This window comes from Microbacterium yannicii, from assembly GCF_024055635.1.
Lineage (GTDB): Bacteria > Actinomycetota > Actinomycetes > Actinomycetales > Microbacteriaceae > Microbacterium > Microbacterium yannicii.
The window spans coordinates 228,029-285,699 of record NZ_JAMXMB010000036.1 but is presented as its reverse complement, the minus strand read 5'-3'; the positions used below and the strand labels follow the sequence as shown (position 1 = coordinate 285,699).

At 70.0% G+C, this 57,671-nt stretch carries 43 protein-coding genes (2 of these 43 running past the window's edge); 19 read left to right on the top strand and 24 right to left on the bottom strand.

What is annotated here, in order from left to right:
• From NCG93_RS15765 to NCG93_RS15755, 3 genes are all read right to left on the bottom strand, one after another.
• A protein-coding gene (locus NCG93_RS15765) for an apiosidase-like domain-containing protein (protein ID WP_194412714.1) crosses the window boundary here: on the bottom strand, positions 1-1,283 show its 5' portion. 244 nt of this gene lie to the left of the window's left edge; 1,283 of the gene's 1,527 nt are visible here — the first part of the coding sequence; its start codon is at positions 1,281-1,283; its stop codon lies beyond the left edge, outside the window.
• A gap of 144 nt (positions 1,284-1,427) precedes the next feature.
• Positions 1,428-2,477 (bottom strand): LacI family DNA-binding transcriptional regulator, encoded by a 1,050-nt coding sequence (locus NCG93_RS15760; protein WP_194412713.1) that lies wholly within the window; start codon positions 2,475-2,477, stop codon positions 1,428-1,430.
• A 22-nt stretch (positions 2,478-2,499) separates the two neighbouring features.
• Complete coding sequence (locus NCG93_RS15755) at positions 2,500-3,330, bottom strand: NAD-dependent epimerase/dehydratase family protein (protein WP_194412712.1); 831 nt, start codon at positions 3,328-3,330, stop codon at positions 2,500-2,502.
• A 144-nt stretch (positions 3,331-3,474) separates the two neighbouring features.
• On the opposite strand from NCG93_RS15755, the gene NCG93_RS15750 reads away from it, so the two are divergent.
• Complete coding sequence (locus tag NCG93_RS15750; RefSeq protein WP_194412711.1) at positions 3,475-6,087, top strand: family 78 glycoside hydrolase catalytic domain; 2,613 nt, start codon at positions 3,475-3,477, stop codon at positions 6,085-6,087.
• Between the two features lie 244 nt (positions 6,088-6,331).
• The gene (locus NCG93_RS15745; RefSeq protein ID WP_194412710.1) at positions 6,332-7,309 is read left to right on the top strand and encodes a sugar-binding transcriptional regulator; all 978 of its coding nucleotides are present in this window, start codon (positions 6,332-6,334) and stop codon (positions 7,307-7,309) included.
• A gap of 141 nt (positions 7,310-7,450) precedes the next feature.
• On the opposite strand, the gene NCG93_RS15740 is transcribed toward NCG93_RS15745, so the two are convergent.
• The 4 genes from NCG93_RS15740 to NCG93_RS15725 form a co-directional block, all read right to left on the bottom strand.
• A complete protein-coding gene (locus NCG93_RS15740; RefSeq protein ID WP_194412709.1) occupies positions 7,451-8,113 on the bottom strand; it encodes an aspartate/glutamate racemase family protein in 663 nt (220 codons plus the stop codon).
• Positions 8,114-8,134: 21 nt separating this feature from the next.
• Positions 8,135-9,049 (bottom strand): carbohydrate ABC transporter permease, encoded by a 915-nt coding sequence (locus NCG93_RS15735; protein ID WP_194412708.1) that lies wholly within the window; start codon positions 9,047-9,049, stop codon positions 8,135-8,137.
• 2 nt (positions 9,050-9,051) lie between these two features.
• Entirely contained in the window at positions 9,052-9,933 is an 882-nt protein-coding gene (locus tag NCG93_RS15730) for a carbohydrate ABC transporter permease (RefSeq protein ID WP_194412707.1), read from the bottom strand.
• 65 nt (positions 9,934-9,998) lie between these two features.
• Positions 9,999-11,342 (bottom strand): ABC transporter substrate-binding protein, encoded by a 1,344-nt coding sequence (locus tag NCG93_RS15725; RefSeq protein ID WP_194412706.1) that lies wholly within the window; start codon positions 11,340-11,342, stop codon positions 9,999-10,001.
• A 243-nt stretch (positions 11,343-11,585) separates the two neighbouring features.
• Between NCG93_RS15725 and NCG93_RS15720 the strand changes: the two genes are divergently transcribed.
• The 5 genes from NCG93_RS15720 to NCG93_RS15700 all read left to right on the top strand — a co-directional run bounded on the left by NCG93_RS15720 (position 11,586) and on the right by NCG93_RS15700 (position 18,989).
• Positions 11,586-13,595 (top strand): glycoside hydrolase family 127 protein, encoded by a 2,010-nt coding sequence (locus NCG93_RS15720; protein WP_194412705.1) that lies wholly within the window; start codon positions 11,586-11,588, stop codon positions 13,593-13,595.
• A gap of 5 nt (positions 13,596-13,600) precedes the next feature.
• Positions 13,601-14,857, top strand: coding sequence for a RuBisCO large subunit C-terminal-like domain-containing protein (locus NCG93_RS15715; protein ID WP_194412704.1), 1,257 nt, complete (start codon positions 13,601-13,603; stop codon positions 14,855-14,857).
• Positions 14,850-16,109 carry a four-carbon acid sugar kinase family protein gene (locus NCG93_RS15710; protein WP_252787577.1) on the top strand — a complete coding sequence of 420 codons (1,260 nt, stop codon included), beginning with the start codon at positions 14,850-14,852 and terminating at the stop codon, positions 16,107-16,109. Before NCG93_RS15715 ends, NCG93_RS15710 begins: the two co-directional genes overlap by 8 nt.
• A 55-nt stretch (positions 16,110-16,164) precedes the next feature.
• A complete protein-coding gene (locus tag NCG93_RS15705) occupies positions 16,165-16,506 on the top strand; it encodes a nuclear transport factor 2 family protein (protein ID WP_194412702.1) in 342 nt (113 codons plus the stop codon).
• Positions 16,507-16,637: 131 nt separating this feature from the next.
• Positions 16,638-18,989, top strand: a complete 2,352-nt coding sequence (locus NCG93_RS15700; protein WP_194412701.1) for a transglycosylase domain-containing protein — start codon at positions 16,638-16,640, stop codon at positions 18,987-18,989.
• A gap of 39 nt (positions 18,990-19,028) precedes the next feature.
• Here NCG93_RS15700 and NCG93_RS15695 read toward each other — a convergent pair whose 3' ends face one another.
• The 4 genes from NCG93_RS15695 to NCG93_RS15680 all read right to left on the bottom strand — a co-directional run bounded on the left by NCG93_RS15695 (position 19,029) and on the right by NCG93_RS15680 (position 29,181).
• Positions 19,029-22,223 (bottom strand): glycoside hydrolase family 2 TIM barrel-domain containing protein, encoded by a 3,195-nt coding sequence (locus tag NCG93_RS15695; protein ID WP_194412700.1) that lies wholly within the window; start codon positions 22,221-22,223, stop codon positions 19,029-19,031.
• Between the two features lie 209 nt (positions 22,224-22,432).
• Positions 22,433-23,440, bottom strand: coding sequence for a LacI family DNA-binding transcriptional regulator (locus NCG93_RS15690; RefSeq protein ID WP_194412699.1), 1,008 nt, complete (start codon positions 23,438-23,440; stop codon positions 22,433-22,435).
• 129 nt (positions 23,441-23,569) lie between these two features.
• Positions 23,570-26,434 carry an alpha-L-rhamnosidase gene (locus NCG93_RS15685; protein WP_194412698.1) on the bottom strand — a complete coding sequence of 955 codons (2,865 nt, stop codon included), beginning with the start codon at positions 26,432-26,434 and terminating at the stop codon, positions 23,570-23,572.
• A gap of 59 nt (positions 26,435-26,493) precedes the next feature.
• Positions 26,494-29,181 (bottom strand): family 78 glycoside hydrolase catalytic domain, encoded by a 2,688-nt coding sequence (locus tag NCG93_RS15680; RefSeq protein ID WP_194412697.1) that lies wholly within the window; start codon positions 29,179-29,181, stop codon positions 26,494-26,496.
• Between the two features lie 278 nt (positions 29,182-29,459).
• On the opposite strand from NCG93_RS15680, the gene NCG93_RS15675 reads away from it, so the two are divergent.
• The 3 genes from NCG93_RS15675 to NCG93_RS15665 all read left to right on the top strand — a co-directional run bounded on the left by NCG93_RS15675 (position 29,460) and on the right by NCG93_RS15665 (position 32,679).
• Positions 29,460-30,767, top strand: coding sequence for an ABC transporter substrate-binding protein (locus NCG93_RS15675; protein ID WP_194412696.1), 1,308 nt, complete (start codon positions 29,460-29,462; stop codon positions 30,765-30,767).
• A gap of 83 nt (positions 30,768-30,850) precedes the next feature.
• Positions 30,851-31,768: a carbohydrate ABC transporter permease gene (locus NCG93_RS15670; protein WP_194412695.1), complete on the top strand. Its 918-nt coding sequence runs from the start codon at positions 30,851-30,853 to the stop codon at positions 31,766-31,768.
• Positions 31,765-32,679 (top strand): carbohydrate ABC transporter permease, encoded by a 915-nt coding sequence (locus NCG93_RS15665; protein ID WP_194412694.1) that lies wholly within the window; start codon positions 31,765-31,767, stop codon positions 32,677-32,679. Before NCG93_RS15670 ends, NCG93_RS15665 begins: the two co-directional genes overlap by 4 nt.
• Before the next feature lie 12 nt (positions 32,680-32,691).
• Here NCG93_RS15665 and NCG93_RS15660 read toward each other — a convergent pair whose 3' ends face one another.
• The gene (locus NCG93_RS15660; RefSeq protein ID WP_194412693.1) at positions 32,692-33,474 is read right to left on the bottom strand and encodes a nucleotidyltransferase domain-containing protein; all 783 of its coding nucleotides are present in this window, start codon (positions 33,472-33,474) and stop codon (positions 32,692-32,694) included.
• Between the two features lie 182 nt (positions 33,475-33,656).
• Here NCG93_RS15660 and NCG93_RS15655 point away from each other — a divergent pair, with 182 nt between their 5' ends.
• The 6 genes from NCG93_RS15655 to NCG93_RS15630 all read left to right on the top strand — a co-directional run bounded on the left by NCG93_RS15655 (position 33,657) and on the right by NCG93_RS15630 (position 40,786).
• On the top strand, positions 33,657-34,073 hold the full coding sequence (locus tag NCG93_RS15655; RefSeq protein ID WP_194412692.1) for an L-rhamnose mutarotase: 417 nt from the start codon (positions 33,657-33,659) through the stop codon (positions 34,071-34,073).
• On the top strand, positions 34,070-35,236 hold the full coding sequence (gene rhaI, locus NCG93_RS15650) for an L-rhamnose isomerase (RefSeq protein WP_194412691.1): 1,167 nt from the start codon (positions 34,070-34,072) through the stop codon (positions 35,234-35,236). Before NCG93_RS15655 ends, rhaI begins: the two co-directional genes overlap by 4 nt.
• 103 nt (positions 35,237-35,339) lie before the next feature.
• Positions 35,340-36,224 (top strand): alpha/beta hydrolase fold domain-containing protein, encoded by an 885-nt coding sequence (locus NCG93_RS15645; RefSeq protein WP_194412690.1) that lies wholly within the window; start codon positions 35,340-35,342, stop codon positions 36,222-36,224.
• A gap of 32 nt (positions 36,225-36,256) precedes the next feature.
• Positions 36,257-38,293, top strand: a complete 2,037-nt coding sequence (locus NCG93_RS15640) for a bifunctional aldolase/short-chain dehydrogenase (RefSeq protein WP_194412689.1) — start codon at positions 36,257-36,259, stop codon at positions 38,291-38,293.
• A gap of 91 nt (positions 38,294-38,384) precedes the next feature.
• Positions 38,385-39,800 (top strand): rhamnulokinase, encoded by a 1,416-nt coding sequence (locus tag NCG93_RS15635; protein WP_194412688.1) that lies wholly within the window; start codon positions 38,385-38,387, stop codon positions 39,798-39,800.
• Complete coding sequence (locus NCG93_RS15630) at positions 39,797-40,786, top strand: serine hydrolase domain-containing protein (RefSeq protein ID WP_194412687.1); 990 nt, start codon at positions 39,797-39,799, stop codon at positions 40,784-40,786. The genes NCG93_RS15635 and NCG93_RS15630 overlap by 4 nt, the downstream gene beginning before the upstream one ends.
• Before the next feature lie 47 nt (positions 40,787-40,833).
• Here the strand turns inward: NCG93_RS15630 and NCG93_RS15625 are convergent, their stop codons facing one another.
• Complete coding sequence (locus tag NCG93_RS15625; protein ID WP_194412686.1) at positions 40,834-41,844, bottom strand: LacI family DNA-binding transcriptional regulator; 1,011 nt, start codon at positions 41,842-41,844, stop codon at positions 40,834-40,836.
• A gap of 210 nt (positions 41,845-42,054) precedes the next feature.
• Between NCG93_RS15625 and NCG93_RS15620 the strand changes: the two genes are divergently transcribed.
• Both NCG93_RS15620 and NCG93_RS15615 read left to right on the top strand, forming a co-directional pair.
• A complete protein-coding gene (locus NCG93_RS15620; protein ID WP_194412685.1) occupies positions 42,055-42,207 on the top strand; it encodes a hypothetical protein in 153 nt (50 codons plus the stop codon).
• Positions 42,208-42,263: 56 nt separating this feature from the next.
• Positions 42,264-43,898, top strand: coding sequence for a DHA2 family efflux MFS transporter permease subunit (locus tag NCG93_RS15615; protein WP_194412684.1), 1,635 nt, complete (start codon positions 42,264-42,266; stop codon positions 43,896-43,898).
• Between the two features lie 29 nt (positions 43,899-43,927).
• Here NCG93_RS15615 and NCG93_RS15610 read toward each other — a convergent pair whose 3' ends face one another.
• The 3 genes from NCG93_RS15610 to NCG93_RS15600 form a co-directional block, all read right to left on the bottom strand.
• Positions 43,928-44,773, bottom strand: a complete 846-nt coding sequence (locus NCG93_RS15610) for a transglutaminase family protein (RefSeq protein ID WP_194412683.1) — start codon at positions 44,771-44,773, stop codon at positions 43,928-43,930.
• Positions 44,774-44,837: 64 nt separating this feature from the next.
• A complete protein-coding gene (locus NCG93_RS15605; protein WP_194412682.1) occupies positions 44,838-45,770 on the bottom strand; it encodes an alpha-E domain-containing protein in 933 nt (310 codons plus the stop codon).
• Positions 45,764-47,539: a circularly permuted type 2 ATP-grasp protein gene (locus tag NCG93_RS15600; RefSeq protein WP_241741573.1), complete on the bottom strand. Its 1,776-nt coding sequence runs from the start codon at positions 47,537-47,539 to the stop codon at positions 45,764-45,766. Before NCG93_RS15600 ends, NCG93_RS15605 begins: the two co-directional genes overlap by 7 nt.
• Before the next feature lie 209 nt (positions 47,540-47,748).
• Here NCG93_RS15600 and NCG93_RS15595 point away from each other — a divergent pair, with 209 nt between their 5' ends.
• Positions 47,749-49,392 carry a molybdopterin-dependent oxidoreductase gene (locus tag NCG93_RS15595; protein WP_194412681.1) on the top strand — a complete coding sequence of 548 codons (1,644 nt, stop codon included), beginning with the start codon at positions 47,749-47,751 and terminating at the stop codon, positions 49,390-49,392.
• Positions 49,393-49,406: 14 nt separating this feature from the next.
• On the opposite strand, the gene rocD is transcribed toward NCG93_RS15595, so the two are convergent.
• The 8 genes from rocD to NCG93_RS15555 form a co-directional block, all read right to left on the bottom strand.
• A complete protein-coding gene (rocD, locus tag NCG93_RS15590; protein WP_284444962.1) occupies positions 49,407-50,633 on the bottom strand; it encodes an ornithine--oxo-acid transaminase in 1,227 nt (408 codons plus the stop codon).
• Positions 50,634-50,653: 20 nt separating this feature from the next.
• Positions 50,654-51,454 carry a dimethylargininase gene (ddaH, locus tag NCG93_RS15585; protein WP_241741687.1) on the bottom strand — a complete coding sequence of 267 codons (801 nt, stop codon included), beginning with the start codon at positions 51,452-51,454 and terminating at the stop codon, positions 50,654-50,656.
• 279 nt (positions 51,455-51,733) lie between these two features.
• Positions 51,734-52,753 (bottom strand): NAD(P)-dependent alcohol dehydrogenase, encoded by a 1,020-nt coding sequence (locus NCG93_RS15580; protein ID WP_194412679.1) that lies wholly within the window; start codon positions 52,751-52,753, stop codon positions 51,734-51,736.
• Position 52,754: 1 nt separating this feature from the next.
• The gene (locus NCG93_RS15575) at positions 52,755-52,970 is read right to left on the bottom strand and encodes a helix-turn-helix transcriptional regulator (protein ID WP_194412678.1); all 216 of its coding nucleotides are present in this window, start codon (positions 52,968-52,970) and stop codon (positions 52,755-52,757) included.
• Complete coding sequence (locus NCG93_RS15570; protein ID WP_194412677.1) at positions 52,970-53,404, bottom strand: hypothetical protein; 435 nt, start codon at positions 53,402-53,404, stop codon at positions 52,970-52,972. The genes NCG93_RS15575 and NCG93_RS15570 overlap by 1 nt, the downstream gene beginning before the upstream one ends.
• Positions 53,405-53,577: 173 nt before the next feature.
• On the bottom strand, positions 53,578-54,180 hold the full coding sequence (locus NCG93_RS15565; RefSeq protein WP_252787576.1) for a GNAT family N-acetyltransferase: 603 nt from the start codon (positions 54,178-54,180) through the stop codon (positions 53,578-53,580).
• A gap of 223 nt (positions 54,181-54,403) precedes the next feature.
• Positions 54,404-56,545: an alpha/beta hydrolase gene (locus NCG93_RS15560; RefSeq protein ID WP_252787575.1), complete on the bottom strand. Its 2,142-nt coding sequence runs from the start codon at positions 56,543-56,545 to the stop codon at positions 54,404-54,406.
• 363 nt (positions 56,546-56,908) lie between these two features.
• On the bottom strand, positions 56,909-57,671 hold the 3' portion of the coding sequence (locus NCG93_RS15555; RefSeq protein WP_194412675.1) for a LacI family DNA-binding transcriptional regulator. It continues 245 nt past the right edge of the window; 763 of the gene's 1,008 nt are visible here — the last part of the coding sequence; the start codon falls outside the window, past its right edge; its stop codon occupies positions 56,909-56,911.

Genomic DNA, 57,671 nt, shown 5'->3' with positions numbered 1-57,671 from the left:
CCGAGGTACTGCACGTACAACTGCCGCGGGATGCCGGCGACATAGGCGGGATCGTCCCACTTGTCGATGGGATCGAGCCCCGCGCCGTCCACCTCTTCGAGGACGCGGCGGAGGAACGCCAGCCGAGCCGGCGACTCACCCCGCAGCGGGCCGCCCTCGACCATGTGGAGGCTTCCCGACTCCGTCACGAAGCTCTCGCCGTGCGAGGCGTAGCACCCGGCCACCGTCGTGACCCAGAACTGGTGCACCAGCTCCTCGGCGCTGAGGTGGCCCCACCGGTCGGGGATGTCTCCCTCGTACTTGATCTCGTCGAGGACGACCGGCTTGCCGTACACGTCGCGGTAGAGGTTGGCGCGGCCGAAGTGCGTAGTGGCCGAGCCGTTCTGAAGGGACGCATGGGTCACCCACGGCTGGTTGTTGTCGTACAGCTCGATCCAGTTGTGGATGGATCGCAGGTGGTCATACGGATCGATCGCGGCCAGCAGCGCACCGGTCCGATCCCAGCGCTCGGCGGGGCGCTCGAGCTGATCGAACTCGTTGCAGAGCGACCACCACACGTGCGGATACGCCGCCAGTCGCGCCACGAGGTAGCGGAGGTAGACCGCATCCTCCTCCTCGGTGAGCTCGTTCAGGCCGAACTGGCCGCGGTCGTAGGCGTTGTAGATCAGCACGTCGGCCTGGATGCCGCGCTCGCCGAGCAGCTCGACGGCCCGATCGAGGCGCTGGAAGAACGCGGGCACGGGCCGGGTCACGTCCCAGCGGCCGTCGGTCTTCTCGAACGGCATCAGCGTCGGGACGTGCTCGATGTATCCACCGCCCTGCGGGAAGACCATGAACCGGAACTTGTTGAAGCCGGCCTCGGCGATCGCATCCACGGTGGACGAGAAGAGCGGCTCCTCCTGGTGAAGCCAGTTGTACGCAGTCGCCCCGACCGGGCGGAACGGCGTGCCGTCGGCGTGCGCGAAGTGGAATCGGTGCGCGACGCGGACCGGCCCGTGATCGGCGCCGCGCGCCACCTCGAAGGTGCCGGATCGCCCTGCGAGCGCGGCATCCGTGCTCTCGCTCGTCCACGACCACTCCCCCTCGCGGTCGGGCGCGAACCGGACCCGGTAGGTGGTGCCGCCGTCCCAGAATCCGGGGACGACCCGTTCGGCACCCGATTCCGTCTGCCGGGCCCGCAGCGTAAGGGGTGCGCGGTCTGCGGGGATGCGATCTGCTCCCTCGAAGGTGAGCTCGATCGGCCGGTAGAGCTCGGATCGGGGAGCACGAAGCTCAGGGGACACGGGTTTCTCCTTCGATGTCGTGTCGGTCAAGGTCGTTCGCTGTCATGTGGGTCTCTCCCCCCGTCCCCCTGGATCCGTCCGTCGTATATGTAGCGGTCGCGCTTGCAACGCGCCTATACGACGGACGGACGGAAGGGGGTGGCTTCATGGGCGGCGGCGCGAGCTCTCGCGCACGATCAACTCGGGGGCGAAGACGCGCTGAGCGGTCCGTTCTGGCAGCGCTGGTGCTGGCTCTGCGAGGGCACCGGTCCCGCGTTCGATCGCCTCGAAGAGGATGTCGACGGCCGCGGCACCGATGTCGCCGTGGCGGGCACGGACGCTGGTCAGCGGGATGAGGGATGCCTCGGCGAACTCGTTGTCGTCGTAACCGACGAGGGCGACCTCGCCAGGCACCGAGACGCCGCGTGCGACGAGCGCCTGCAGCACGCCGAGAGCCAGCACGTCGTTGGCGGCGAACACGCCGTCGGGACGGTCGGTGGCGGGGCGGTCGGCCAGAGCCGCGCCCACCGCACGGCCGGCCGCGATCGACCGCTCGGCTACCTCGATCACCTCGGGGTCACCCACATCCGGATGCGCATCCGTCGCCTGCCGCACGCCGGCCAGCCGGTCGGTCACCTGCTGCACCGGCAACGGGCCGCCGACGAACGCGAGGCGGCGGCATCCGTTCTCGATGAGGTGCTCGGCTGCCTGGCGCCCGCCCGAGACGTCGTCGATCGACACCGACGGCTGACTCTCGTCGCCCGCACGGCGGCCGACGACCACCGACGGCGTGCCCCGCTCGCGCATCGCAGCCAGCCGGGTCTCGATCGGCTCGAACGACGACACCAGCAGCCCGCGCACCTGCCGCTGCTCGAACGCCTCGAGATACGCGTCCTCGCGCTCGCGGTCGCCGTGGGAGTGCGCGAAGAACACGGTCATGCCGAGTCGCTCGGCGCGGTACTCGACCTCCTGCGCGATCTCGCTGAAGTGCGGATTGCTCACATCGGGCGACAGGTAGCCGATCAGGCTGCTCACCCCGAGCCGCAGCTGTCGTCCGGCACTGCTGGGGACGAACCCCAGCTCGTCGATCGCCTCCGCGATGCGCCCCGCCCGCTCGGCGGAGACGCGATCGGGATGGTTGAGGTACGCCGAGACCGTGCCGACGGCCACACCGGCACGCGCGGCGACCTGCCGGATGCCCGGCCGCTGGCCCATCCCCATCCCCTGTCGCGACACGTCAGCGCCAGTCGTGCTCGGCGACGAAGCCGAGCCGCTCGCGGATCTTGCGCGTCGACATGAGCGACTCGAACTCGCCGAGATCATCGGCGACGGGGGTCTCCGGGAACCAGCGCGCCGCGACCTCCCGGGAAGGCTGCGTGTTGCCCGATCCGGGCGCGGCCACGTTGTAGACCTCGAAGCCCGGCTGCGCCGCCGCGAGCGCCACCGCCACCGCCAGCCCCCCGTCGCGCGCGTCGATCCAGGAGCCGACGAGGTCGCGGCGGTAGTCCGGCTCTGCCGCGCGCTCGAAAGTGGCGTACTCGTCCGCGGCCACCACATTGGTGAATCGCAAGGCGGTGATCGAGGTCTCGGGGTGCCACCGCACGAGCTGGGCGGCGATCGCCTCCTCGGCGACCTTGCCGAGCCCGTAGGTGTTGTTCGCGCTGGTGTACGCCTCGTCGACGGGGAGCGACGGCGGAGCCTCCTCGAAGGGGAAGCCCATCGCGGTGATGCTCGACGCGAGGACGATCGTGCGGATGCCTGCCCGATGCGCCGCGAACAGCGCGTTGAAAGAGACCGTAATGTTGTTGTGGAAGGTCGCGGCATCCGGCACCAACCCGTTCACGGGGATCGCCGCGAGGTGCACGAGGGCGTCGAGTCCGTCGTGGCGCGCGGTCACCGAGAGGAACGCGTCGAGCGTCTGCCCGAAGTCGGTGAGGTCGACGCGGGTGAAGCCCCGTCCGGGCGTTCCGGCGAGGTCGAACCCGATCACGTCGTGGCCGTCGGCGCGCAACCGCTCGACCGTCGCCCGCCCGAGTTTGCCTCCACTGCCGGTGACGCCGATCCGCATCTCGTACCTCTCCGTACCTGATCCATCGTTCGACTTGAAACGTTTCGAACTGAGTGACACACTCACTGTACACATCAAACCGAAACGTTTCAGTTTCTGCTCGCCGCCGAGCTTCGTCAGCGGGCGCACGGAGAGAGGCCACGGATGTCCGTCATCGTCGACGCACCCCGCATCGAACACCACCGCGAACCCCTCGGGATCGGCGAGCGGATGCCGCGGCTCTCGTGGCGCGTCGCCTCGGCGCCGTCCGGCTGGCGGCAGGCCGCGTACTCCGTCGAGCTCGATCGCGCCGGCGACGTCACGAGCTACGTGGTCGACTCCCCCGAGCAGGTGCTGGTGGACTGGCCGGCAGGACCGCTGCACTCGCGCGAGATCGTCACCGTGCGCGTCGCGGTGCGGGGTGTGGACGGCGCGTGGTCCGCGGCATCCGTCCCCACGGTCCTCGAAGCGGGGCTGCTCGAGCCCGGCGACTGGGTCGCACGGCCGATCGGAGCGACGCGCAACGAGAACCCGCACTCCGACGAGCGCCGGCCCTCGCTCGTGCGGCGCGCGTTCGACGTGCGCGACGACATCGTGCGCGCGCGCCTCTACGCGACCGCGCACGGCGTCTACGAGGCCGAGCTCAACGGCGAGCGCGTCGGCGACGACACGCTCTCGCCCGGCTGGACCGTATACGGCACGCGCTTGCGGTACTACACGTACGACGTCACCGACCTGGTGCGCCCCGGGGCCAACGCGCTCGGCGCCTGGCTCGGCGACGGCTGGTACCGGGGGCGGCTCGGCTGGCGCGGCGGCTTCCGCAACGTCTACGGGTACGACCAGTCCTTCCTCGGCCAGCTCGAGCTGACCTACGCCGACGGCAGTCGAGAGGTCGTGGCGACCGACGTGTCGTGGCGCTCGGCCCCGAGCCCCATCCTGCACAGCGGCCTCTACGACGGCGAGGACTACGACGCACGCGAGGAGCAGCCCGGCTGGTCGACGGCGGACTTCGACGACTCCGGCTGGGAGGGGGTGCAGGAGCGCCACCGCGACCCCGCCACGCTCGTCGCGCCGACGGCGGCGCCGGTGCGCGCGACCGAGGAGCTGCGGCCGATCGAGGTGCTCACCGGCCCCAGCGGCTCGCGGATCCTCGACTTCGGGCAGAACCTCGTCGGCCGCGTGCGCATTCGCGTCTCGGGGGACGCCGGCGCGACGGTGACGCTGCGCACCGCCGAGGTCATGCAGGACGGCGAGATCTACACGCGACCGCTCCGCGCCGCGCGTTCGACCGACAACTACACGCTCGCCGGTCGCGACGTCGAGGAGTGGGAGCCGCGGTTCACCTTCCACGGCTTCCGCTACGTGGAGGTGACGGGCTGGCCCGGCGACCTCGATGCCGATGCGGCCGCCGGCGCACTCGTGGCCAGGGTGTACCACACCGACCTCGAGCGCACCGGATGGTTCGAGTCGTCCGACCCCGCCCTCAACCGCCTGCACGAGAACGTCGTGTGGGGCATGCGCGGCAACTTCGTCGACATCCCCACCGACTGCCCGCAGCGCGACGAGCGCATCGGCTGGACCGGCGACATCCAGGTCTTCGGCCCGACCGCCTCGACACTCTTCGACGTGTCCGGCATGCTCTCGGGCTGGCTCCGCGACGTCGCGATCGAGCAGCTCCCCGACGGCACGGTGCCCTGGTACGTGCCGGTGATCCCGGCGGTCGACAAGTGGACCCCGATGCGCCCCGGCGCCGCATGGGGTGACGTCGCGACCCTGCTGCCGTGGACGCTGTACGAGCGCTTCGGCGACGCCGGCGTGCTGCGCGCGCAGTTCGACAGCGCGCACCGCTGGGTCGATCTGCTCGAGCGTCTCTCCGGCCCCTCTCGGCTGTGGGACACGGGCTTCCAGCTGGGCGATTGGCTCGACCCGGCCGCCCCGCCGGACGACCCGGCCGACGCGCTCACCGACCGCTACCTCGTCTCAACCGCCTACTTCGCGAAGTCGGCGCGCACCGTCGCGCGCATGGCGGAGGTGCTGGGCCTCGGCGACGAGCGGGCGCACTACGACGCGCTCGCCGACGAGGTCGTGGCGGCCTTCGAAGGCGCGTACGTGAACGACGACGGCACCATGACCAGCGACGCGCAGACCGCGTACGCCCTGGGCCTGCGGTTCGACCTCATCACCGATCCGCAGAAACGGGATGCCGCGGCCGCGCGTCTCGCCGACCTCGTGCGCGAGGCGGGCAACCGGATCGCCACCGGCTTCGTGGGGACGCCGCTGGTCTCCGACGCGCTGAGCGCCGGTGGCCACGTCTCGACCGCGTACGACCTCATCCTCGAACGCGAGTGCCCGTCGTGGCTCTATCAGGTAGAACAGGGGGCCACCACGGTGTGGGAGCGGTGGGACTCGCTGCTCCCCGACGGCACCGTCAACCCCGGGCAGATGACCTCCTTCAACCACTACGCGCTGGGTGCCGTCGCCGACTGGATGCATCGCGTCATCGCCGGTCTCGCCCCCGACGCCCCCGGCTATCGGCGCATCCGGTTCGCCCCGCGTCCCGGTGGCGGACTCACATCCGCCTCGGCCCGCCAGCTGACCGCCTACGGCGAGGCGGCGATCTCCTGGCGCATCGCGGACGGGCGGCTGCACGTCGAGGTCACCGTGCCCGTCGGCGCCGAGGCCGTCCTCGACCTCGAAGGCGCCGAGGAGGAGACGCTGAGCCCCGGAACCCACACCCGTCTCATCGAGATCCCCGTGGAGGTCAGCGCACCCGCCTGATGTGACCGGCCGGGCGACGTTCGAGCCCGACGACTCTGAAGATGACGGATGCCGCGGCCTGCGGCATCCGTCTCCACCATCGCGATGCGTGCCGCAGTCCGGCTAGCTGCCTCTCCCACCGGGCATGCCTGGACACCGGTCAGGTTTCTCCGCGCGGATTCGGGCTGGCTTCGCGGCGCGTGAGTGAATATCCTTTCGTTAGCGAATCCGAATACACGTCGGATCGTCACGATCGGAGACCGCCGTGCCCCTGACGCCCTACACCCGGCCCGCAGACGGCCAGGTGCGCCTGCTCACCAAGGTCGCGCGCATGTATCACGAGCGCGGCGTGCGCCAGGCCGACATCGCGGCCGCGCTCAATATCTCACAGGCGAAGGTCTCGCGTCTGCTCAAGCGCGCGGAATCCGTGGGCATCGTGCGGACGATCGTCACGGTCGCGCCGGGCGTCTACGCCGAGCTCGAAGAGCAGCTCGAGGAGAAGTACGGGCTCGCGGAAGCCGTCGTGGTCGATGTCGACCCGGACGCCGACGAGGGCGAGCTGCTCGCCTCGCTGGGCGCGGGAGCCGCGGCGTACCTGGAGGCGACCCTCTCGGGGAGCGACAGGATCGGCGTCTCGTCGTGGAGCCAGACGATCCTCGCGATGGTCGACCGCATGCGCCCCTTCACCGTGAGGGGAGCGACGGAGGTCGTGCAGCTGCTCGGCGGCGTCGGAGCTCCCGAGGCGCAGAGCCACTCCAACCGCATCCTCGGCGAGCTGGCTCGCACGCTCGGCGCCGAGCCGGTCTACGTGCAGGCGCCCGGCGTCGTCGGCGATCCGGCGATCCGCGACAGCCTGCTGCAGGATCCCTCGATGCAGGAGGTCGCGCGCCACTGGAACGAGCTCACCATGGCGATCATGGGCATCGGCAGCATCGAGCCGTCCGACGTTCTGGCGACCAGCGGCAACGCGTTCGCCGCCGAGGAGCGCCGCGATCTGCTCGACAAGGGCGCCGTCGGCGACATCTGCCACCGCATCTTCCGCGCCGACGGCTCGCTCGTGCGCGGCGCCGTCGACGACCGCATCATCGCCATCACGGTGGAGAACCTGCGTGGCATCCCGCGTCGCGTCGGCATCGCCGGCGGAGACCGCAAGCTCGAGGCGATCCACGGTGCCCTCGCCGGCGACTGGGTCACGACGCTGGTGACCGACCTGCGCTCGGCCGAGGCGCTGGCCGCCCGCTGACCTGCGCGGCGCCGGCAGCTCGCCAGGCCGCGCGCCGCGGCGCGGACTGTGAAACTTCCGGGCAGAATCGCATCTTCGAGCCTGCCGAGCGGCCGGAGGGCTGGATTCTGCCCGGAGTTCTCACGCCGGGGGCGCTTACTGTCAGTTCCGCGCCAGCGACTTCGCCAGGCGCTCCACGCCGAGGCGCGGGCTGGTCAGCACGGGAACACTGACCGAGACGGTCTCAGCGGCCGTCGCCATGGACGCCTGAGCGAGCACCACGACGTCCGCCTCCGTGGCGGCGCGCTCGATCGCGGCGGCGACCAGCCGGTCGTGCGTGGCGCGGTCGCCGCTCGACACCGCCGCGAAAGCCCCCTCGATGACCTCGCTCGTGAACTCCGGCTCCACACCGGCCAGCGCAGCCCGCTCCTCGAGGAGCCGCAGCGTCGGGCCGCAGGTGGTGGACAGGGTGGCCAGGACGCGCACCCGGCGTCCGGCCTGGACCGCGGCATCCGCCATCGCCTCGTCGACGCGCAGCACCGGCACCCCCGCGGCCGCAGCGGCGGGCGCGGCGAGCTCCGAGATCGACGAGCACGTGAACATGACGGCATCCGCTCCCCCGGCGGCAGCCGCGCGAACGAGGTCGTCGATGCGCGCGGGCACCGAGGCGGCGCGATCGTCGTCGCCGAGGTCGGCGACGATGCGGTCGTCGAGGTAGTTCACGATCGTCGCGTCCGGCAGGAACTCGGTCGCCAGCGCACCGAACGGGGCGATGTTGACGGCTCCGGTGTGCAGGAATGCGATGCGGGGTGCGGACGAGGTCATGCGAACAAGCCTTCCAGCTTCTCAGCCCTTGAGGGCGCCGCCGGCCATGCCGGCCATGATCTTCTTGTTGAGCGTCAGGAACAGGATGAGCAGCACCACGATGTTGATGCTCACGGCTGCGAAGAGCGGTCCGTACTGCGTCGAGCCGTACTCGTCGCTCAGGCTCAGCAGGCCGACCTGGATGGTCGCGAGGTCGGGCCGCGTCGTGAAGGTCAGCGCGATCAGCAGGTCGTTCCACACGCTGAAGAACTGCACCAGTGCGATCGTGATGATGGAGTTCTTCATCATCGGGATGCCGATCACGAAGAACGATCGGAGCGGCCCCGAGCCGTCGACGGTCGCGGCTTCGAAGATCTCACGCGGCACTGACCGGAAGTACGTGGCCATCAGGAACGTCGTCAGCGGCAGACCCATGACGGTGTACGTGATGATCAGCGGCCACAGCGTGTCGGTGATGCCGATGCGGAAGTACGTGATGAACAGCGGGACGAGGATCATCTGGCCGGGCACCATGATGCCGGCGAGGATGTAGAGGAGGACGCCGTTGCGACCCCTCCAGATCATCACCTCGAGGGCGTAACCCGCGGCCACTCCGATGAAGACGATGAGCAGCACCGACGGGATCGTCACCATCACGCTGTTCAGCCAGTTGCGCGCCACGTTGCCGTTCGTCAGCGCAGTGACGTAGTTGTCGAAGTTCCAGGTCTCGGGCAACGACAGCGCCGGGTTGGAGAGGAACTCGGACTGCGTCTTGAACGAGCCGAGCACCATCCAGACCTGCGGATACAGCACGACGACCATGAGGACCGCGACGAGGATCCACACCGGCAGGCGGCGCAGCGCCTTCACGACACCGCGCCGGGCGCGGCTGGGACGGGGCTTGCGGACCGTGGGGGTGGCCACCGTGTAGGCGGTCTCGGTCTGGGTCAGAGTCATTGTCAGACCTCCGCCTTGCGGCGCGACGATCGGAAGATCGCGAGAGTGAACACGAGGCAGAGCGCCGTGAGGATCACGGCGATGGTCGAGCCGTAGCCGTACTCGGCGTACTCGAACGCCGTGCGGTACATGTACAGCGTCATCGGCGCGGTCGAGGTGCCAGGCCCGCCGCCGTTGAGGGCGAGCAGGCTGTCGAAGACCTTGAGGGTGGCGTTGAGGCTGAAGATGATCGACGACAGCAGGATAGGCAGCGACAGCGGCACCACGATGTGGCGGACGAGTTTGAACCCGTTGGCTCCGTCGAGCCTGGCCGACTCGATGATCTCTTCGGGGATGTCGAGCAGGCCGGCGTAGAGGAGCACGGCGTAGAAGCCCATCGAACTCCACAGCGTCATGGCGATGGCCGTGGTCATCGTGCCGACGGTCGACGCCAGCACCTCGACGCTGTCGCCGCCGAAGAAGTTGATGATGTCGTTGATCGGGCCCTGGTTGTCGCCGACGGCCACGAAGCTGCGGAACAGCATGGCGACGGCAACGGTCGGCAGCACGGTCGGGAAGAAGACGAGCGTTCGCACCAGGGTCGAGCCCTTGCGGAGGACGAAGACGTAGAGGAGGGCCAGCCCGTAGCCCAGGGCGACCTGGAGGATGGTGGCCACGATCGCGAAGAAGACGCTCACCCACATCGACTGGAGAGCGGCCGGGTCGGTGAAGAAGGTCGTGAAGTTCTGAAGCCCCACCCAGTCGAAGCCGCGGAGCGAATTGCCCTCGAAGAACGAGAGGCCGAGGGACCAGCCCACCGGCACGACCTTGAGAAGGGTGTACAGCACGAGGGCCGGTGCCAGCAGGATGAAGATCGTCTTCCGATCTCCGAAGATCGAGTTCATCTGCGAACTGCTTTCTGTCGTGAGCCGGCTCCCCGAGCGTGCGCCCGGGGAGCCGGTGAAGGGTCTCAGCCGTTGGCGTCGATGCTCGCCTGCAGCTGGGCCATGTAGTCCTCGGCGGTCATCTGCCCCGTGGTGAGCAGCGTCACGTTGGTCGACGCCAGCGAGTTGCTCTTCGAGTCCATCAGAGCCTCGAACCACAGTACGGTCTCGTCGATCCCGGCGATCCGCTCCTGGATCTCGGCGGTGTTCTCCGAGATGTCGGTGACGTCGCCGTTGACCTTGAAGCCCGAGATGACGCCGGCATCCTGGAGAGCCTGCTGGCCGTAGTTCTCGGCGATGCAGCTCACCCAGTCGACGACCTTCGGGCCGAACTGCTCGGCGTTGATGATCATCGGAGCGCCCGCGTTCGCCGCGTACTGGTCGATCGAGCCCTTGCCACCCTCGACCTCGGGGAACGGCATGAAGCCGACGTTCTCGCCGCCGATCTCATTGCGCTCGGGGTCGTTGATCGCGCTCAGCAGCCACGAGCCGTCGTAGGTCATCGCGGCCTGGCCGGTGAGGAACATGTTGGACGAGGTGTCGCCGTCGCGGGTCGAGAAGCCCTCGCCGAAGTAGCCGGCCTCCGCGAAGTCCGCGAGCGCCTGTGCGCCGGCGACGTACTCCGGGTCGGTGAGCTTGGCGTCGCCGTCACGGACGGCGGCCATCGCGTCGGGTCCGACGTTGCGGAAGATGTACATGCCCATGATGCGGGTGAGCGGCCAGCCGTTGGCGCCCGCCTCGGTCATCGGCACGACGCCGGCATCGGCGAGCGTGTCGGCCGCGTCGACGAGATCGTCCCAGGTCTGGGGCTCGTCGATGCCGTTGTCGGCGAGGATCTCCTTGTTGTAGAAGATCCCCTCGATGTTGTACTGGTACGGCATCGAGTACATCCCGCCGTAGACCTGCTCGACGGTGGATGCCGCGGCCGGCAGCACGTCGTCCCACGTGCCGGCGTCTTCGAGGGCGGCCTTGAGATCGCCCACGAGACCGGCCGCGTTCAGGTCACCGTCCGGACGGATGAGCGCCGTGCCCGCGATCGAGTGCGTCGGCAGCGCTCCCTGGCTGGCGAGCAGTGTGACCTTCTGGACGGTGTCGGCCTGTGCGACCTTCTGGTGCTCCAGCGGCAGCGCCTTGTTCTCGGCCTTGCAGGGGCCCTCGGAGAGCGCGGTGAGCTGCTCCTCGAGCACCGGGTTCTCGTTCGCCGTCATCACGGTGAACTTGTCGGGATCGGTGCCGCCGGCGCCGGTGCCGCCGTCGGAGGAACCGCCGTCGGTGTCGCCGCTGCCGCCGGCGCATGCTGCCAGCGGCAGCACGGCGGCGAGTGCGATCCCCAGCGCCGCGATGCGGCGACGGTTGCTGCGTGTGTTCATAGCGTCCTCCTTGACGACGACCATGCGGGTGAAAGGTACGAGCACGACAGTAGGCACGATTTCGATGTGTGTCAACAGTCAGTACTGAAATTCTATTCACTTTGACACGATTCAGGGGTTAGACTGCATTTCCATGCAGCGTTGCGAGAACTTTCAGCGCCGCCTACTCTGACCTGCACCGCCCCTGGCTTGCCGCGACGCCGCAGCGAGCACGAGACTGAACGCCACTCGGAAGGAACAGCCATGACCGCCACGACCGCGACCCGGGCTCACGCCCGGCTGCGACCCCTCGGCGCCGACAGCGCGCGCTGGGCGAGCGGCTTCTGGGGAGACATCCACGATCGCACGCGCGACGTGACGATCCCGCAGATCTGGTCCTCGCTGAGCGACCCCGCCATCAGCGCGGGCCTGACGAACTTCCGCATCGCGGCCGGCCTCGAGAGCGGCGAGCACACCGGCCCCCCGTTCATGGACGGCGACTTCTACAAGTGGCTCGAGGCGGCCATCGCCCGCCTCGAGACCGATCCGGATCCCGAGCTCGCCGCCCGCATCGAGGAGATCGCCCAGCTGATCGCCTCGGTGCAGCGAGACGACGGGTATCTCCACACGCCGACGATCATCTCGAGCCGCAACCATGCCCTTCGACAGGCTCAGGAACCGGCGATCGCCCTGGCCGATCGCTTCAACTTCGAGACGTACAACCTGGGGCACCTCATCACCGCCGGCGTGCGCCACTACGAGGTGACCGGGTCGACGACGCTGCTCGATGCCGCGCGCAAGGCCGCCGGGTTCCTCGAGGACCTCGCGACCAACAAGCCGCTCGAACTCGCCCGGAGCGCCATCTGCCCGTCGCATTACATGGCCGTCATCGACCTCTACCGCGCGACCGGCGACGAGCAGTATCTGAGGCTGTCGGAGGCGTTCATCCGGGTGCGCGACGACTTCGAGGGCGGCGACGACAACCAGGACCGTCTCCCGGTGCGCGAGCAGACCGTCGTCGCGGGCCACGCCGTGCGCGCCAACTACCTGTACGCGGGCCTCGCCGACCTCATCGCCGAGAACGGCGACCAGGAACTGGAGGCGGTGCTCGAGCGCCTGTGGCACGACGTCGTCGACACCAAGCTCTACATCACGGGCGGCGCCGGAGCGCTGTACGACGGAGCATCGCCCGACGGCTCGCCGTGGCAGGACCAGATCAGCCGGGTGCACCAGGCCTACGGCCGCTCGTACCAGCTGCCGAACACCACGGCGCACAACGAGTCGTGCGCGAACATCGGGCTCATCCTGTGGAGTGAGCGGATGCTGTCGCTCACGGGTGACGCGAAGTACGCCGACGTGATCGAGCAGGTGGCGTTCAACAGCCTGCTCGCGAGCGTCAGCCTCGCGGGCTCGGAGTACTTCTACACGAACCCGCTGCGCCAGGTGCGCGACCTCCCTTACCCGCTCCGCCGCCCCGGCGACACGGCCCTCCACCCGACGCCGCCGCCTCCGCCGTCCGACGAGCGGCTGCGCGAGCCGTACCTCAGCTGCTTCTGCTGCCCGCCGAACATCGCGCGCACCCTGGCGCGGTTCCATGAGCGCGCGGCATCGGTCGGCGAGGAAGGCCTGTTCGTCCACCTGTACGGCGGCAGCGCACTCGACATCACGACCGAGGACGGCGGTCAGCTCGCCCTGCGCGAGGACAGCGACTACCCCTGGAGCGAAAGGATCGCCTTCACCGTCACGGGCACGGCGGGCCGGGGCATCCCGTTGCATCTGCGCATTCCGGGCTGGTCGTCAGGCGCCACGCTCACCGTCAACGGCGAGCCGGTGGCGGCGAGCGAGCCGGGCTCGTACACCCGCATCGAGCGCGAGTGGCAGCTGGGCGACCTCATCGAGCTGACTCTGCCGATGCCCGTCCGCGTCCTCCGCGCCCACCGTCTGGCCGAAGAGGCCACCAACCAGGTCGCGGTGCGCCGCGGACCGGTCGTCTACTGCGTCGAGAGCGCCGACCTGCCCGACGGCGTCGTGCTCGAGCAGGTCGCCCTCCGCCGCGGCGCGCGCTTCACGCCGGCCGACGCCGAGATCGCCGGCCACCGCGTCGTCGCCCTCGAGACCGACGCGGTCGTACTCCCCGGCACCGCCGAGACGGCGCTGTACGACGACGTCGCCGACGCCGATCTCGCCACCGCGCCCGTGCGGCTCGTCCCCTACTTCGCGTGGGGCAACCGCGGCGCCGGCGAGATGTCGGTCTGGCTCCCCCTGGTGTGGTGACGCGCATGTCTGTTCAGCACGTCACCGCGACCTACGTCATCGAGACCTCGCTACCGCTGCAGCACGCCGCCGAGGTGCTCGCCGGCGAGCAGTCCACCGGCACCTTCGTGCGCGTGGAGCGCGAATCCGACGACCTGCGTGCGCGATTCGCCGCACAGGTCGAGTCCATCGACGAGCTCCCGCTCACGGGCGCGTCGCCCCTGCCTGGATCGGTCGGCGATCCCGCACTCCGGCGCCGCGCCCGGCTGCGGCTGCGGTTCCCGCTCGACAACTTCGGCCCGTCGCTGCCGAACCTCCTGGCAGCGGTCGCCGGCAACCTGTTCGAGATCAAAGAGCTGTCGGCCATCCGTCTCATCGACCTCGAGCTGCCGCCGGCGTTCGCCGAGCGCTACGCCGGTCCGGCGTTCGGCGTCGAGGGCACACGGCGGCTGGTGGGCCGGCCCGACGGCGCGATGATCGGCACGATCGTCAAGCCGAGCATCGGGCTCTCGCCGATCGAGCTCGCCGAGGTGGTGTCCGAGCTCGCCGAGGCCGGCATCGACTTCATCAAGGACGACGAGCTGCAGGGCAATGGACCGTCGGCCCCTCTCGCCGAGCGCGTGCGCGCCGTGATGCCCGTGCTCGAGCGCTACGCCGACCGCACCGGCCGCAAGCCCATGTACGCGTTCAACATCACCGACGACATCGGGCGCCTCGAGGCGAACCACGATCTCGTCGTCGGCGCGGGCGGCACCTGCGTGATGGCGTGCGTGAACCTGATCGGGCTGCCGGGTCTGGAGTTCCTCCGCCGCCACAGCGAGGTGCCGATCCACGGTCATCGCGCCATGTTCGGCTCGTTCGGACGCTCCGAGCAGGTGGGGATAGGGTTCCGTGCGTGGCAGAAGCTCGCGCGCCTCGCCGGCGCCGACCACCTGCACACGAACGGCATCAGCAACAAGTTCTACGAGACGGACGACCAGGTGCTCGATTCCATCGCAGCGGTGCGCGAGCCGCTCCTCGGCCTCACGCCGACCCTTCCGGTGCTGTCGTCGGGCCAGTGGGGCGGCCTCGCCCACGCCACCTACGCCGCGGTGGGCACCACCGACCTGCTCGTGCTCGCCGGTGGCGGCATCCACGGTCATCCGGACGGTGCGGCCGCAGGAGTCGCGAGCATGCGTGAGGCGTGGGCTTCGGCCGCGCGTGGCGAGACCGCGGATCATGCCTTCGAGAACTCCCCGGCACTGCGCCGGGCGGCGGAGCTGTTCGGCCCGGTCCGTGTCTAAGGCTCGCGTCGCGTTCTACGGCGACGACTTCACCGGCAGCGTCGACGCGCTCCTGCAGTTCGCTCGGCGCGGCTGGACGGGGCGGCTCTTCACGGGACTTCCGGATGCCGCGACCCTGCGTCGCGCCGCGGACGACGTCGACGTGATCGGCGTGGCCGGCATCTCGCGGTCTCTCGCGCCGGCGGAGATGGAGGACGAGCTCCGACCGGTGTTCGCCGCCTTCGCGGACCTCGAGCCGGACCTCGTGCAGTACAAGGCCTGCTCGACCGCGGACTCCGCGCCGCACGTCGGCAGCCTCGGCCGGGTCGTTGAGCTCGCCCGCGAGGTCTTCGGCGACGGCGCGGTGCCGATGCTCTTCGCCCAGCCGGACTTCGGCCGCTACACCCTCTTCGGCCAGCACTTCGCGGCCGAGCGGGGCGCCGTGTACCGGCTCGACCGCCAGCCGACGATGTCGCAGCACCCCTCGACGCCGATGACCGAGGCCGACCTCTCCGTCCACATCGGCCGCCAGACGGACCTTCCGATCGGGTCGGTGCCGCTCGTCGGGTTCGACGACCTCGCTGCGCGACTTCAGGATGCGACCGAAGCCGGCCTCGTGCTCGACGCCCTCACCGACGAGCACCTCGTCGCGATCGGCGAGGCGCTCGGTTCGCTGCCGACCCCGGTGTTCGCGATCGGCTCGGGCGGGCTGTCCCATGGCGTCGCCGCGGCGGCACCGGGCGATGCACCGTCGCTGGCCACCTCGACCGCAGCTCACGGTCCGGTGCTCGTCGTGTCGGGCAGCCGCTCCGCGCAGACACGACGGCAGGCGGATGCCGCAGCCGCCGCTGGCTGGCTGGTCCGGCCGCTGCCGCTGGACGATGCCGTGCCGGCGGCCGTGAGCGCCGAGGTCGTCGGGGCGCTGCGCGCCGGCCGCGGCGTCGTGCTGACCTCCGACGACGCCGACACCACGATCTCGGGCGGGCGGCCGGTGCTGGCGGCGATCGCCGAGGCCGCCGCATCCGTCATCTCCACCGTCGCGCGCGACGGCGTCGCAGGGCGGGTGATCGTGTGCGGCGGCGACACCTCCAGCCGCGTGACCCGGCTGCTCGGGGTCGAGTCGCTGTCGATCGCCGCGAACCCGTGGGACAACGTCGTTCTGCTGCGCGCCCACGCCGAGGACCCCGCGATCGACGGGCTCGAGCTGCTGCTCAAGGGCGGCCAGGTCGGGTCGGACTCGCTCTTCCTCGACGTCGCGGTCCTCGGGGCCTGACCCGCCCGCGACAACCCCTCTGTCGCGGCGGCGCCGGCTCTCCTACGATCGCGGCATGGTCACACCAGAGAGCGTGGACGTGGTCCAGCGGTTCATGCGCGCATTCCAGGAACAGGATCGGCCGACGGCAGAGGGCCTCATGGCGGATGAGTTCGTCTTCACCAGTCCTCAGGACGACCACATCGACAAGCAGGCGTGGCTGGAGCGGTGCTTTCCGACGGCCGATCACTTCGACGAACCCGCAGAGACCCTGCAGATCGTCGAGCTGGACGGAATCGTCCTGCACCGGTACGAGTACCGCGTCCAAGGCCGCCGCTGGCGGAACGTGGAGGCGCTCGAAGTCCGAGACGGCCAGGTGACGTCCGCCGAGGTGTACTTCGGAGGAGCCGTCGGCTGACCGCAGACACGGTCGTCGAGTGACGTCGCGACGGGGTCGAAGGACAGGTGCCGGAAGGGCCGTGCACGGGAGGCGTTTCGGAATCCGAGGCGTTCTGTCATGCTGTCTCCCACCGCACATTGGAAGTCGTCATGAAGCGGTCATCGAAGGACTCGGCTAAGGCGCCGGCGCCGCCTTACACGCGCACGTTCGCCGGTGTTCTAGGCGGCTTCGTGGGGCTCGTGGTGCTCAGCGCGATAGCGGGCCTACTCGTGGTCGCTCCGCTTGCGCCGGTCCTCGCGATCTCCGGGCATGCGGCCAGCACAGCGGTGTCGCTGTTCGACGGGATGCCGAACTACCTCGCGATCGATCGGCTCATGCTGCCGACGACGATCTATGCCCGAGACCCCGCAAGCGGCCAGGACGTCGAGCTGACGTCGTTCTACGATCAGAACCGGGTTCCCGTCGCCTTCGATCAGGTGTCACCCGTGATGTACGACGCGATCCTGGCGTCTGAGGACCCGCGCTACTACGAGCACGGCGGCGTCGACCTCGTCGGAACGACCCGCGCTCTCATCAAGAACGCTCAGGGCGGCACGACCCAAGGCGGCTCCTCGATCAGCCAGCAGTACGTCAAGAACGTCCTGGTGCAACGCTGCGAGCGCGACTCCGTCGAGACCGAGACCCAGACGCGCGACGACGTGCTGCGTGCCTGCTGGATCGACGCGACCCAGGCGAGCGGTATCGAGGGCTACCAGCGCAAGCTGCAGGAGATCCGCTACGCGATCCAAGTGGAGCAGCAGTACTCGAAGAACGACATCCTCCTGGGTTATCTGAACATCGCGAACTTCGGCGGCACGACCTACGGCATCGAAGCGGCAGCCCGCTATTACTTCAGCACCACGGCGGCGGGGCTCACGCTGACTCAGGCTGCGACGCTCGCGGGGATCGTGCAGAATCCCAACACGTTCCGCATCGATCGGCCGACGGGGTCCATCACGGGCGCGGACGGCGCCACCTACAACAAGGCCGCCGACGGCGTGATCGACGACGTGACACCCGGTACTCTCGCAGGGCTGGATACGCTCCTCGCCGACGGCACGATCACGCCCGAGCAGTATCTGGCCGCCGGCGATGCCTACAGTGCCACCAAAGGGCGGCAGCTCTACGTGCTCGATCGCATGCGCGAGGACGGGCGCATCACCGCCGATCAATACGTGGCGGCGGCCATCGAGCCCATCTCACCCGCGCTGCAGCCCGCACATGTCGGATGCGTGGCGACGTCCGCGCCGTTCTTCTGTCAGTACGTCGTCAACACCGTGCGCTCCGACCCGGACTACGCTGCGGCCTTCGGCGAGAGCCCACAGGAGCGCCAGCAGTCGCTGACTCGCGAGGGCCTGAACATCTACACCACGCTGGACTGGCGTCTGCAGAACGCGTCGCAGGACGCGATGCGTCGCTACGCGCCGGAGACGGTGGCGGGCATGGACTTCGGGTCGGCATCGGTGAGCATCGAAGCCGGCACCGGGCGCATCCTGGCCATCAGCCAGAACAACCGCTTCACGGAAGACGCCGACCTTGCCGCCACCGACCCCGCCTACACGTCGCTCGTCTACGCGGGAGACCTCGTGCACGGGGTCTCCAAGGGATTCCCGACCGGATCCACCTTCAAGCTCTTCACACTCATCGACTGGCTCGAGAAGGGGCATTCGCTGTCGGAAAGCGTCAACGGCGCCCTCCGGGCGATCCCCCGTATGCAGGACCGTTGCGACGGTACGTGGATCAACCGCGAGAACCATGTCGTGCGCAACTTCGGCGGCGTTCCCGGCTACACCGGCACTCCGATGCAGTTCACGGCGCAGTCGTTGAACAGCGGCTTCATCGCCATGGCGGAGAAGCTCGACCTCTGCGACATTGAACAAGTCGCGACCCGCCTGGGCGTGACGCGCGGGACCGGCGACCCTGTGGACATCGAAGGCGCAGCGGGCATCATCGGCACCAATAACATCGCACCGGTCGCGCTGGCCTCCGCGTTCGCCGCGGTCGCCAACAACGGCGTCTCGTGCGTGCCGCGCGTGATCGAACGCGTCGTCAATGCGGACGGCGAAGAGCTTCCGGTGCCCGGCGACCGGTGCACGCAGGCGCTCAGCCCGGAGGTGGCAGCCGCGACGGCGTTCGCGCTCCAGGGCGTCATGCGGCCGGGCGGCACGGGCTCTGGCGCCAACCCGAACGACGGTACGCCGATGATGGGCAAGACCGGCACCCACCAGCAGATACAGACCTGGCTGGTCCAGTCCAGCACACGCGTGACCACCGCCGTCTGGGCAGGCAACGCCGACGGAGAAGGCGATGTCTTCCGGGCCGCATACAACGGCCGCGTACTGTCGACGATCCGCCTGCCCATCAGCCGCGACATCCAGGCCACGGCCAACCAGCTGTACCCCGCCGGCGCCTTCCCCGCTCCCCCCGCCGAACTGGTCGGCCGGCCCCGCCCTCCGGATTGAGTCGCGGCGGCGCCGGATCTCGGCGGCCGCTTCTCGGGCTCAGCGCGACGTCAGCCGCACACTCCACGAGGTCCGCTCGCGGGGCACACGGTATTGCTCGGGCAGCGCGGGCCCCACGGATGCCGACCCCAGCCCCTGCTGAGCGTGATCGATGTTGAGCCACACGCGGCCTGAGTCGATCAGCTCATGCGGCTTGGACGCACGATCGAGGTCGTGCGACGTCCACCGACGGGCGGTGAAGTCGAACAGTGGCCGACCCTCGATCCGCAGCGACGGGATGCCGCGCCCGCCGATCTCGAGCCAGCGCGTCTGCACGTGGTTGCCGTTCTCCTGCGGGACGGGATACGGCACCTGCAGGTCGTCGATCGAGCTCTCGAACCGGCCGACGCGCGAGGCCTCGAACGAGTCGACGTATGTCTCGCCGGGTCCGCGGCCGAACCAGCTGACGCGCTCCGCAGCACCCGGGAGCGCGAAGAGGAGGCCGAGTCGCGGCACCCGGATGTCACGGTGCAGGTACGGCGTATCCGCCCACGGCCCGACGAAGTCGACATCCACGTCGAGCGCGAGCGCATCGCCGTCCGGGGTCCACGTCATCGTCCACCGCACCCCGTGGGGATGCGATCGGGGCGCGGTCCGTCCGGTGACCCGCAACCGCCCGTCGTCGACCGACACGTCGTCCACCCGATGCAGCAGCCGGTGCAGCATCGTCTTGCGCCATACCCCGGCGATGTTGTTGTGCTCACCCTGGCCGTGGTCGTTCTCGGTGGGGGCGCGGTAGAGGTCCAGCGCGGGTCCGTCGATGTCGAGGTCGCCGAGCCGCACGAGGCGGCCGGTCGCGACGTCGAATCGCCCCGCACCGAGGGAGAGCAGGCTGTCGTCGCCGGCGTTCCCCGCGCGTTCGCGCGCGGCATCACGCTGGCGCGCGACGGCGGGGCGAGTGTCGCCGACCGCTTCCGGCGAGACGCCAGCGTGCTGCGGCGCCGCGCCTTTCTCAGGCAGCGCCTTGTCGCCGTCTGCCCGCATGGCCGCACCCGGTTCCCGCACGACGCGCTGGCCCCAGGCGATCACATGACCCGCCGGGGCCCAGAGTGCGTCGGCGGCAAGCGCGGCTTCGACCGTCAGCACGATGTCGCCGGCATGCGAGGCCTCGGCGTCGGCAATTGCCGCGGCCGCGGCATCCGGAATCTCCACGTGCACCGCCTCGCCGGCAGTCACGGTCGGCACCGGGAGCATCTCCCGCGCGATGGTCTCGCCCGCAGCCTCCACGGTCCAGCGGAACGCGAGATCCGTTGTGTCTACATAATGTCGTTTGTTCATTATGTAGACCCGGCCGCCTGCGTCGATGTCGACCGAGACCGGCTCGTGGGCCTTGGCCAGCTCCACCAGCCCGGGAGTCGGCGTGCGGTCGCTGAAGACCAGACCGTGCAGGCTGAAGCGACCGCCCCTGGGCTCGTACTCGACATCGTCGCCGTGCATCACGAACGGCACGCCGGCGTCGGTCACAGCATGGAAGCCGTGGTCGATCCACTCCCACACGAACGCACCGCAGAGCCGGTCGTGCGCATTGATGATGCGCCAGTAGTCCTGCAGCGAGCCCGGTCCGTTGCCCATGGCGTGCGCGTATTCGACGAGCAGGAACGGCAGCCTGCGGCGGCGCTCCTCGTCGGCCTCGGCGACACCGTCCGGCAACGGCGCGACCGCATCCGCATCGCCGAAGACCATGCCGTGCATGCTGAGCCGGCCGCCGCGCGGCTCCTCGCGGCGCCCGATCTGCTCGAGCAGCTCGAGCGACGGGTACATGAGCGAGTAGAAGTCGGAGTCCCGATAGCTCGGATCACGCTCGTACAGCACCGCTCGCGACGGATCGCGCTCATCGAGCCACCGCCGCATCTCGCCGAAGCCGTCGCCGGTCATGCTCTCGTTCGCCAGCGACCAGACCACGACGCTCGGGCGGTTCTTGTCGCGCTCCACGGTCCGACGCAGGCGGTCCATGATCGCCTCGCGCCACTCCGGCAATGCGGGAGGGTTGTGGGCCCACCCCTCGTAGATGAATCCGTGGGTCTCGAGATCGACCTCGACCACCACCCACAGGCCGTACTCGTCGCAGAGCCGCAGGAACTCGGGATGCGGCGGGTAGTGGCTCGTGCGCACGGCATCGATGTTCGCCCGCTTCATCATCACGATGTCGCGGATCATCGTCTCGCGGTCGATCGTCCGGCCGGTGTCGGGGTGGTGCTCGTGGCGGTTCACCCCGCGGAACGTCACCGGGCGGCCGTTCACCCTGAAGACGCCGTCGACGATCTCGACCCGTCGGAAGCCGACGGCCAGCTCGACCGTCTCACCGCTCGAACGCAGCGTGCCGCGGTACAGGCGCGGGGCGTCGGCACTCCACGGATCTACAGCGACTGTCGCGGTCTCTCCTGCCGGCATACGGATGCCGAGCTCGGGGATCTCGACGACGGCCTCGGTCGAGGCATCCACCCGCAACGTGCCGAGACCCGTCACAGCGTCGTAGTCGGCGTGCACGAAGTGGTCGTCGATGGCCCCGGCCGGACGCGAGAGCAGCTCGACATCGCGGAAGATGCCGGGCAGCCACCACATGTCCTGGTCTTCGAGGTAGGTGCCCGCCGACCACCGCTGCACGCGGACGCACAGCACGTTGCGGCCAGGGCGCACGGGCGCGTCGAATTCGAACGGCAGCCGGCTGCCCATCGACCAGCCGAGCTCCTCACCGTTCAGCCAGACCTTGGCGCACGAGTCCACGCCCTGGAACCGCAGCACGGCCGGCCCGAAGTCGTCCGCGAGGTCGAACACGAGGCGGTAGTCGCCGGTCGGATTCTCGCTGGATACCCGCGGCGGATCCAGCGGGATCGGGTATGCCGTGTTGGTGTAGAGCGGTCCTTCGGCGGTACCGAGCATGCGTCGCGCAGGACCACCGGCAAGGGGCGTGAACTCCTGCAGCACCCAGTGCGACGGCACGGGCATGGCGTCCCACGCAGAGTCGTCGAACTCGTCGGCCAGGAAGGCGGACCCCGTCCCGGCGGCGGTAGGCGAAAGGCGGAAGCGCCAGGTCCCGTTGAGGCTCTGCACCGGAGCGTCGCTGACGGCGTCGGCCCGCGGCATCCGTCTTCCAGATCCCGGCGAGGTGCTCTCCCAGTACCGCTGCTCCCTCGCGGCCGAGTCGAGCGACGGCGCCGAGGTCCCGGTGTGGGGCGGGTTCGTTTGCGTATCCATTGTGTGCTGCATATCCATTCTCGCTTGAATGTCATTGCAGTCTAGTGCGGAGCAACGTCCCGGCGCGAGGGTCGCTGCAGCCCTCGGTGGTCACGACACGCCGCAACGCCGTCGCCCAACCCACAACACGCGACCCCCGAACGCGCGCCGCGCGCGGTGCGGCCCGCGACACGCCTGGACGCGAAGTCCCGGCGGCGCACCCGGGGGGCTCAGCCGGCGGTCGACTCCCGCACCACGAGCTCGGGCTGGAAGCGGACCGTACGCTCGTGCCCGCCCTCGGGTCCCTCGAGGTCTTTGAGGAGCAGGTCGACCGCCGTGTAGCCGATCAGATGCGCGGGCTGGCGGATGGAGCTCAACGGCACGACGGTCGCCGAGGCGAAGTCGATGTCGTCGTACCCGATCAGGGCGATGTCGCGGGGAACCTGCACGTCGGACATCAGCGTGAACGCCTGCAGCGCCCCGACGGCAAGCAGGTCGTTCGCCGTGAAGACCCCGTCGGGCCGGTCCGCTGCGGGCCGGCCGCGCAGCAGTTCGCCGGCCTCGCGTCCCTGCAGCACCGAGAGCGCCGACATCTCGATGACCTCGAGCGTGGCGCCGGACACCTCGGCGACCGCCCGGCGTGCCCCTTCGAGGCGGTCGGCGACCTGACGCAGCGAGCGCGGACCGCCAATGAACGCGATGCGCCGGCGCCCCGTCGACAACAGGTGCGACACGGCCAGGTAGCCGCCCTCGACGTCGTCGACCGAGACCGATCCGAACGCCCGCTCGGCATCCTCATGGTCCACGAGGACCACGGGCACGCCGCCGTTCTGCAGGCGGGCGAGCCGTTCGAGATCGCGGTCGACGGGCGTGACGAGCACGCCGTTCACCCGCTGCTCGCGGAAGAGCTCGATGTACGCGTCCTCGCGGTCGGAACGCTCGTCGCTGTTGCCGAGCAGCACGCTCATGCCCGACTCAGCGGCGCGATCCTCCGCGCCGCGCGCGACCTCGGCGAAGAACGGGTTGCCGGCGTCGAGCACGATGAGCGCGATGCTGCGGCTGCGTCCGGCGCGCAGCTGGCGGGCGGCGTCGTTGCGCACGAAGCCGAGGTCCTCGATCGCCTGCGTGACCCGTTCGACGGTCGCGGGCGACACCTTCTCGGGGCGATTGAGGACGTTCGACACCGTGCCGACCGAGACGGATGCCGCAGCCGCGACGTCCCGCACACTCACCACCATGGCATCCCCCAGAGTTCCTGCTGCTGTCCGCGAGTGTAGGGCACGGGTGCGCTGCAGCGCCCGTGGGACGAAGCTCCAGCGGCGCGACAGCGCCCCGCGGGCCAAGCCGCCCCAGCGGGCGCTGCACGCTCAGGCATCGGCCGTCGCGTCTTCACGCTGCGCCGACAGTTCGGCGAGGCGTTCGGCGATCTCGCGCTGCGTGTCGGGACCGGCATGCATGAACAGCGCCTCCCCCAGTTCGCGACGCTCCGACCACTTCGTGTTCGTGCGGAAGGCGTGGGCCGCCTCGGGGTTCGCCGCCTCGAGCACCTCGCCGATCGCACGATAGGCGTCGAGGTCGTCGATGACGGCCGCCAGCGTCGAGTCGAGACCGATGCGTGACGCGGCGGCCGGCGGCGCGGCATCCTCCACCTCCCACTCGTGCGTTCCCGAACCGACTTCGAGTTCGCGTCCGTCGGGCAGCGCGACGACGGCCGTGGTGTTCGCCGGGACGATCGCCTCGATCCGGATGACGCCGTCGGCGCGAGCCCATCCGGCACGCGCGGTGCCGTAGGGGGTCAGGTGCTCGGCCCACGCGTGGTCGAGGCCTGCGAGCGGGTGCGGCTGGATGCGCAGGCGGGCGTACCCGGGCGCGTCCGGGGCGAGGCCGGCGACGACGCGGTGCAGCCAATCGCCGATCGCGCCCAGCGCGTAGTGGTTGAACGACGTCATCTCGCCCGGGTTGATCGAGCCGTCGGGCAGCATCGAGTCCCAGCGCTCCCAGATCGTCGTCGCGCCCATGGTCACGGGGTACAGCCACGACGGGTTCTCGGTCTGCGTGAGCAGGCGTCGGGCCGTCTCGAGGTGACCGGTGCGCGTGAGTGCGTCCTGAATTATGGGCGTGCCGACGAACCCCGTGCCGATGCGGTATCCCGACAGCCGGGTGAGCTCGGCGAGTCGGGCGCCGAGCGTCTCCTGCTGGTCGGCGGGCGCGATGTCGAACACGATCGCCATCGCGTAGGCGGTCTGGGCGTCCGACATCATGCGTCCCGCGGGGGTCACGTACTCGGCCAGGAACGCGGCGCGCACCTCCTCGGCGATTCCGGCGTACTGCTGCGCCTCGTCGTCCCTGCCGAGAAGCGCTGCGGCACGCGCCACGGCATCGGCCGACCGGAAGAGGTACGCGGACGCCACGATGTCGCCGTCGGTCTTCGCGTTGGCCGGCTGCTCCGGCGGCGCGTCAGGGTCGAGCCAGTCGCCGAACTGGAACATGCCCTCCCACAGCCGGCGCGGCCCGGCAAGCCCGATGAGCACGTCGGCCCAGCCTTTCATGCTCGGGTACTGGCGCTCGATCGTCGCGACGTCGGCATACCGCTCATGGAGCACCCACGGCACGATGGTGGCCGCGTCACCCCATGCGGCAGCGGGTCGGGCGACGCCGAGGGCGTTCGGCACCACGAAGGGCACGACGCCGTCGACCTGCTCGATCGCCAGGTCGCGCAGCCACGAGTCGAGGAACCCGCGCACGTCATAGAGGAACGACGCCGTCGGCGCGAACACCTGGATGTCGCCCGTCCAGCCCAGGCGCTCGTCGCGCTGCGGGCAGTCGGTCGGCAGGTAGAGGAAGTTGCCGCGCAGGCCCCACACGATGTTCTCGTGCAGCCGATCGACGAGGGGATCGGATGCCTCGAACCAGCCGGTGCGCTCCATATCGCTGTGGATCACCAGCGCCGTGACCGCGGACGGATCGAACTCGCCCGGCCAGCCGTCGACCTCGGCGTAGCGGAAGCCGTGGAAGGTGAACTCGGGCTCCCACTCCTCGACCCCACCGTCGCCCTGGCCTTTGCCCGACAGCGTGTAGTGGTCGGTCGCCGCGGCCGCCCGCAGCGGTCGCGTGCCGAGCTCGCCGTGCTCGAGCACCTCGGCATGGCGCAGCGTGATCTCGGCGCCGGCCGGGCCGGATACGCGCAGCCGCAGCCGGCCGACGAGGTTCTGCCCGAAGTCCAGAACCGTCTTGCCGCTGGGCGTCGTGATGACCTCCTGGACGCTCAGCTCTTCGAGGCGCCGCACGAACGGCGACACTCGCGCTTCCGGGGTGCGGACGGGCTCGCGTTCGGCTGCCGCCTCCCAGCCCTCGGCGGCGTACCCGGCCTCGGCGAAGCCGCGGCCCTCGGCATCGACCAGCACCAAGCGGGCGTCGTAGTTCTCACCGGTATAGAGCCCGCTCGCCGTGATCGGGCCGGTCGACGCCTGCCACGAGGCATCCGTCGTCACCCACTCGCTCGATCCGTCGGCGTACTCGAGAAGCAGCTGCGCGGCGAACCGCGGCTGGTCGCCGTAGAGGGGGCGCGCGCTGTCGCGGAAGCCGAACCGCTCGGTCGCCCACGCGCCCGCGAGCCGTACGCCGATCGCGTTGGCCCCCTCGGCGACGAGAGGGGTGACATCGGTCGTCTCGTGGATCGTCCGCTGCTCGTACGGCGTCCAGCCCGGCTTCATCACCTGGTCGTCGACGTCGACGCCGCCGATCGCGACCTGGTACACGCCGACCGCCGTCGCGTAGAGGGTGGCGCGGGCGACCGGTCCGGTCGCCCGGAACTCGGTACGCAGGTACGCAGGCTGGGCCGTGTGCTCCGGCGCGGCAAGGCCGATGGTCGTGGCCCGCCACTCGCCGTCACCGAGGAATCCCGCGGTCACGCGACGCGGTTCGCTCCATTCGCCCTGCACGCCGTCCTCACCGGTCACCCGCACCCGCAGCGACGCCCGCTCGCGCGGCTCGAGCAGAGCGAACGGCCAGGCGACCCTGGTGGACGTGCGCCCGTCGATGCGATGCGTGGACACGTCGCCGTCGCGCGTGAGCTCGATCTCGGCACCCGCCTGGAGCCAGTCGGGCGTGGTGGTCTCGGTGCGCCAGCCGATCTCGGGGGCGGGCGACGCGACAACGTCGCTGCCGTGGGGCGCGTCGGTGACCACGGTGGGAACGGGGACGACGGTGGCGGTGGGGACGGGGCTGCTCATGGCTCTCCTCGGGAGATGGTCGGTGTGGTGGAGATTGTCGGGATGCACGGATGCCGCGATCAGGCCGAGACGGCGACGCTCGGCGTCGCGACGGCGGGAGCGGTGACGACGATGCGGTGCGTGCCATGGCGGAGTTCGGCGGGCACCGGGGCACCGCCGACCGTCGCGGTCGACGCCGCTGTGGTGGGAAGGTCGAGCAGGGCACGAGCGCCGAACGGCACCTCGAGCGTGGCTTCGAACACGTCGCCCTCGACGCGCCAGTCGATCGCAAGTCTGCCCTGCGGGGTGTCGATCGACGCCGACGCGTGGTCGAGCCCGGCCGCCGGGCGAGGCGCCACGTGCACGGTGCGATATCCCGGGTCGTCGGCATCCGGGGCGAGGCCTGCCACCGTGCGGTACACCCAGTCGATCATCGCCCCGTAGGCGTAGTGGTTGAACGAGAGCATGCCGGTCTCGGCCTCGGACGCGTCCTCGGTCGGAAGGGCGTCCATCGCACCGGAGTGGATGCTGCCGTCCGGCAGGATCGCGTCCCAGCGCTCCCACACGGTCGTCGCGCCACGGTCGACCTGGTACAGCCATGACGGCGCCTCACGCCGGAGCAGCATCAGGTACGCCTCGTCGAGGTGGCCGCTGCGAGAGAGCGCGAAGAGCACCAGCGGGGTGCCGAGGAAGCCGGTGGCGATCCGGCCGTTCTCGCGGCGCACGTTCTCCGCGAGACCGTCCGCGATCTCGGAGCGGCGGGCGGTGGGGGCGAGCCCGAACTCGAGGGCGATCGCCGCGCCGCTCTGCGTGAGGACCGCCTGCTCACCCCAGCGTTCGAACGTGGCGGCCCCCACGCGGTCGGCCAGCGCGTCGTACCCATCGGCGGTCGACGCATCGGCGAGTATGCGCTCGGCGCGGGCGAGCAGGCGCGCCGAGTGCGCGTAGAACGCGTTCGACACGAAGTCGCTCGAGACCTTGGCCTCCCACGGCCGCTCGCCGGGCGCGTCGGGATCGAGCCAGTCGCCGAACTGGAAGTCACCCGTCGGCAGGACGACGCCGTCGCCGGCGCGACGGGTCAGGTGATCCACCCAGCGCCGCATGCTGTCGCGCTGACGCCGCAGAACCTCGTCGGACCCATACGACTCGTACACGGCGAGCGGCACGATGGTCGCGGCATCCGCCCATCCGGCGCGGCCCATGTTCTCGGTCGGCACCCCGCCCATCAGCATGTCCTGCGGCCGGATGATGTCGGGCACGACCGCCGGCACGCCGCCCTCGTCGGTCTGGTCGATCTCCAGGTCGCGCAGCCACGACAGCCAGAACGACTCGGTGTCCATGAGCGTGTTCGCCGTCGCTGCGAACGCCTGGGCGTCGCCCGTCCAGCCCAGGCGCTCGTCGCGCTGCGGGCAGTCGGTGGGCACCGAGACGAAATTGTCGCGCTGCGACCAGAACACGTTGGAGTGGAAGCGGTCGAGCGCCTCATGCGACGACGAGAAGGTGCTGCGGCGAGGGAGGTCGCTCGAGATGGCGACCGCCGTCGCCGAGACGACCTCGGCACCGGCGACGTCGGCGTAGCGGAAGCCGTGGAAGGTGAAGGCCGGCTCGAGCGTGTGCTCGCCGTCGCGGTCGAGGGTGTAGACGTCGGTGGCCTTCGCCGACCGGAGCGCCTTCACGTGCAGGTCGCCCGATGGCTCGAGGACTTCCGCGTGGCGCACGGTCACGACATCGCCGGCGCGCCCGCGCACGGTGAGCCGCACCCAGCCGGAGACGTTCTGGCCGCTGTCGAGACGGGTGCGTCCGTCATGGCGCGCCGCCTCCATCGGCAGTTCGGCGACGACGCGCACCGGCGGGGCCGACCGAGGCTCGAAGCGGGCGGGATCGACATCGATGACGGATGCCGCGACCCAGGCCGCGTCCGTGAAGCCCGGCTCGTGCATCGCGGGATCGTGAAGGCGCAGGTCGGTGACGGTGCCGTCGTAGATGCTCGCGCTGCGGAGCGCTCCGAAACCGGCCTGCCACGAGGCATCCGTCTTCGCGATGATCTCACCGTCCGCCTCGAGCTGCGCAAGCGCGCCGGTGCGGTCGCCGTAGATGGCCTGGCGGCGCGCGAACCCGAAGCTGCCGCGGTACCAGCCGTCCGCGACGGCGAGCACGATGACGTTCGCGCCCTCGCGGAGCAGCGTGGTGACGTCGATGGTGTCGATGAGGATGCGCTCCTGGTACGAGGTCCAGCCCGGCGTCAGGAGGGCATCGGAGGCGCGGGTGCCGTTGATCCACGCGTCGACGAGGCCGAGGGCGCTGAGGCGCAGGCGCGCCGAGCCGGGCGCGCGATCGAGGGTGAACTCGGTGCGCAGCAGCGGGATAGGCCCATCGGCCGGCGTGTCGGCGCCGATGACGGATGCCTCGAGGTCGGGACCCTCGACGCCGACTTCCACCACGAGCGGCTCGCTCCACGGCGTCCACCCGGTGGCGGTCGCGACCCGCACCGCGAAGGCGCGACGCTCACGCGGAGCCAGCGACCCCGGGATCGCCACGCCGACCGTGCGAGTCGACGCGACCGGCTCCTGGACGACGAGCGACGAACCTTCTTCGCCCCACGCCAGCTGATACCCGAGGATGCGCGCATCGAGGTCTTCGCTCTCCGCCCGCCAGTTGATGCGCAGACCCGTGCGGGGAACGCCGAGAAGTCCAGGGCCGTGCTGGGTCCGCACCTCCGCCACGCGCGTGGTGGCGTCTACTGCGTCGGAGAGGGGAAGGGCCGTCATGGCTGTGTCCTTTCGCCGGGCGGCCGCGTCGCCGACCCGCTGGACCATCGTGAAACGATTCAGGCGGGTCTGTCAACTATCGCGCCGCAGCGATGTAGACCGTTACACGATCGTGATCGCCCGTTGCGAGAACGATGGTTGACCTCGGGGTCGAATGGGACGTACGTTACGAGGGTTGAATGGTTTCAATGCCCGAGGCAACCCGATCCACTCGACGAAGCACCAAGGATTCCGGCAATGTGGGCGGATCGTCCGCTCAGCTTTACAAGGAGGTAAAGATGAAGAGCTCCCCGACCAGGAGAGTGCTCCTCGCAGGCGCGGGCATCGTGGCACTGGCCCTGCCGCTGGCCGCGTGCAGCGCAGGCGGCGGGTCTGACGACGGCAAGGTCGAGATCACCTATCTCACGCAGAACGCAGAGGCGAACGTCACTGCCGCGAAGGCCCTCATCGAGGCGTTCGAAGATGAGAACCCCGACATCTCGGTGAAGCTCGAGACGCAGCCCGCAGGCACCGAGGGCGACAACCTGATGAAGACGAAGCTCGCCACCGGCGAGATGGAGGACGTCTTCCACTACAACTCCGGCTCGCTCTTCCAGGCTCTCAATCCCGACCAGAACCTCGTCCCGCTCGATGACCAGGACTGGACCGGCGACCTCATCGACACGATGACGGCCGTCGTCTCGACGGACAACGGGGTCTACGGCGCGCCGTGGGGTGCGACCCAGGCCGGCGCCGTCGTCTACAACAAGAAGATCTACGCGGATCTCGGACTCGAGATCCCGACGACGTGGGATGAGTTCGCCGCCAACAACGAGGCGATCAAGGCGGCCGGCATCACTCCGGTCATCCAGACCTACGGCGACACGTGGACGAGCCAGCTGTTCGTGCTCGGCGACTTCGGCAACGTGCTGGCCGCCGACCCGGACTGGGCCGAGGAGTACACGGCGGGCAACCGCAAGTACGTGGACGAGCCGGCGCTGGAGGGCTTCGCCAACCAGCAGGCGGGCTTCGAAGCCGGCTGGTGGAACGAGGACTTCGGCTCCGCACTCTTCGACGACGGTGCACGCATGATCGCGACCGGCGAGGGCGCGCACTACCCGATCCTGACCGGCATCGTCTCGACCATCGCGCAGAACAACCCCGACGAGCTCGAGGATGTCGGCGTCTTCCCGCTGCCCGCACAGGACGCGGCCGACACGAAGCTGACCGTCTGGCTGCCGAACGCGATCTACATCCCGAAGACGACCGAGGGCGACAAGCTCGAGGCCGCGAAGAAGTTCGTCGCCTTCACGCAGACCGAAGCCGGCTGCGAGGTGCAGAACACCGCCATGGTGCCCAGCGGCCCGTACGCGAACGCCTGCACCCTCCCGGACGACGTTCCGGGCCTCCTGAAGGACATGCAGGTGTACTTCGACGAGGGCAACACCAACCCCGCGCTCGAGTTCCTGTCGCCGATCAAGGGACCGAACCTCGAGAACATCACGGTGCAGGTAGGCTCCGGCATCAGCTCCGCCGAGGAGGGCGCCGGCCTCTACGACGAGGATGTCGTCAAGCAGGCCCAGCAGCTGGGCCTCGAAGGCTGGTGACCCGGACGCGAGTCTGAACAGCATCCGATTCGGGGGTCGCGTCGTCCGCGGCGCGGCCCCCCTTCCACATCAATGGAGATGACATGACGACGCTCGCCCCCGCGCGGAAGAACACCGCCGCGCCACCGCCGCACGCACGGCGCTCGATGAGGAGCCCCTACCCGCTCTGGTTCTACATCCCGGCGGGAATCCTCTTCATCGTCCTCTTCGCCGTCCCGACGTTCGCGTCGTTCTACTTCAGCCTCACCCGCTGGTCGCTCTTCGACGTCGAGTTCATCGGCTTCCAGAACTTCGTGACCTTCTTCACCGAGCCGATGCTCTACCAGAGCCTCATCAACACCTTCATCTACGGCTTCATCACCTCCGGCCTGAAGGTCGTGCTCGGTCTCGCCCTCGCCCTGCTGCTGACGGGCTCGATCCTCGGCCGGGGGTACCTCCGGGCGACCATCTTCTTCCCCGTGCTCGTCTCGACCATCGGCGTAGGCATCACGTTCAAGGTTCTGATGGACCCATTCGACGGCCTCATCAACAAGTCGCTTGCGGCGATCGGCATCCAGGGCCCGGCGTGGCTCACAGACCCGTCTCTCGCCCTGTACTCCGTCTCGCTCGTCGATGTCTGGCAGGGCGTGGGCATCGCGACGCTCATCTACATCGCCGGTATCGTCGCCATCCCCCAGGAGTACTTCGAGGCCGCCCGCGTCGACGGCGCCGGTGCCTGGAAGGTCTTCCGCAACATCACGCTCCCGCTGGTGGTGCCCGCGACCGGCACCGTCGTGCTGCTCTCGCTCATCGGCGGCCTGAGGTCGTTCGAGTTGATCTGGGCCATGACCCGCGGCGGCCCCGGGTTCTCGAGCGACGTGATCGCGTCGGTCATCTACAAGCAGTACCAGGCCGGCTTCTACGGCCTGTCGACAGCAGGCAACGTGGTGCTCTTCGTCATCGTGACGGCGATCGTCGTGCCGATCTTCTACTTCATCAACCGTCGGCAGGTGGAATCATGACCGTCACGCGCACCATCACGACAGCGGACGCACGCGCCGTCCGCCGCGCAGCTCGCGAGGATCGTCGGCCGCTCACACTGCGGAAGTTCCTGCGGAAGTACGTCGTAGGCGTCATCGCGATCGTTCTCTCGATCATCGTCTTCATCGTGCCCTTCGCGTTCATCTTCCTCACCGCGGCGAAGAACCCGCAGGAGGCGTCGCTGTTCGAGTTCTCCCTGCCGCAGCAGGGCTGGTTCCTCTGGGACAACTTCCTGACGGTGCTGCAGACACGCGACTTCATCATCCTCCGCGCGTTCGTCAACAGCACGGTGCTGACCGTCGTCAGCGTCGCGATCATGGTGGTCTTCTCGGCGGCCGTCGGCTATGTGCTGCAGCGGCGGAAGTCCCGCTGGAACGCCATCGTCTACTTCCTCGTCTTCGCCGGGCTGATCGTGCCGCCGGCGGTCGTGCCGACGATCTGGGTGCTGCAGGGCCTCGGTCTGTTCAAGACGATGCCGGGCATGATCCTCATCGAGGCGGCCTTCGGCCTCTCGTTCTGCATCCTGCTCTTCCGCGCGTTCGTGTCGACGATCCCGCGCGAGCTCGACGAAGCGGCGATCATCGACGGGGCCGGACCGATGCGGCTCTTCTTCTCGGTCGTGATGCCGCTGCTTCGTCCGGTGATGATCACGATCATCGTCGTCCAGGCGGTGCGCGTATTCAACGACTTCACCGGTCCGCTGTACTTCCTGCCCGGCGATGCGAACGCGACTGTGCAGCTCACGCTGTACAACTTCCAGAGCCAGAACCTGAGTCAGTGGAATCTGCTGTTCATGGACATCCTGCTCATCACGATCCCCCCGCTGATCATGTACATCTTCTTCAACCGGCAGATCGTGGCGGGCCTGACCAGCGGAGCGGTCAAGGGGTGATGCGCGGTGCGTTCACCAGAACTCCGCGGGCACGGTCCCGCGGAGCCAGGCGAGTTCGTTGTCGCGGATGAACGTCGACAGCGCCTCGTCGGGAGTGAGACCGTCGCCCAGCCATTCGTCGAGGATGCGCAGCAGGGCGCGACCCGACTCGATGTCAGGGTCGTCCACCACCTGAGTCCAGCTGTCGACGAACCCGTTCGGCGTGGGCACCGAGCGCACGAGCTTCGAGATGTACTTCGGGCCGGGAAGCATGACGCGGCCCGCAGCGAGGGCCGCCCGCGCGGCGGCGAGGGCGAGATGGAGGCCGGCGTGGCGGCGGAGGAACTCGTCGCCGCGCTCGACCGCCTGACGGAGGAAATAGCCGCCGTACAGTCGCGCCTGCGCGACATGCGACCGCACGCGCTCGTCCCACACGTCGTCGGGCAGGGTCGCGATCCGGGCCACCGTCTCGTCCAGACTCGGCAGGACGCTCCACGCGATCCGTGCGCCGACGAACGACGCACGAGTCGGGTCGTCCGCCTTCTCGACGGCGGTGGCGAGGTACGACGGACTCGCGAGCTTGATGTCGATGTACGAGCGGGGGTAGTCGAGGCCCCGGCGCTCGATCCACGCGAATCGCCCCGCGGCCGTCTCGGCCGCGAAGCGCTCCTCGTCGACGACGAAGTACACATCGACATCGGAGTCCTCACGCTCACGCCCCTGCGCGACCGAGCCGACGAGCACGACGGCGAGCGCACCGGGCCGGCCCTTCACCGAGTCCACATAGGCGGTGAGCGCCCGTTCCTGCTGCAGCATCCGTGCTCCTTCGCGTCGAATCGGCTCCCCACGTTATCGACACTCCGATCGTCGGCGCGTATGCTGCGACGGCAAGCGTTTTCCCAGTTGCGGATCCGTCATCGGTCGTTTATGGTTGAAACGATTCATCGGCTCGATGCATCCGCCCCACACCTTCCACTGCCACCGAGGAGTGCCCGCGCATGACAAGCACCACCGCGACGACGCGGGTCTGCTTCCAGCTGCGGATCCGTCCCGAACTGCTCGACGAGTACATCGCCCGGCACACTCCCGTGTGGCCCGAGATGCTCGCCGAGATCGCGGCCGCGGGCCGCCGCAACTACTCGCTCTTCCTCGGCGAAGGCGGACAGCTGATCGGCTACTACGAGACCGACGACGACGAGGCCGCTCAGGCCTATCTCGCCGCGTCCGCCGTCGCCGCGCGCTGGGAGGCCGAGATGGGCCGCTTCTTCGTCGGGCTCGACGGCCGGCCCGACCAGGCGGCCGCCCCGCTCACCGAGATCTTCAACCTCCACGACCAGCTCACCGCGGCGCAGGGCGCGGCGGTCGAGCCCGCTCCCCCGACCGACCCCGTCCACGAAGAAGGCACCGCATCATGACGACGCTGTCACCCGACATCCTGTCCACCCTCGAAGGCCAGGCCATCGAGCTGCCCAGCTGGGCGTTCGGCAACTCCGGCACGCGCTTCCGCGTCTTCACGACAGCCGGCACGCCGCGCGATCCCTACGAGAAGATCGCGGATGCCGCTCAGGTCAACGCCTACACGAAGCTCGCGCCGACGGTGGCCCTGCACATCCCGTGGGACAAGGTCGACGACTACGCCGCCCTGCGCCGCCACGCCGAAGACCTCGGCGTGAGCCTCGGCACCATTAACTCGAACACCTTCCAGGACGAGGACTACAAGTTCGGGGCGCTCACGCACCACGACGACCGCATCCGCAACAAGGCGATCGACCATCACCTCGAGTGCATCGACATCATGGATGCGACGGGCTCGCGCGACCTGAAGATCTGGCTCGCCGAAGGGTCGAACTACCCGGGCCAGGCTGACATCCGTGCACGGCAGGACCGCCTGCAGGAGTCGCTGCAGAAGATCTACGACCGGCTCTCCGACGAGCAGCGGCTCGTGCTCGAGTACAAGTTCTTCGAGCCGGCGTTCTACCACACCGACGTTCCGGACTGGGGCACCTCCTACGCGCAGGTCGTCTCGCTCGGCGACAAGGCGATGGTCTGCCTCGACACGGGCCACCACGCGCCCGGCACGAACATCGAGTTCATCGTCATGCAGCTGCTCCGCCTCGGAAAGCTCGGCTCGTTCGACTTCAACTCGCGCTTCTACGCCGACGATGACCTCATCGTCGGCGCGGCCGATCCGTTCCAGCTGTTCCGCATCATCTTCGAGGTGGTGCGCGGCGGCGGGCTCAACAACCCCGACGTGGCGTTCATGCTCGACCAGTGCCACAACGTCGAGGACAAGATCCCCGGCCAGATCCGCTCGGTGCTGAACGTGCAGGAGATGACCGCCCGCGCCCTCCTCGTCGACCGCGAGGCCCTCGCCGCGGCGCAGCAGGCGAACGATGTGCTCGGTGCCAACGCCGTGTTCATGGACGCCTTCTACACCGACGTGCGCCCGGCGCTCGCCGAGTGGCGCGAGTCGCGCGGACTCGCGGCCGACCCGATGGCCGCCTACGCGGCATCCGGCTACCAGCAGCAGATCGCCGCGGACCGCGTCGGCGGCACGCAGGCCGGCTGGGGCGCGTAAGCCCCGCACAGACCCACCGGGAGCGTGGGATGCCGATCCCCGCGCTCCCGGTGCACCACCTCGATCCCGGCACCGGTGCCGGGTCCGGACTCGAAGGATCCAGATGAGCGAGCCCTACTCCGCCGCGGACGGCCTCGTGCGCGTCTACCCCGCGCGCGAGCCCGACGGCACCGGCCTGGTGTGGGCGCACGGCGGTGCGTTCGCGTTCGGCGACCTCGACATGCCCGAGTCCGACTGGGTGGCCGAGCAGCTGGCAGCCCGCGGCACGACGGTCGTCTCGGTCGACTACCGTCTCGCCCCGGTTCCGGAGGGGTGGGATGCCGCGGGCCGGACCGGCGGCGGAGACCACTACCCCGCGGCATCCGACGACATGCTCGCGGCGTGGGCGTGGGTCGTCGACAATGCCGGCCGCCTGCGCATCGACCACGAGCGCCTGGCGATCGGCGGCACCAGCGCCGGTGGCAACCTCGCCGCCGGCGCCACGCTCCGGCTCATCGAGCAGCGGGCCGCGCTTCCGGCCCTCGTGCTGCTGGCCTACCCGACACTGCTCGCGGTGCAGCCGGCGCCCGACGCCGCGCTCCGTGCCGCACTGGATGCCCAGCCCGAGGCCGACCGCTTCCGCCCGGAGATGGTGCGCGCGATGTACGAGAACTACCTGGGCGGTCCGATCGACGACGCGCCTCTCGCGGCGATTCCCGGCAACGCCCGCCCCGACGACCTCGTGGAGTTCCCGCCCACGTTCATGGTCAACGGCGACGTCGACGAGCTCCGCGTCTCGGGTGAGGCGTTCGCCGCGTCACTGCGCGCCGCGGGCCGCGACATCCAGGTGCTCAGCGAGCCCGGCACCGATCACGGTCACCTGAACCGGCCGCAGGAGCCCGCGGCATCCGTCACCCTCGACCGCTTCGCGACCCGCCTCGCCTCTCTGTCCCTCGCCGGTGCTCGCCCCACGGCGACACCCGCCCCCGCTCCGGCCTCCGTCGCCTGAGCGACACCAGCCACACCAGAAGGAATCCCGACATGACCAACCCGGCCGTCTCCGACCTCATCACGCGGTCCAATCGCCTCGGCGCCGATCCGAAGAACACGAACTACGCCGGCGGCAACACGTCGGCGAAGGGCACCGAGACCGACCCGGTCACCGGTGAGCCCGTCGAGCTGCTGTGGGTCAAGGGTTCGGGAGGCGACCTCGGCACGCTGAAGGAGTCGGGCCTCGCGGTGCTGCGCCTGGACCGCATGCGCGCGCTTGTGAACGTGTACCCCGGCGTCGAGCGCGAGGACGAGATGGTCGCCGCGTTCGACTACTGCCTGCACGGCAAGGGCGGCGCCGCGCCGTCGATCGACACCGCGATGCACGGCCTCGTCGACGCTGCGCACGTCGACCACCTGCACCCCGACTCGGGCATCGCCATCGCGACCGCCGCCGACGGCGAGGAGCTCACGCCCAAGATCTTCGGCGACAGGGTCGTCTGGGTGCCGTGGCGCCGTCCGGGCTTCCAGCTGGGCCTGGACATCGCCGAGATCAAGGCGAACAACCCCCAGGCGATCGGGTGCATCCTCGGCGGTCACGGCATCACGGCGTGGGGCGACACGTCCGAGGAGGCCGAGCAGAACTCGCTCTGGATCATCGAGACCGCCGCGGCGTACATCGCCGAGCATGGCAAGGCCGACCCGTTCGGAGGAGTTCGTGGCGGCTTCGAGGCGCTGCCGGAGGCGGAGCGCCGGGCCAAGGCCGCCGCGCTCGCGCCGACCGTCCGCGGGCTCGCGTCGACCGACAAGCCGATGGTCGGCCACTTCACCGACGCCGAGGTGGTCACCGACTTCCTCGCGTCCGAGCGCGCGCCCGAGCTCGCCGCGCTCGGCACCAGCTGCCCCGACCACTTCCTGCGCACCAAGGTCAAGCCGCTCATCCTCGACCTGCCGGCCGACGCGAGCGTCGACGACTCGATCGCGCGGCTGAAGGAGCTGCACGAGACGTACCGCGCCGACTACCAGGCGTACTACGACGCCCACGCGACCGCCGACAGCCCCGCGATCCGCGGGGCCGACCCGCTCATCGTGCTGATCCCGGGCGTCGGCATGTTCTCGTACGGTGCGAACAAGCAGACCGCCCGGGTGGCGGGCGAGTTCTACGTCAACGCCATCAACGTGATGCGCGGCGCCGAGGCGCTGTCGACCTACTCCCCGATCTCCGACGCCGAGAAGTTCCGCATCGAGTACTGGGCGCTCGAAGAGGCGAAGCTGCAGCGCATGCCGAAGCCCAAGACCCACCAGGGCCGCATCGCCCTCGTCACGGGCGCGGCATCCGGCATCGGCAAGGCCATCGCGACCCGGCTCGCCGCCGAGGGCGCGTGCGTTGTCATCGCCGACCTCGACCTCGAGAAGGCGCAGGCTGCCGCAGCCGAACTGGGGAACGCGGATGTCGCCATCGGCGTCGCCGCGAACGTCGCCGACGCCGACGCGATCCAGGCTGCCTTCGACGAAGCGGTGCTCGCCTTCGGCGGCGTCGACCTCGTCGTGAACAACGCCGGACTGTCGCTGTCGAAGCCGCTGCTGGAGACCAGCGAGAAAGACTGGGACCTGCAGCACGATGTGATGGCGAAGGGTTCGTTCCTCGTCTCGAAGGCCGCCGCGAAGATCCTCATCGAGCAGAAGCTCGGCGGCGACGTGATCTACATCTCGTCGAAGAACTCCGTCTTCGCCGGCCCGAACAACATCGCGTACTCGGCGACCAAGGCCGACCAGGCCCACCAGGTGCGGCTGCTCGCGGTCGAGCTCGGCGAGCACGGTGTGCGCGTCAACGGCATCAACCCCGACGGCGTCGTGCGCGGTTCCGGCATCTTCGCCTCCGGCTGGGGCGCCAACCGCGCCGCGACCTACGGCGTGAAGGAAGAGGACCTCGGCCAGTTCTACGCGAACCGCACCATCCTCAAGCGCGAGGTCGTGCCCGAGAACGTCGCCGACGCGGTCTTCGTGCTGACCGGCCCTGAGCTGAGCCGAACCACGGGCCTGCACATCCCGGTCGACTCCGGCGTCGCCGCCGCGTTCCTGCGATGACAGCGCTCCGCCACCGGTCCCTGAGCTTGTCGAAGGGCGCTCGGCGCTCCGGCGCTTCGACAAGCTCAGCGACCAATTCGGAGTCTCCCCGATGACCGGCGGGGTGGTCGCCGCGGTCGACCTCGGCGCGACCAGCGGGCGCGTCATGCTCGGCTACGTGGACGACGGGATGCTGCGCCTCGAGCAGGTCGCGCGGTTCCCGAACGGTCCCGTGCCCGGGCCGGACGGCCTGCACTGGGACTTCTCGGCGCTGTACCGCCACATCGTCCAGGGGCTCACCGAGGCGCTGCGGCGCGAGCCCGGCATCGCGAGCATCGGCATCGACTCGTGGGCGGTCGACTACGGCCTCGTCCACGGCGACGAACTGCTCGGCGAACCGTTCCACTACCGCGACGAGCGCACCGCGCGCGGGGTCGAGGCCGTGCACGGCGAGGCTCCGTTCGAGGAGCTGTACCGCCGCAACGGCCTGCAGTTCCTGCCGTTCAACACGCTGTACCAGTACGCCGTCGAGGATCGCCTGGCCGACGCCGACGTCGCGCTCCTCATCCCCGACCTCGTCGCGTTCCTCCTCACCGGCGCGCGATTCGCCGAGCGAACGAACGCGTCCACGACCGGCCTGGTCGACGTCCGCACCGGCCAGTGGGACCACGAGCTCGCCGCGCGGCTCGGGATCCCGGCATCCGCGCTTCCGCCGCTGGTCGACCCGGGCACCACGCTCGGCACGCTGCACGGTGAGGCGCGCGAGCGCATCGGCGCCCCGCTCGAGGTGATCGCGGTCGGCTCGCACGACACCGCCTCGGCAGTCGTGGCGGTGCCGCTGAGCACCCCCGACGCCGCCTACATCTCCTGCGGCACGTGGGGTCTGGTCGGCGTCGAGCTCGACGAACCGGTCGTGAGCGACGCGGCGCGCGAGGCGAACTTCACCAACGAGGGCGGCGTCGACGGGCGGGTCCGGTTCCTCCACAACGTGACGGGGCTCTGGCTGCTGAGCGAGGCCGTCCGCACGTGGGAGGCCGAAGACGGCGCGCCGATAGACCTTCCGGGATTGCTGGATGCCGCGGCCGCCGTCACCGGCGACATCCCGCTGTTCGACGCCGATGACGCGCGTCTGTCGGCGCCCGGCGACATGCCCGCGCGCATCGCGGCGGTCCTCGATGACGCGGGCGCCGTGGTGCCCGCGACCCGGGAGGCATTCGCGCGGACGATCGTCGAGAGCATCGCGCAGGCGTTCGCCGACGCCGTCGCCACCGCCGGCCGGCTCACCGGCCGCGACATCGACGTGGTCCACATCGTCGGCGGCGGAGCGCTCAACCGTCTCCTCTGCCAGGCGACCGCCGACCGCTCGGGACTTCCTGTACTGGCCGGGCCGGTCGAGGCGACCGCGCTCGGCAACGTGCTCGTGCAGGCACGCGCGCACGGCTGGTTCGGGCCCGACGCGTCTCTGGAGGATCTGCGGCGCGTGGTCGCGGCATCCGTATCGCCCGAACGGTACGAGCCGCGCTCGTGACCGCCTATGCGGCGGCGTTCGACTGGGCGCGACGGCACGTGGAGGCCGAAAGACTGCCGACGGCGGTGCTCGGCGTCGCGACGAGCGACGGCATCGTCGCGCTCGACGCGTTCGGAGCGACCGACGGTCGCCCGGCACGCGCCGACGACCCGTATTGGCTGTTCTCGATCACGAAGGTGCTCACCGGCCTGACAGCCGCGCGGGCCATCGAGCGGGGACTCCTCACCACCGAGACGCCGCTCACCGTCGCCGTGCCCGAGTTCTCGAGCGGGCGCGACGACGTGGTGCGCCTGCGCCATCTCGTGAGCCACACCGCCGGCATCCGTGAACCGTCGCTCGACCCCGCTGAGGGCCTTCCCGCCGCCCTGCGCGCACCCGGCCGCGACTTCGTCGCCGGCACAGCCTCCCGCTACTCGACGGTCGCGTTCCAGGGGATCGCCGAGCTGCTGCGTCACACCACCGGTGAGGACTGGGATGTCGCGATCGCGGCGTGGGCGCCCGCGCTCGGTGCGAACGGCTTCACGTTGGACCCCGCAGCCGACCCGCACCGCGTGGTCGACGCCGAGCGCCTCGGGCTCGACATGCGCGGATTCGCGCGCCACCGCAGTCCGGGCGCCGGCCTGATCGGCACGGCCGCCGACCTCCTCGCCGTCGGCTCTGCGCTGCTGCGCATCGGCGAGGGCGAGGCCGGCGGCGTCGTGCAGCCGGGCACGCTCGCCATGATGCGCCGGCCTTTCACCGGCGACATCCCGCGGCTCGAGCCCTATCCCGCCGAACGAGGGCAGGACTGGGGCTTCACGTTCAACCTGCGCACGCGCGCTCCCGGCCTCATCGACCGCGACGCGTACGGGCACGGCGGCTGGGCCGGCACCGAGTTCTGGATCCATCCGACCGCGGGTCTCGCCTACGTGCTGCTCACGAACGCGGCCGAACGGCCCGGCGTCGAGCTCGACGAGCTCGACAACGCGGTGGTGGCCGGCGTCTGACGGCACCCAGGCGCGCGTGACGGCGCTGCGCGCCCCACGCGTCGGCGTCAGGCCGCCGGCGCACCTGCGGACGTGCGTACCTTCAGCTCGACGTCGAAGATCTCACGCGCCGCCTCCGTCCGCCCCGCGATCCGCTCCAGGAGCATCTCCACCGCCCGCGCGCCCATCGCCTCGCCGGGCTGGTGCACTGTCGTGAGGCCGAGCGCCGGATGCGACGCCATCGGCACGTCGTCGTAGCCGATCACCGCCAGCGGTACGCGCGCCTCCGCCGCGGCACGCATCGCTCCGAAGGCGAGTTCGTCGTGGGCAGCGAAGACCGCCGTCATGGGCGAGCCGTCAGCGAGCATGCGACGTACGACCTCGTACGAGGCAGTCTCACCTTCGTCGGTGCGCCAGACCACCGTGTCCTCCCCCGCGGCCGCCATGGCGGCCTCGTACTCCCGCAGTCGCACGCCGTGCGGGAACGGCTCGTGCGCGCCGGACTCGTGCAGCGTCAGGTGGGCGATGCGACGATGTCCGAGACCGAGCAGGTGCGTCATCACCGCTCGGCCGCCAGCTGCGTCGTCACCCGCGACGACGTCGTAGCGGTCCGAGGTGTCGTGCCTCCCGAACATGACGACGGGCACCGAGGCGGAGATGCGCTCCAGCCTGGCCTCGTCCACGCGGGGCGACACCGCGATGACACCGTCGACCTGGCGGTCGACGAGTGCATCCAGGGCACGCATGCCCTCGCGCGATCCCGCCTCGGCGGGGGCGATGATCAACTGGTAGGACGTGCCGTCGAGGGCGGCCGTCGCGCCGCGCGCGATTCGGGCGAAGAAGTGGTTGGACAGGTCCGGGAGCTCGATGCCGAGCGTGTAGGTGCGTCCGCGCATCGCGCGTGCGGCGATCCGAGGGCGGTAGTTCAGCTGCGTCATCGCCGCCGTCACGCGCTCGCGCATCCCATCGCTCACGCCGTAGGCGTTGCGCAGCACCTTCGACACTGCCGCGCGCGAGACGCCGGCGGCCTGCGCGACATCTTCGATCGTCGCCTGGCGCCGGGCTGGAGCATCCGTCATTCTTCTCCTTCGCGTGCGGCTCTGCAGGCCCAACGTACCCCGTGACATGCGCCTCGTCGTGACACCCCGGGGCCGACGGGGCGGCGCATGCCAGGAGGGCGACCGGATGCCGCTGCCCACCGCCGCGCTACGTCGTCGGCAATCGGGTCACGGGTCGGGGGTTTCGTCAAGGCCCGGGCCGCGGCATCCGTCCGGGGCTAGCGTGACGACATGAGTGAACAACGGAGCAGCGACGAGCGGCCGGCCAGCGGCGACGAGAACCCGGTCGGCGGCGACCAGACCACCGAGGAACAGGTCGAGGCCGACAATCCCGTCGAAGAGGACACGCTCGAAACGCTCGATCCCGACAACCCGCCGGCCTGACGACGCGGCCGACGCCGCAGGGTGAGAAAAGTCATTTCGCTAGATAAGCTAGCGAGATGACTCAGGGTTCGCGCCGCCGCTGGACGGGGCTGGTGTTCATCAGCGTCGCCGTCGCGCTCATCATCGTCGACTCGACGATCGTCAACGTCGCGATCCCGGCGATCGTCGACGATCTCGGCATCACGTCCAGCCAGGTGCAGTGGGTGCAGGAGGCGTACACGCTCGTCTTCGCCTCCCTGCTGCTCGTGTTCGGCAGCCTGGCTGACCGGGTCGGACGACGACGGATGCTGCTGATCGGCGTCGTCATCTTCGTGCTGGCGTCGGTCGGGGCTGCACTCGCGACGACCGGCGACATGCTCATCGCTGCGCGCCTCGTACAGGGCGTGGGCGGCGCCATGATGCTGCCTACGACGCTCTCGCTCCTCAATGCGACCTTCCGCGGTCGCGAGCGCGCCATCGCCTTCGCGGTGTGGGGATCGACGATCGGAGGCATGGCGGCGGTCGGACCGCTCCTCGGCGGGTGGCTCACCACCGAGTTCTCATGGCACTGGGCCTTCCTCATCAACGTTCCGCTCGGCATCGCGATCGTCATCGGCGTGCTCCTCACCGTGGACGAGTCGCGCGGCGACGCCGTGTCGATCGACGTGGTGGGTGCGATCCTGTCGGTCGTCACCGTGGGGGCGCTGGTCTTCGGACTGATCGAAGGCCGCACCTACGGCTGGCTCCTCACCGACAAGCCCCTCGAGCTCGGCGGCTGGACGTGGCCCTGGGATCTCTCCCCCGTCGCCGTCGCCTTCCTCGTCGCAGCCATCGGCGTCGTGCTCTTCATCCTGTGGGGCGGTCGTCGACGACGGGCGGGCAAGCCCACGCTCATCGCGTTCGGGCTGTTCCGCATCCCGTCGTTCCGCAACGGCAACATCGCCGCGATGGTGGTGGCGCTCGGCGAGTTCGGACTCATCCTCGCGCTGCCGCTGTGGCTCCAGTTCGTGCTGGGTTTCGAGGCGGTGCAGACCGGGCTCATCCTGCTCGCGCTCGCCATCGGATCGTTCGCGGCGAGCGGGCTGGCGGGCGCGCTGAGCGGCCGCGTCGCCCCGGTGTGGATCGTCCGCACGGGCATCGCCGCCGAGATCATCGGCGTGGCCGCCGTGGGCTTCGTCATCTCGCCCGATGCGTCCTGGGTGCCGCTGATCCCCGCACTGTTCGTCTACGGGTTCGGCGTCGGCCTCGCGACGGCGCAGCTCACCGGAGTGGTCCTCGCCGATGTCCCGACCACGGAAGGCGGGCAGGCATCGGGCACGCAGTCCACCTCGCGCCAGCTCGGTGCCGCCCTGAGCATCGCCATCCTTGGCACGATCCTCTTCTCGACGACCTCTGCGGTCCTGACCGCGACGCTCGACGACCGCGGTGTGCCCGCCGAACAACGCGATCAGGTCGTCTCGGCCGTCGTCGACAGCGCGGGCGGCGCCATCGCGGGGCTCGAGCGGTCACCCCAGACGGCGCAGTTCGCCGACGATGCGAAGGCCGCATTCTCCCAGGGCACGAAGTACGCCAGCTTCGCGGCGGCCGGCTTCCTCGCGGTCGGCCTGCTGGCGACACTGTCGCTGGGCGGTGGCCGAGGTCGCGGGGCCGGGCGCGACGAAGATGACGCAAAGGTCGAGACGGGCGCCGCGGAGGCTCCGGAGAACGCCTGATCCCACTGCCCGGCGAGGCCCGCGCCGGGCTACGCCTCGCGCGTGATCGTCACCTTGACGTGCAGGTTGCTCTTGAACGGGCCGGCGTACACGCCGCGCAGCGGCGGCACGTCGCCGTAGTCGCGCCCGCGGCCCACGAGCACGTGCCGGTCGCCGATCTCGATGTTGTTCGTGGGGTCGAAGCCCTGCCACTCCCCCGCGAACCACTCGATCCACGCGTGGGACTCGCCCGTCACGGCGACGCCCACGTCGGCGGAGGGGCGAGGGTGCAGGTAGCCCGACACGTAACGCGCCGGGATCCCGACCTCGCGCAGGGCGCCGAGGGCGATGTGCGCCATGTCCTGGCAGACGCCCTTGCGCGCCTCCCACGCCTCGCTGGCCGTCGAGTGCACTCCGGTGATGCCGTGCATGTACTCCACGGCGTCGCCGATCGCGACCGAGATCGCGTGCGCGGCGCGGCCGGGGTGATCGTGCTGCGCCGCGATGCTGCGGGCGAGCTCGGCGACCTCGGCGTGCGGGCGGGTGCGACCGGTCTGCGAGAGTTGCTCGACGGTCTCGATCGATCGCGCGGACTCCCGGGCGAGGTCGTCCCACGTGAGGTCGATGTGCTCGAGCGGGCGCGGGCGCACCTCCACCAGCGAGCGCGCGGTGATGGTCAGGGACGAGTGGGGCGAGAGGACGTCGAACGCGGCCACCCTCGTTCCGAAGTAGTCGACGTACTGGTTGACGGATGTCGACGGCTCGATGTCGAGCGACGAGTTGAGCACGAATTGGCTGTCGGTGGAGCCGGGCAGCATGCGGGCCTCGTTGTAGGAGGCCGTCACGTCTCCCAGATAGCTGAACCCGGTCTGGTGCTCGATGCGGAGTCTCTTCATGACCGCCACCCCGAGGGATGAGCGGGACGTCGAGACGCGCCCGGTTGGTGAGCTCGTCGAACCATCATGAGATCTCTCCGATCCAGCTGGGCTCGGCCTGCGTCGGGAAGAAGCGGCCGCGGATCGCCTCGGATGCCTCGCGCGTGACGGTCTGCACCCGATCCATGTGGATGGGCAGCTCGCCCAGGATCTCGGAGATCGGCCGGTACTCGAGGTCGTTGCGGATCTGCCCGAGCGCGCGCAGCACGGTGTTCGAGTGGCCGACGCGGTCCGCACGCGGGTCGATGGCGCTCATGCACTCCTCGGCCCGCTGGATCGAGTAGATGATCGAGCGCGGGAAGAGCCGGTCGAGCAGCAGGAACTCGGCCGCGTTGCGAGCGCTCGGCATGCCGCGATACGTGCGCAGGTAGGCCTCGTAGGCGCCGCACGAGCGCAGGATGGTCGTCCACGACGGGCCCGAGGCTTCGGTGAGCGATCGCGTCGCCAGCAGCCGGGCCGTCATGTCGGTGCGCTCGATGCTGCGTCCGAGCGTGAAGAACTGCCACGCCTCGTCCCGGCTCGTCGAGGAGTCGACGATGCCGATGGCCAGCGCCGCGCGCTCGCGCACCCACTGGAAGAACTCGTGGACGCGGTCGTTCTGCAGGCGTCGCGGCATCCGGGCGCTCGTGGTGTTCAACGTCTCCCACAGCTCCGTCGAGACGATCTCGCGCGCCCGGCGCGCGTTCTCGCGGGCGGCGGTCAGCGCGTAGGCGATGCTCGACGGGTTCATGCGGTCGACGGCGAGGCGCGCCAACACGTCCTCACGGCGTACCAGGTCGATGCCGTCGGGAGGAACAGAGCCCATGACGCTGAGGAGCGAACGGCACGCGATGTCCTCGTCGACCCACGGGTCCTCGAGCAGCAGCTGGAGGTGCACGTCGAGGATCCGCGCGGTGCCGTCGGACCGCTCGATGTAGCGCCCGATCCAGAACAGGCTCTCCGCGATGCGACTCAGCATGCCCGCTCACCACCCGACATGTCCCGATTTCGGTCGTTCCCGCGCGTTCTTGCGGCGGAGGCCGGGACGTTCTCCGCCGACATCGGGACGCGGTGCGGGAAGACGGATGCCTCGGCCGCGGCCTGCTGCTGCTGCTCCTGCTGCTCGCGGTTGCCCCGCACCGGATCCCGCGGGGAGTGGGCCGGCTCGCTCTGTGCGTCGTAGATGATCGGGATCGCGGCGGTGACCGCTGCCTGATCGGCGACGAGCTCGGGCACCTTGCCGGGGCCGTACTCGCCTCCGGAGGGCGCGGAGCCGCCCACGATCCAGGTGTCCTTCGAGCCACCGCCCTGGCTGGAGTTGACCACGAGCTGGCCCTCCGGCAGGGCGACGCGGGTGAGGCCGCCCGGCAGCACCCAGACGTCCTCGCCGTCGTTGACCGCGAACGGCCGCAGGTCGGCGTGGCGCGGACGCATACCGTCCTCGACGAGCGTGGGGATGGTGGACAGCATGACCACGGGCTGCGCGATCCAGCCGCGCGGGTCGGCGAGCACGCGCTGGCGCAGCTTCTCGAGCTCGGAGGGCGAGGCGTCCGGTCCGACGACGAGACCCTTGCCGCCCGAGCCGTCGACCGGCTTCACGACGAGCTCGTCCAGCCGGTCGAGCACCTCTTCGAGGGCCCCCGGGTCTTCGAGCCGCCACGTGTCGACGTTCTTGAGGATCGGCTCCTCCGCCAGGTAGTAGCGGATGAGGTCGGGCACGTAGGTATAGAGCAGCTTGTCGTCGGCGACCCCGTTGCCCACGGCGTTGGCGATCGTCACGTTGCCCAGGCGCGCGGCGAGCATGAGTCCGGGCGCACCGAGCATCGAGTCTGCGCGGAACTGCAGCGGGTCGAGGAACTCGTCGTCGACACGTCGATAGATCACGTCGACGCGCTTGGGTCCGCGGGTGGTGCGCATGAACACCTTGCCGCCGATGCACAGCAGGTCGCGACCCTCGACGAGCTCCACGCCCATGAGGCGCGCGAGCAGCGTGTGCTCGAAATAGGCGGAGTTGTAGACGCCCGGCGTGAGAACGACGACGTTCGGCTCTTCGATGCCGGCCGGGGCCGAGGCGCGGAGCGCCGCGAGCAGCTTGTTGGGGTAGTCGCCGACCGGACGCACCCGCATCGAGACGAAGAGCTCGGGCAGGGTCTGCGCCATGACCCGGCGGTTCGAGATGACGTAGCTGACGCCCGACGGCACGCGGACGTTGTCCTCGAGCACGCGCATCTCGCCGTGCTCGTCGCGGATCAGGTCGATGCCCGACACCTGTATGCGCACGCCGTTGGCGGAGTGGATGCCGGCGGCCTGGCGGTAGAAGTACTGCGAGCTCGCGATCAGCCCGGCGGGCAGGACCTCGTCACGCACGCAGTACTGGTGCCCGTACGCGTCGTCGAGGAACGCCTCGAGCGCGCGCACCCGCTGCTTGACACCGGCCTCGATGCGCGACCACTCGTCGAACGTGATCACGCGGGGCACGGCATCCAGCGGGAAGGGACGCTCCTCGCCCGCGAAGTCGAACGTCACACCCTGCGCGAGATACGAGCTCGCGAGGGAATCGGTGCGTCCGCGCAGTTCTTCCTGAGTCATCTGCGCGAGCGCCTGGTACAGCTCTCGATAGGCCTCGCGGGACTCGGCCGGCGCACCCGGGTGAGCCGGGTTCCCGAACATCTCGTCGAACGCGGCGACCCCCGAGGGCGTCTTGCGCGGCGCGAGCGTGGAGCCGTAGCCGTCGAACAGATCACCCATCCGGACAGCCTAATGCGGGGCGTGTTGCCACGGTGTTTCGACGGATGCCGGCGGCCCCGCGAGCGCGAGCAGCGGCGGTGCCCCCCACACCGCCGTCCCGGCCTGCGCAACTCGATGCACGGCCGCGCCACGCCGTACGCAGGCCGCCGTAAGAACCCCGTAACCCCCGACACCGCCCCGCGGACGCCCGCGAACCATACGCTGGCACCATGGCTGCGAACCGATCGGACGGACGCGCGCCCGCGCTGCTGACCTGGATCGCGGGAGTGGCCGCCGTCTTGCTCGCGGCCGGGCTCGGCGAATTGGCGGCGATGGTCGTCAGCCCTTCGTCCAGCCCGGTGGCGGCGATCGGCGCCGCCCTCATCGACGTGGCGCCGCCGTGGGCGAAAGACTCCGCCATCGCCCTGTTCGGCACGGCCGACAAGATCGCTCTCGTCGTCGGCATCGCCCTCGCGATGCTGGTGCTCGCCGCCCTTGCCGGCTGGCTTCAGGCCCGCCGGCCGCCGTGGGGGGTCGTCGTGATCGCCCTCTTCGGCATCACCGGCGCGATCGTCGCGGCGACACGACCCGGCGCCGGCGCCCTCGCGTGGCTCCCCTCGCTCGTCGCCGGCGCCGTGGGCGCCGTCTCCCTGTGGCTGCTGGTCCGGCTGCTCCAGCCGGCACGGGCCGATACCGCACGCACCGCACCGGCACCGGCACCGGCACCGGCACCGGCAGAGCGTGCATCGGCCGAACCCGCAACGCCCGTCGCCGGTCCGACCTCCGACCTCCGCGCCACACAGCCACCGAGCCGCCGCGCGTTCTTCGCGTGGGCGGGTGCCGCCGCGGCAGCCGGCATCCTCGCGGCGGTCGTCGGCGTGCGCGGTGCGACGTCGGCGACGGTCGCCGCCGTGCGGCGGGCGGTGAAGCTTCCGCAGCCGGCGGCCGCGGCATCCGCTGTCCCTGCCGGCGCGGAGCTCGACATCGCCGGGCTGACCGACGTCGTCACCCCGAACGCCCAGTTCTACCGCATCGACACCGCCCTCATCGTGCCCGAGGTGGACACCGCCGACTGGCGGCTGCGCGTGCACGGCATGGTGGCGAACGAGTTCGAGCTGACGTGGGACGAGCTGCTGGCGCTGCCGCTCGAGGAGTCGTGGACCACGCTCACGTGCGTCTCCAACGAGGTCGGCGGCAACCTGATCGGCAACGCGCGCTGGCTGGGCTACCCGCTCCGCGAGCTGCTGGCACGCGCCCGCCCCACCGCGGACGCCGACATGGTGCTGTCACGGTCGATCGACGGGTTCACGGCATCCACGCCCCTCGAGGCCCTCACCGATGACCGCAACGCGATCCTCGCCGTCGGCATGAACGGCGAGCCCCTGCCGCTCGAGCACGGCTTCCCGGTGCGCATGGTGGTGCCAGGGCTCTACGGCTATGTGTCGGCGACGAAGTGGGTCGTCGATCTCGAGGTGACGCGGTTCGACCGCGCCACCGCGTACTGGACGACGCGCGGCTGGTCCGAGCGCGGCCCGATCAAGCTGCAGTCGCGCATCGACGTCCCCCGCAAGGGACAGGGGCTGAAGGCCGGCGAGGTCGTGATCGCCGGCGTCGCCTGGCAGCAGCATGTCGGCGTCGAGGGCGTCGAGGTGCGCATCGACGAGGGCGAGTGGATGCCGGCGGCCCTGGCGGCGGCGATCTCGGACGACACGTGGGTGCAGTGGAGCGTGCCGTGGACGGCGACGCCCGGCGACCACGTCATCCAGTGCCGGGCGACCAGCACCACCGGAGAGGTGCAGACCGAGGACACGGCGCCGCCGGCCCCGGACGGTGCCAGCGGCTGGCACTGGCGGACGGTGTCGGTCTTCGACTGAGGATCCGACGCGGGTCAGGCCGCGAGCACCACGCGCAGCTGCTCGACCGCCCAGTCCAGTTCGGTGCCGCGGATGACGAGCGGCGGGGCGATCCGGATGGTCTGTCCGTGCGTGTCCTTGACGAGCACGCCTCGGCCGATGAGCCGCTCAGCGATCTCGCGGCCGGTACCGGCCGCGGGATCGATGTCGACGCCCGCCCAGAGCCCTGCGACGCGCACGCCGGTGACGCCGTGACCGATGAGCGCCTGGAGACTCGACTCGAGGTGCTCGCCCAGCAGCTTCGCGCGACGCTGGAACTCGCCGGTCTGCAGCATCTCGACCACGCGCAGGCCGATCGCGGCGGCGAGCGGGTTGCCTCCGAACGTCGAGCCGTGCTCGCCCGGGCGGATCACGCCGAGCACATCGCGATCGGCCACGACGGCCGACAGCGGAAGGATGCCGCCGCCCAGCGCCTTGCCGAGCAGATAGACATCGGGCACGACGCCTTCGCGGTCGCACGCGAACGTCTCGCCGACGCGGCCGAGGCCTGACTGGATCTCGTCGGCGATGAGCAGCACGCCACGGCGGGTGCAGATCTCGCGCACAGCCCGCAGGTAACCCTCCGGTGGGACGACCACGCCGGCCTCGCCCTGGATCGGCTCGACCAGGACCGCCACGGTGTCGTCCGTGATGGCCGACTCGATCGCTGCGGCGTCGCCGAACGGCACCGAGGCGAAGCCCGGGGTGAACGGGCCGAAGTCGGCCTGTGCCTGCGGGTCGTCGCTGAAGCCGACGATCGTGGTCGTCCGGCCGTGGAAGTTGCCGTGGGCCACGACGATGGTCGCAGCATCCGGTGCCACGCCCTTCACCCGGTAGCCCCACGCGCGTGCCAGTTTGATGCCGGTCTCGACGGCCTCCGCGCCCGTGTTCATGGGGAGCACGAGGTCCTTGCCGCAGAGCTCCGCGAGCGCGGCCGCGAAGGGACCCAGGCGGTCGTTGTGGTACGCCCGGCTGGTGAGCGTGAGGCGGTTCAGCTGCTCCTGCGCAGCGGCGAGGAGCGCCGGATGGCCGTGCCCGAAGTTGAGCGCCGAATACGCCGACAGCAGGTCGAGGTAGCGCTTGCCCTCGACATCCGTCACCCACGCGCCCTCACCCCGTGAGATGACGACGGGCAGTGGGTGGTAGTTGTGCGCGACGTGCTCCTCTTCGGCGGCGATGATCTGACTCATCGCCGCATCGACGGAGGGGGTGGTGGCGGTCATGGTGCTCCTCTTTCCCGCCGTCAGCGCCGCAGCTCGAGCGTGCAGCACTTGATGCCGCCGCCGCCGAGCAGCAGCTCGGACAGGTCGACGAGCACCGGGTTGTAACCCCGCTCACGCAGCTGCGCCTCGAAGCCCTTCGCGCGCGGCGAGATGATGACGTTGCGGCCGTCGCTGGCCGAGTTGAGGCCGAACACGGCGCCGTCGGCATCGGCGACGTGGATCGCGTCGGGGTAGCGCTCGGCGAGGATCGCCTGGCTGCGCTCGTCGAACGCGTGCTCGAGGTAGGCGATGTTGGCCTTCTCGACGCCGCCCGGGCCCTCGACGGGATCGAGCACCGAGATCGCGGTGTCGAGGTGGTAGAACCGCGGGTCGACGAGGTTGAGGCTCACGACCTCCTTGCCGAACACGTCGGCGAGCTCGCGGTGGCTGTCGCCCGTCGAGCGGAAGCCGGTGCCGGCGAGGATCGTCTCGCCGACCAGGAGGAAGTCGCCTTCGCCCTCGTTGACCTCGACGGGTTCGGCCACGTCGTAGCCGTTGGCGCGGAACCAGTCCATGAACGCCGGCCCTTCGGGCACGCGTTCCTGGAACCGGAACTTCGCGCCGTACGCGACGTTGTCGATCACGAAGCCGCCGTTGGCGGTGTACACCATGTCGGGCAGGCCCTCGATGGGATCGATCAGGTGCACCTCGTGACCGAGTCCGATGTAGGTGTCGTACAGCGCCTGCCACTGGCGGACCGCCAGGGCGGTATCGGTCGGGTTGGCGGGCACCATCCACGGGTTGATCGTGTAGCTCACCGTGAAGTGCTCCGGACGGCACATCAGGTAGCGGCGGACCTGCTGGATGCGACCCGCCGCGACGGCGGTCTGGGTCGCACCTTCGGTGGCGGCGCCTTCTGCGACGGGCGAGGTGGTCGAGGTGACGGGCGCGGTGTTCTGCGTGGACATCTTGCTCCTGTACGAGGGGCGGCGGACGCTGTCCAGGGGCCCGGCGGCCCTTCGACTCGCTGCGCTCGTTCAGGAACCGCGACGGAAGGGGACAACCGGGCACGCCGCCATCATTCTCTCACGGACATCGAACCCGACCCTCAAGCGGCAGCCTCAGTCTGCGAGCACCACGACCTTGCCCACCGCGTGGCCCGCGGCGACGTGCGCGAGCGCGACGGGCGCATCGGCGAAGGGGAGCGTGCGCTCGATGACCGGCCGCAACGACCCGGCGGCAGCAAGGGCGACGAGTTCGGAGAGCACTTCAGGCTTCGCCGTCGCGGCGAGCGGGCGGAGCGGCCGCCGCGAGGCGATCGAGCGCACGGAGGCGCCGAGGATGCGGCCGATCGGACCCAGCACGCGTCCCCCTTCCCCCGACACGAGCACGACGCGGCCGCCCTCGCGCAGCAGGTGCTGCAGCACGCGGAGGGGTGCGGTGCCGGCGATGTCGATCACCACGTCGAACGAGCCGTCCTCGAGCTCCGGCGCGCCCGGCCGCACGCGGCGGTAGTCGAAGGTGCGCGTGGCGCCCAGACCTTCCACGAGCGCGCGGTTGCGCTCTCCGCACAGCGCCCACACCTCGGCCCCGCGCAGCACCGCGAGCTGCACGACGAACGTGCCGACACCTCCGGAGGCCCCGATCACCAGCACGCGATGACCGGATGCCGCGCCCCCGCGTTCGAGCGCCTGCCACGCCGTCCCGCCGGCGACCGGAAGCGCGGCCGCGACGACGGCGTCGAGAGCGGGCGGGCGGGAGACGAGCCGGGCGGCGGGTGCGAGTGCGTAGCGTGCGAGCCCGCCGCCGCCGGGCAGTTCGCCGACGACCTCATCGCCCACCGCCACGCCGGTCACGCCGTCGCCGATCGCGACCACGGTGGCTGCGGCATCCATCCCCCGCACCGCCTGGCGCGGACGGCGCAGCCCGAACGCGAAACGGACGAGGAGCGGCTCCCCGCGCATCACGCGGATGTCGCCGTTGTTGAGGCCGGTGGCGCGCAGCCGCAAGAGGGCCTCCCCGCGCCCGGGTGCGGGGACGTCGACCGTCTCCTGTGAAACGACGTCGGGCCCGCCGTACCGGCGCTGGGCCCATGCCGGCATCGTGTCTGAGCGCTGCGTCGAGGCGGGCGATTCGGGCATGTCATTCCTCCGGGTAGTCGAAGAGGTCGTCGAGACCCACGCCGAACGCGCGGGAGAGCTGGAAGGCCAGCTCGAGGGTGGGCGAGTACCTGCCCTGCTCGATCGCGATGAGGGTCTGCCGGGTGACTCCGACACGACGGGCGAGCTCGGCCTGCGTGATCCCGGCCGCCTCGCGGACGGCGCGGATCGAATTGGTGACCCTGGTGGGCTTGACCATCAGACGAGCCCGCGGCGGTAGGCGATGACGCTCGCGATCCCGCCGATGATCGACGAGACCGCGAAGCCGAGGAACATGCAGTTGGCGATCCAGAACCAGTCAGCCTCGAAGGCGCACAGGACGATGACGCCGAGACCGGCGATCACGAGGAACGCCTGCCCTACCCGAGTGGACATGTGTGCGATGTCGCGGTCGCGCTGATCGCTCTTGCCGACCCCCTCGGGATCCGTCAGACCGGCGAGCATGCCCCACGCGATGCTGATGACGATCGCCGCGACGATGCTGCCGCCGATCGTCCAGAGCATCAGCGGCACCCAGTCGACATCCGTCAACGGCCCGCCGCTCGCCTGCTGCAGGACCAGGATCACGTAGACGGCGACCCCGACCACGCCCGCGATGAGGCTCGCCCAGATGTTGCGCTCTTCGTAGACCATGGCTCGCTCCGATGTCTAGAATCTTTGACATCCGCAGGCTACGCCGCGCGCGGCATCCATGTCAATAATTCTTTACACACCGGATCTCGTCGAGCGCCACAGGGCCTCTGATGAGGATGCCCCGACCCGTCCGAGTGCTCTGCATGCCGCGTGCAGCAGCCGGAGAGCGCGGTCTACCCGAGCACTGCATGCACCGGCAGCGCCTCCCATTCCACCCGCAGCACGCCCATCACGACGGAGTCGTAGCGTTCGCCCCGCACCTCGCGAGCGTCGCGGAAGCGTGCCTCCTCGCTGAATCCGAGCCGATGCCCGACTCCGAGCATGCGCGCGTTGCCCGACCACGTCGAGTAGTCCAGACGCACGACGTCGGTCGTCGAGAAGAGGTAGTCGGTCCAGATACGCAGCGCCTCGGTGCCGACGCCGCGTCCCCGGGTCGCCGGGTCGTAGACGGTCAGGCCCATGCGACGCCAGTCCGACTCCTCGGATTCCCAGTGCCACGACACCGAGCCGACCATCTCGCCGGGTGTGTCCTCCCTCACGATCACCGCTCGCGACAGCGGCGACTCGGCGGCGTACTCCCCCGACGCGAGGCGGCCGCGGAACCGATCGAGGCGCTCGTCGATCTCCCCGGCCGAGGCCTTGGCGAAGTACGGTCCGTCCCACCGGTGCCACTCCTGCTCGGGCTGCAGCCAATGGCGGTACGCCGCGAGATCGTCTTCCTCGAAAGCGCGGACGACGATGCCGCCGCTCCGCCCGATCACTCGATGTGCGCTCACCCGCCTCAGTCTCCCAGGATCGCGGATGCCGCGGCCCGTGGCATCCGTTCAGTCGAGGCATCCGCTCACCCAACGGCATCGGCTCCCCCGAGGCATCCGTTCGGGTGGCGCGTTCTGGGTGCCGACGCCCGGCAGACCCACATCGCGGCACTCGAACACGCCGCACGCGACGACGCACCGGCGCCCCGGAAAAGGGGGCGCCGGTGCGCCATCGTCGTTCCTCTTACTCGCCGCCGTCCCGGAAGAGACGCGGAGCCAGGTCGATCAGGTTCTGCTGCCAGACGTCCCACCCGTGGGGGCCGATCGTCACGCCGTTGAACTCGTACTCGATTCCCAGCTGGTCCAGCACCGGCAGGGAGCTCATCACCGACCCATACGTGAAGTCCGTGATGTCGCCGGTGTACAGCCGATACAGCTCGGTGCCCTCGTTGATCGCCGCGACATCGACGCCCGCCGTGGCGCCGAAGCCCGCCGCGAAGGTGCCGATCCAGGCGAACTCGCCCGGGTGCGCCTTGAGCACCGAGACCGTGCGCGCGCCGCCCGCGGACAGGCCGGCCAGCGCGCGATCGAGTGGATCGCTGCTGACGTTGTAGCGCTCCTCCGTCACCGGCACCACGTTCTCGAGCAGCTCGCGCGGGTAGTCGCCGACGTTGCCGTTGGGCATCACGACGACCATCGGCTCGATGGCACCGTCCAGCGAGAGGTTGTCGAGGATCTGACGCGCGCGTCCGACCTCGACCCAGTCGGTCCAGCTCTGGCCGCCACCGTGGTTCAGCACGAACAGCGGGTAGGGCTCGGCGCGGGCGGGGTCGTACCCCGGCGGCGTCCACACATAGGCGCTGCGCTCCTGAGCCGCCACCGTGCTCTGGTACGTCATGACCTCCAGGTTCCCGCCCTGCCCCTGGGGCACGTCGGCAAGCAGCCGCGACCCCTCTCCTGGGACGAGGAAGGTGCTCCAGGCCGGCTCCGATGTCACCTTCGTCGGGTTCGACGTGTCCTTGACGGCCTGGCGATCGACGATGAGCCGGTAGTGGTAGAACTTCTCCTCGAGCGGACCGACGGTCGCCCTCCAGCGATCACCCACCTTGGTCATCTCGACGCGCAGCCAGCTGCCACCGGGCGCCCAGTTGGCCCACACCGAGACGTACTCGGCATCGGCGAAGTCGGTCGTCGTCTCGAACGTCACGAAGTCGTCCGCGGTGAGCCACGGCGTGGGCGTCGTACCGGCGGCCGGCGGCTCGAAGCGCTCGGTGAGCGCCGTGTGGCCCTCGCTCATCGCAGGGTCCGACGCTTCGCCGGTGAACAGCCGCGGCGCGAAGTCGATGAGGTTCTCCTGCCAGGCGTTCCAGTTGTGCCCGGCATCCGGGTTCACGCCGTCGAACTGGTAGTCCAGACCGATCGCGTCGAACTTCTGGAGCGAGTCGTAGACGTCGTTGTACGCGATGTCCGTCTTGTTGCCGACGTAGACCCGGAACAGGCCGGTGCGGGCGTTCATCCGGTCGACCGCGCGGTCGTCGAGGGCACCGAATCGCCCGGCTCCGAAGGTGCCGATCGCACCGAATGAGCCCGGGTGCTCGCTGAACACCTCGAAGGTCTGGCCGCCGCCCATCGAGAGGCCGGCCAACGCCCGCTGCTGCTTGGAAGGCGAGACGTTGTACGTGCGCTCGACGGCCGGGACGATGTTGTCCAGCAGCTCCGCCGAGAAGTCGTCGACGTTGCCGTTGCCCATCACCACGAGCATGTCCTCGAGCTGTCCGGCCAGCCACAGGTTGTCGAGGATCTGCTCGGCACGGCCCACCTCGACCCAGTCGCGGTAGCTCTGGCCGCCTCCGTGCTGGAGGTAGAGCACCGGCAGCTTCTTGCCCTTGGCCTTGTAGGTCGGCGGCACCCAGACGAGCGCCTGACGCTCCTCGCCTGCGACCGAGCTCTGGTACGTCAGCGTCTGGACGACCCCCGCCTCTTGCGGGGCATCGGCCAGCAGCGCGGCCGACTCGCCGGGGATGAAGAACGTGCTCCATTCCGGTTCGGATGCCACGCTGGTGGGGTTGCTCGTGTCCTTCAGCACTTTGCTGTCGTCACCGGTGACCTGGTAGTAGTACAGACCGGGCTCGAAGGGCCCGTAGGTCGCGGTCCAGTTGGCGCCGCTGCGCTGCAGTCCGATCTGCGCCCAGTTGTGCGAAGGTCCGAAGTTGCCCTCGACCACGACCTGCGACACCGGCCCGACCGCGGCTTCGACGGCGGCGTTCGGCACCGCGATCCGCAGATAGCCGCCGTCCTGCTGAGCGATCCACGGGTCTGCGGCGTTCGCCGGCGCCGCCGCCATCAACCCGGCGAACGCCAGGACTGCGGCCGTGACGACGGCCACGGTTCGTCTCGCTCCCCTGAACCGGCCGGAGCGCCGGTCTTCGGATGTGATCTCCATCGACTCCTCATCTCGTGTGACTCGACCGGCTCCCGGAGCACGCTGACCCCGGGGGCCGACTGGCTGAGACGGGCGGATGCACGGCGACGTGCGATTTTTACAACGTAGTAACTCCCGTCCTCGCTCACTCTGACAGAGGCGCTCGCGTGCGGTCAAGGGCAAGTACAACGTCGTAAAGAATCCCTTTACAACGTCGTAGACCAGCGGTAGCCTGACCCCTCCGAGCGGGATCGCCCGGCACTCAACGGCCAATCGAGGAGGATCAGGCGGAGACCTCGCGGCCGCTCGCGTCCTCGCAGGTGGGCGCTAGCGTGCAGGCGCGGCGGTCGAATCGCGGAGGACGAGGCTGGTCGCCAGCTCGACCCGGGTGACTTCGGGCTGCGGGTCGTCGAGCTGCTGCAGGAGCAGCTTCGTCGCCTGCTCGGCCATCTCGCGCAGGGGCTGGTGAACGGTCGTCAGCCGCGGGCTGGCGAGCTCGGCGATCGCGAGGTCGTCGTAGCCGACCACAGACAGTCCCCCGGGAACCGCGACACCCCTCGCCTGCGCCGCGTAGAGCACCCCGAGCGCCTGCAGATCGTTGCCCGCGAAGATGGCGGTCGGCGGGTCGGCGAGGCCCAGCAGCTCCCCCGCATGCCTCTCGCCGCCCTCTCGCTGGAAGTCGCCGTACCGGATCCATTCCGGCTCGATCGCCATCCCGGCGGAGGTCATCGCGGCACGGTAGCCGTCGAGCCGCGCGAGGGAGGACATGACCTCCTCGGGGCCGGTGATGACCGCGATCCGGCGATGGCCGAGCTCCAGCAGGTGCCTCGTCGCGGCGAGGCCGCCGGACCAGTTCGCCGACCCGACCGAGGGGATGCCCGGCGCCGGGTCGCCTGCGGGATCTATGACGACGAACGGGATGCCTCGCGCCTTCAGCGTGGCGCGACCCTGTGGAGGGACGTCGGCGAACAGCAGGATGATCCCGGTGGGGCCGCGACGCACGACAGCATCGAGCCACTCGGCACCGGGCGCGCGCCTGTCACCGCTGACCGACAGCGAGATGGCCAGCCCCACCTCGGCGGCGCTCTCG

Excerpts from the sequence above, each read along its gene's own strand:
- NCG93_RS15760 (WP_194412713.1), bottom strand. The coding sequence starts at position 2,477 with ATGGGCCAGCGGCCGGGCATCCGGCAGGTCGCCGCGCGTGCCGGTGTG.
- NCG93_RS15755 (WP_194412712.1), bottom strand. The coding sequence starts at position 3,330 with ATGCGGATCGGCGTCACCGGCAGTGGAGGCAAACTCGGGCGGGCGACG.
- NCG93_RS15750 (WP_194412711.1), top strand. The coding sequence starts at position 3,475 with ATGTCCGTCATCGTCGACGCACCCCGCATCGAACACCACCGCGAACCC.
- NCG93_RS15740 (WP_194412709.1), bottom strand. The coding sequence starts at position 8,113 with ATGACCTCGTCCGCACCCCGCATCGCATTCCTGCACACCGGAGCCGTC.
- NCG93_RS15735 (WP_194412708.1), bottom strand. The coding sequence starts at position 9,049 with ATGACTCTGACCCAGACCGAGACCGCCTACACGGTGGCCACCCCCACG.
- NCG93_RS15730 (WP_194412707.1), bottom strand. The coding sequence starts at position 9,933 with ATGAACTCGATCTTCGGAGATCGGAAGACGATCTTCATCCTGCTGGCA.
- NCG93_RS15725 (WP_194412706.1), bottom strand. The coding sequence starts at position 11,342 with ATGAACACACGCAGCAACCGTCGCCGCATCGCGGCGCTGGGGATCGCA.
- NCG93_RS15720 (WP_194412705.1), top strand. The coding sequence starts at position 11,586 with ATGACCGCCACGACCGCGACCCGGGCTCACGCCCGGCTGCGACCCCTC.
- NCG93_RS15715 (WP_194412704.1), top strand. The coding sequence starts at position 13,601 with ATGTCTGTTCAGCACGTCACCGCGACCTACGTCATCGAGACCTCGCTA.
- NCG93_RS15705 (WP_194412702.1), top strand. The coding sequence starts at position 16,165 with ATGGTCACACCAGAGAGCGTGGACGTGGTCCAGCGGTTCATGCGCGCA.
- NCG93_RS15700 (WP_194412701.1), top strand. The coding sequence starts at position 16,638 with ATGAAGCGGTCATCGAAGGACTCGGCTAAGGCGCCGGCGCCGCCTTAC.
- NCG93_RS15695 (WP_194412700.1), bottom strand. The coding sequence starts at position 22,223 with ATGGATACGCAAACGAACCCGCCCCACACCGGGACCTCGGCGCCGTCG.
- NCG93_RS15690 (WP_194412699.1), bottom strand. The coding sequence starts at position 23,440 with ATGGTGGTGAGTGTGCGGGACGTCGCGGCTGCGGCATCCGTCTCGGTC.
- NCG93_RS15685 (WP_194412698.1), bottom strand. The coding sequence starts at position 26,434 with ATGAGCAGCCCCGTCCCCACCGCCACCGTCGTCCCCGTTCCCACCGTG.
- NCG93_RS15680 (WP_194412697.1), bottom strand. The coding sequence starts at position 29,181 with ATGACGGCCCTTCCCCTCTCCGACGCAGTAGACGCCACCACGCGCGTG.
- NCG93_RS15675 (WP_194412696.1), top strand. The coding sequence starts at position 29,460 with ATGAAGAGCTCCCCGACCAGGAGAGTGCTCCTCGCAGGCGCGGGCATC.
- NCG93_RS15670 (WP_194412695.1), top strand. The coding sequence starts at position 30,851 with ATGACGACGCTCGCCCCCGCGCGGAAGAACACCGCCGCGCCACCGCCG.
- NCG93_RS15665 (WP_194412694.1), top strand. The coding sequence starts at position 31,765 with ATGACCGTCACGCGCACCATCACGACAGCGGACGCACGCGCCGTCCGC.
- NCG93_RS15660 (WP_194412693.1), bottom strand. The coding sequence starts at position 33,474 with ATGCTGCAGCAGGAACGGGCGCTCACCGCCTATGTGGACTCGGTGAAG.
- NCG93_RS15655 (WP_194412692.1), top strand. The coding sequence starts at position 33,657 with ATGACAAGCACCACCGCGACGACGCGGGTCTGCTTCCAGCTGCGGATC.
- rhaI (WP_194412691.1), top strand. The coding sequence starts at position 34,070 with ATGACGACGCTGTCACCCGACATCCTGTCCACCCTCGAAGGCCAGGCC.
- NCG93_RS15645 (WP_194412690.1), top strand. The coding sequence starts at position 35,340 with ATGAGCGAGCCCTACTCCGCCGCGGACGGCCTCGTGCGCGTCTACCCC.
- NCG93_RS15640 (WP_194412689.1), top strand. The coding sequence starts at position 36,257 with ATGACCAACCCGGCCGTCTCCGACCTCATCACGCGGTCCAATCGCCTC.
- NCG93_RS15635 (WP_194412688.1), top strand. The coding sequence starts at position 38,385 with ATGACCGGCGGGGTGGTCGCCGCGGTCGACCTCGGCGCGACCAGCGGG.
- NCG93_RS15625 (WP_194412686.1), bottom strand. The coding sequence starts at position 41,844 with ATGACGGATGCTCCAGCCCGGCGCCAGGCGACGATCGAAGATGTCGCG.
- NCG93_RS15620 (WP_194412685.1), top strand. The coding sequence starts at position 42,055 with ATGAGTGAACAACGGAGCAGCGACGAGCGGCCGGCCAGCGGCGACGAG.
- NCG93_RS15615 (WP_194412684.1), top strand. The coding sequence starts at position 42,264 with ATGACTCAGGGTTCGCGCCGCCGCTGGACGGGGCTGGTGTTCATCAGC.
- NCG93_RS15610 (WP_194412683.1), bottom strand. The coding sequence starts at position 44,773 with ATGAAGAGACTCCGCATCGAGCACCAGACCGGGTTCAGCTATCTGGGA.
- NCG93_RS15605 (WP_194412682.1), bottom strand. The coding sequence starts at position 45,770 with ATGCTGAGTCGCATCGCGGAGAGCCTGTTCTGGATCGGGCGCTACATC.
- NCG93_RS15600 (WP_241741573.1), bottom strand. The coding sequence starts at position 47,539 with ATGGGTGATCTGTTCGACGGCTACGGCTCCACGCTCGCGCCGCGCAAG.
- NCG93_RS15595 (WP_194412681.1), top strand. The coding sequence starts at position 47,749 with ATGGCTGCGAACCGATCGGACGGACGCGCGCCCGCGCTGCTGACCTGG.
- rocD (WP_284444962.1), bottom strand. The coding sequence starts at position 50,633 with ATGACCGCCACCACCCCCTCCGTCGATGCGGCGATGAGTCAGATCATC.
- ddaH (WP_241741687.1), bottom strand. The coding sequence starts at position 51,454 with ATGTGCCGTCCGGAGCACTTCACGGTGAGCTACACGATCAACCCGTGG.
- NCG93_RS15580 (WP_194412679.1), bottom strand. The coding sequence starts at position 52,753 with ATGCCCGAATCGCCCGCCTCGACGCAGCGCTCAGACACGATGCCGGCA.
- NCG93_RS15575 (WP_194412678.1), bottom strand. The coding sequence starts at position 52,970 with ATGGTCAAGCCCACCAGGGTCACCAATTCGATCCGCGCCGTCCGCGAG.
- NCG93_RS15570 (WP_194412677.1), bottom strand. The coding sequence starts at position 53,404 with ATGGTCTACGAAGAGCGCAACATCTGGGCGAGCCTCATCGCGGGCGTG.